This is a genomic window from Paenibacillus violae, from assembly GCF_032461945.1.
GTDB classification, from domain to species: Bacteria; Bacillota; Bacilli; order Paenibacillales; family NBRC-103111; genus Paenibacillus_E; species Paenibacillus_E violae.
Genome location: NZ_JAWCUD010000009.1, coordinates 287,566 through 345,236 on the forward strand (window position 1 = coordinate 287,566; position 57,671 = coordinate 345,236).

The 57,671-nt window shown below is 47.2% G+C and carries 49 protein-coding genes (1 of these 49 running past the window's edge); 18 read left to right on the top strand and 31 right to left on the bottom strand.

Going from position 1 to position 57,671, the window contains the following annotated elements; genetic code table 11:
* Positions 1–64: 64 nt before the first annotated feature.
* A complete protein-coding gene (locus RQP52_RS24505) occupies positions 65–1,633 on the top strand; it encodes a response regulator (protein WP_315954270.1) in 1,569 nt (522 codons plus the stop codon).
* Positions 1,634–1,728: 95 nt separating this feature from the next.
* On the opposite strand, the gene phoU is transcribed toward RQP52_RS24505, so the two are convergent.
* The 5 genes from phoU to RQP52_RS24530 form a co-directional block, all read right to left on the bottom strand.
* Positions 1,729–2,388: a phosphate signaling complex protein PhoU gene (phoU, locus tag RQP52_RS24510; RefSeq protein ID WP_315954271.1), complete on the bottom strand. Its 660-nt coding sequence runs from the start codon at positions 2,386–2,388 to the stop codon at positions 1,729–1,731.
* A gap of 24 nt (positions 2,389–2,412) precedes the next feature.
* Entirely contained in the window at positions 2,413–3,186 is a 774-nt protein-coding gene (gene pstB / locus RQP52_RS24515) for a phosphate ABC transporter ATP-binding protein PstB (protein ID WP_315954272.1), read from the bottom strand.
* 2 nt (positions 3,187–3,188) lie between these two features.
* Complete coding sequence (gene pstA / locus RQP52_RS24520; RefSeq protein WP_315954273.1) at positions 3,189–4,046, bottom strand: phosphate ABC transporter permease PstA; 858 nt, start codon at positions 4,044–4,046, stop codon at positions 3,189–3,191.
* Positions 4,043–4,981, bottom strand: coding sequence for a phosphate ABC transporter permease subunit PstC (pstC, locus tag RQP52_RS24525; protein WP_181646701.1), 939 nt, complete (start codon positions 4,979–4,981; stop codon positions 4,043–4,045). Before pstC ends, pstA begins: the two co-directional genes overlap by 4 nt.
* 182 nt (positions 4,982–5,163) lie before the next feature.
* Positions 5,164–6,090: a phosphate ABC transporter substrate-binding protein gene (locus RQP52_RS24530; RefSeq protein ID WP_315954274.1), complete on the bottom strand. Its 927-nt coding sequence runs from the start codon at positions 6,088–6,090 to the stop codon at positions 5,164–5,166.
* Positions 6,091–6,408: 318 nt separating this feature from the next.
* Between RQP52_RS24530 and RQP52_RS24535 the strand changes: the two genes are divergently transcribed.
* Positions 6,409–8,370 carry a methyl-accepting chemotaxis protein gene (locus tag RQP52_RS24535; protein ID WP_315954275.1) on the top strand — a complete coding sequence of 654 codons (1,962 nt, stop codon included), beginning with the start codon at positions 6,409–6,411 and terminating at the stop codon, positions 8,368–8,370.
* A 99-nt stretch (positions 8,371–8,469) separates the two neighbouring features.
* On the opposite strand, the gene RQP52_RS24540 is transcribed toward RQP52_RS24535, so the two are convergent.
* Positions 8,470–9,309 (bottom strand): MBL fold metallo-hydrolase, encoded by an 840-nt coding sequence (locus RQP52_RS24540; RefSeq protein ID WP_315954276.1) that lies wholly within the window; start codon positions 9,307–9,309, stop codon positions 8,470–8,472.
* 118 nt (positions 9,310–9,427) lie between these two features.
* Positions 9,428–10,723, bottom strand: a complete 1,296-nt coding sequence (locus tag RQP52_RS24545) for a hemolysin family protein (RefSeq protein WP_315954277.1) — start codon at positions 10,721–10,723, stop codon at positions 9,428–9,430.
* A 241-nt stretch (positions 10,724–10,964) separates the two neighbouring features.
* Between RQP52_RS24545 and RQP52_RS24550 the strand changes: the two genes are divergently transcribed.
* Positions 10,965–11,726: a DUF1836 domain-containing protein gene (locus RQP52_RS24550; protein ID WP_315954278.1), complete on the top strand. Its 762-nt coding sequence runs from the start codon at positions 10,965–10,967 to the stop codon at positions 11,724–11,726.
* Positions 11,727–11,786: 60 nt separating this feature from the next.
* On the opposite strand, the gene motB is transcribed toward RQP52_RS24550, so the two are convergent.
* Complete coding sequence (gene motB, locus RQP52_RS24555; RefSeq protein WP_315954279.1) at positions 11,787–12,593, bottom strand: flagellar motor protein MotB; 807 nt, start codon at positions 12,591–12,593, stop codon at positions 11,787–11,789.
* Positions 12,590–13,384, bottom strand: a complete 795-nt coding sequence (motA, locus tag RQP52_RS24560; RefSeq protein ID WP_315954280.1) for a flagellar motor stator protein MotA — start codon at positions 13,382–13,384, stop codon at positions 12,590–12,592. The genes motB and motA overlap by 4 nt, the downstream gene beginning before the upstream one ends.
* A gap of 336 nt (positions 13,385–13,720) precedes the next feature.
* Here motA and RQP52_RS24565 point away from each other — a divergent pair, with 336 nt between their 5' ends.
* On the top strand, positions 13,721–14,584 hold the full coding sequence (locus RQP52_RS24565; RefSeq protein ID WP_315954281.1) for an aldo/keto reductase: 864 nt from the start codon (positions 13,721–13,723) through the stop codon (positions 14,582–14,584).
* Positions 14,585–14,943: 359 nt separating this feature from the next.
* Here the strand turns inward: RQP52_RS24565 and RQP52_RS24570 are convergent, their stop codons facing one another.
* The 8 genes from RQP52_RS24570 to RQP52_RS24605 all read right to left on the bottom strand — a co-directional run bounded on the left by RQP52_RS24570 (position 14,944) and on the right by RQP52_RS24605 (position 25,319).
* Positions 14,944–15,690: a LutC/YkgG family protein gene (locus RQP52_RS24570; RefSeq protein ID WP_315954282.1), complete on the bottom strand. Its 747-nt coding sequence runs from the start codon at positions 15,688–15,690 to the stop codon at positions 14,944–14,946.
* Positions 15,683–17,200 carry a LutB/LldF family L-lactate oxidation iron-sulfur protein gene (locus RQP52_RS24575; protein WP_315954283.1) on the bottom strand — a complete coding sequence of 506 codons (1,518 nt, stop codon included), beginning with the start codon at positions 17,198–17,200 and terminating at the stop codon, positions 15,683–15,685. The genes RQP52_RS24570 and RQP52_RS24575 overlap by 8 nt, the downstream gene beginning before the upstream one ends.
* The gene (locus RQP52_RS24580) at positions 17,187–17,930 is read right to left on the bottom strand and encodes a (Fe-S)-binding protein (protein ID WP_315954284.1); all 744 of its coding nucleotides are present in this window, start codon (positions 17,928–17,930) and stop codon (positions 17,187–17,189) included. The genes RQP52_RS24575 and RQP52_RS24580 overlap by 14 nt, the downstream gene beginning before the upstream one ends.
* A 111-nt stretch (positions 17,931–18,041) precedes the next feature.
* The gene (locus RQP52_RS24585) at positions 18,042–18,809 is read right to left on the bottom strand and encodes a DeoR/GlpR family DNA-binding transcription regulator (RefSeq protein WP_315954285.1); all 768 of its coding nucleotides are present in this window, start codon (positions 18,807–18,809) and stop codon (positions 18,042–18,044) included.
* Between the two features lie 9 nt (positions 18,810–18,818).
* The gene (gene rhaB / locus RQP52_RS24590) at positions 18,819–20,321 is read right to left on the bottom strand and encodes a rhamnulokinase (protein WP_315954327.1); all 1,503 of its coding nucleotides are present in this window, start codon (positions 20,319–20,321) and stop codon (positions 18,819–18,821) included.
* Complete coding sequence (gene rhaI, locus RQP52_RS24595; protein ID WP_315954286.1) at positions 20,315–21,535, bottom strand: L-rhamnose isomerase; 1,221 nt, start codon at positions 21,533–21,535, stop codon at positions 20,315–20,317. Before rhaI ends, rhaB begins: the two co-directional genes overlap by 7 nt.
* Positions 21,536–21,568: 33 nt before the next feature.
* Positions 21,569–23,638 (bottom strand): bifunctional aldolase/short-chain dehydrogenase, encoded by a 2,070-nt coding sequence (locus tag RQP52_RS24600; RefSeq protein WP_315954287.1) that lies wholly within the window; start codon positions 23,636–23,638, stop codon positions 21,569–21,571.
* 799 nt (positions 23,639–24,437) lie between these two features.
* The gene (locus RQP52_RS24605; protein ID WP_315954288.1) at positions 24,438–25,319 is read right to left on the bottom strand and encodes a DMT family transporter; all 882 of its coding nucleotides are present in this window, start codon (positions 25,317–25,319) and stop codon (positions 24,438–24,440) included.
* Positions 25,320–25,457: 138 nt separating this feature from the next.
* Between RQP52_RS24605 and RQP52_RS24610 the strand changes: the two genes are divergently transcribed.
* Complete coding sequence (locus RQP52_RS24610) at positions 25,458–26,321, top strand: LysR family transcriptional regulator (protein WP_315954289.1); 864 nt, start codon at positions 25,458–25,460, stop codon at positions 26,319–26,321.
* Between the two features lie 12 nt (positions 26,322–26,333).
* Here RQP52_RS24610 and RQP52_RS24615 read toward each other — a convergent pair whose 3' ends face one another.
* The 3 genes from RQP52_RS24615 to RQP52_RS24625 all read right to left on the bottom strand — a co-directional run bounded on the left by RQP52_RS24615 (position 26,334) and on the right by RQP52_RS24625 (position 29,376).
* Entirely contained in the window at positions 26,334–26,951 is a 618-nt protein-coding gene (locus RQP52_RS24615) for a DUF1273 domain-containing protein (RefSeq protein WP_315954290.1), read from the bottom strand.
* 78 nt (positions 26,952–27,029) lie between these two features.
* On the bottom strand, positions 27,030–28,070 hold the full coding sequence (locus tag RQP52_RS24620) for a dienelactone hydrolase family protein (RefSeq protein WP_315954291.1): 1,041 nt from the start codon (positions 28,068–28,070) through the stop codon (positions 27,030–27,032).
* A gap of 22 nt (positions 28,071–28,092) precedes the next feature.
* Positions 28,093–29,376, bottom strand: a complete 1,284-nt coding sequence (locus RQP52_RS24625) for a Gfo/Idh/MocA family protein (RefSeq protein ID WP_127457837.1) — start codon at positions 29,374–29,376, stop codon at positions 28,093–28,095.
* A gap of 159 nt (positions 29,377–29,535) precedes the next feature.
* Here RQP52_RS24625 and RQP52_RS24630 point away from each other — a divergent pair, with 159 nt between their 5' ends.
* Entirely contained in the window at positions 29,536–30,357 is an 822-nt protein-coding gene (locus tag RQP52_RS24630; protein WP_157322868.1) for a helix-turn-helix transcriptional regulator, read from the top strand.
* Between the two features lie 675 nt (positions 30,358–31,032).
* On the opposite strand, the gene uxaC is transcribed toward RQP52_RS24630, so the two are convergent.
* The 3 genes from uxaC to RQP52_RS24645 form a co-directional block, all read right to left on the bottom strand.
* Entirely contained in the window at positions 31,033–32,433 is a 1,401-nt protein-coding gene (uxaC, locus tag RQP52_RS24635; protein WP_315954292.1) for a glucuronate isomerase, read from the bottom strand.
* Between the two features lie 124 nt (positions 32,434–32,557).
* Positions 32,558–33,490, bottom strand: a complete 933-nt coding sequence (locus RQP52_RS24640) for a VanW family protein (RefSeq protein WP_315954293.1) — start codon at positions 33,488–33,490, stop codon at positions 32,558–32,560.
* Between the two features lie 147 nt (positions 33,491–33,637).
* Positions 33,638–34,447 carry a phytanoyl-CoA dioxygenase family protein gene (locus RQP52_RS24645; protein ID WP_315954294.1) on the bottom strand — a complete coding sequence of 270 codons (810 nt, stop codon included), beginning with the start codon at positions 34,445–34,447 and terminating at the stop codon, positions 33,638–33,640.
* A 160-nt stretch (positions 34,448–34,607) separates the two neighbouring features.
* Between RQP52_RS24645 and RQP52_RS24650 the strand changes: the two genes are divergently transcribed.
* The 4 genes from RQP52_RS24650 (at position 34,608) to RQP52_RS24665 (ending at position 38,568) form a co-directional block, all read left to right on the top strand.
* Positions 34,608–35,381 (top strand): helix-turn-helix domain-containing protein, encoded by a 774-nt coding sequence (locus RQP52_RS24650; protein WP_315954295.1) that lies wholly within the window; start codon positions 34,608–34,610, stop codon positions 35,379–35,381.
* A gap of 68 nt (positions 35,382–35,449) precedes the next feature.
* Positions 35,450–36,682 carry an aminopeptidase gene (locus RQP52_RS24655; RefSeq protein ID WP_315954296.1) on the top strand — a complete coding sequence of 411 codons (1,233 nt, stop codon included), beginning with the start codon at positions 35,450–35,452 and terminating at the stop codon, positions 36,680–36,682.
* A 157-nt stretch (positions 36,683–36,839) separates the two neighbouring features.
* Complete coding sequence (gene rocF, locus RQP52_RS24660; RefSeq protein ID WP_315954297.1) at positions 36,840–37,757, top strand: arginase; 918 nt, start codon at positions 36,840–36,842, stop codon at positions 37,755–37,757.
* Positions 37,758–37,878: 121 nt separating this feature from the next.
* A complete protein-coding gene (locus RQP52_RS24665; RefSeq protein ID WP_315954298.1) occupies positions 37,879–38,568 on the top strand; it encodes a DUF1361 domain-containing protein in 690 nt (229 codons plus the stop codon).
* Positions 38,569–38,630: 62 nt separating this feature from the next.
* On the opposite strand, the gene aspA is transcribed toward RQP52_RS24665, so the two are convergent.
* Positions 38,631–40,049, bottom strand: coding sequence for an aspartate ammonia-lyase (gene aspA, locus RQP52_RS24670; protein ID WP_379171522.1), 1,419 nt, complete (start codon positions 40,047–40,049; stop codon positions 38,631–38,633).
* 441 nt (positions 40,050–40,490) lie between these two features.
* Between aspA and RQP52_RS24675 the strand changes: the two genes are divergently transcribed.
* Entirely contained in the window at positions 40,491–41,690 is a 1,200-nt protein-coding gene (locus RQP52_RS24675) for an ornithine--oxo-acid transaminase (protein WP_315954300.1), read from the top strand.
* A gap of 205 nt (positions 41,691–41,895) precedes the next feature.
* On the opposite strand, the gene RQP52_RS24680 is transcribed toward RQP52_RS24675, so the two are convergent.
* From RQP52_RS24680 to RQP52_RS24710, 7 genes are all read right to left on the bottom strand, one after another.
* The gene (locus RQP52_RS24680) at positions 41,896–42,516 is read right to left on the bottom strand and encodes a carbohydrate-binding family 9-like protein (protein WP_315954301.1); all 621 of its coding nucleotides are present in this window, start codon (positions 42,514–42,516) and stop codon (positions 41,896–41,898) included.
* A gap of 79 nt (positions 42,517–42,595) precedes the next feature.
* Positions 42,596–43,363: an ABC transporter permease gene (locus RQP52_RS24685; protein WP_315954302.1), complete on the bottom strand. Its 768-nt coding sequence runs from the start codon at positions 43,361–43,363 to the stop codon at positions 42,596–42,598.
* Positions 43,364–44,134 (bottom strand): ABC transporter ATP-binding protein, encoded by a 771-nt coding sequence (locus tag RQP52_RS24690; RefSeq protein WP_315954303.1) that lies wholly within the window; start codon positions 44,132–44,134, stop codon positions 43,364–43,366.
* Between the two features lie 17 nt (positions 44,135–44,151).
* Positions 44,152–45,018 (bottom strand): pentapeptide repeat-containing protein, encoded by an 867-nt coding sequence (locus RQP52_RS24695; protein ID WP_315954304.1) that lies wholly within the window; start codon positions 45,016–45,018, stop codon positions 44,152–44,154.
* A 13-nt stretch (positions 45,019–45,031) separates the two neighbouring features.
* The gene (locus tag RQP52_RS24700) at positions 45,032–45,361 is read right to left on the bottom strand and encodes a PadR family transcriptional regulator (protein ID WP_315954305.1); all 330 of its coding nucleotides are present in this window, start codon (positions 45,359–45,361) and stop codon (positions 45,032–45,034) included.
* A gap of 928 nt (positions 45,362–46,289) precedes the next feature.
* Positions 46,290–46,733, bottom strand: a complete 444-nt coding sequence (locus RQP52_RS24705; RefSeq protein ID WP_315954306.1) for a DUF2663 family protein — start codon at positions 46,731–46,733, stop codon at positions 46,290–46,292.
* A 120-nt stretch (positions 46,734–46,853) separates the two neighbouring features.
* On the bottom strand, positions 46,854–47,087 hold the full coding sequence (locus tag RQP52_RS24710; RefSeq protein WP_127457457.1) for a cold-inducible protein YdjO-related protein: 234 nt from the start codon (positions 47,085–47,087) through the stop codon (positions 46,854–46,856).
* A gap of 155 nt (positions 47,088–47,242) precedes the next feature.
* On the opposite strand from RQP52_RS24710, the gene RQP52_RS24715 reads away from it, so the two are divergent.
* The 7 genes from RQP52_RS24715 to RQP52_RS24745 form a co-directional block, all read left to right on the top strand.
* Entirely contained in the window at positions 47,243–48,508 is a 1,266-nt protein-coding gene (locus tag RQP52_RS24715; RefSeq protein ID WP_315954307.1) for an MFS transporter, read from the top strand.
* Between the two features lie 155 nt (positions 48,509–48,663).
* A complete protein-coding gene (locus RQP52_RS24720) occupies positions 48,664–51,033 on the top strand; it encodes an AraC family transcriptional regulator (RefSeq protein WP_315954308.1) in 2,370 nt (789 codons plus the stop codon).
* A 260-nt stretch (positions 51,034–51,293) separates the two neighbouring features.
* Positions 51,294–52,946, top strand: a complete 1,653-nt coding sequence (locus RQP52_RS24725) for a type 2 periplasmic-binding domain-containing protein (RefSeq protein WP_127457454.1) — start codon at positions 51,294–51,296, stop codon at positions 52,944–52,946.
* 70 nt (positions 52,947–53,016) lie between these two features.
* The gene (locus RQP52_RS24730; RefSeq protein ID WP_157322898.1) at positions 53,017–53,946 is read left to right on the top strand and encodes an ABC transporter permease; all 930 of its coding nucleotides are present in this window, start codon (positions 53,017–53,019) and stop codon (positions 53,944–53,946) included.
* Positions 53,947–53,962: 16 nt separating this feature from the next.
* Positions 53,963–54,838, top strand: a complete 876-nt coding sequence (locus RQP52_RS24735; RefSeq protein ID WP_315954309.1) for a carbohydrate ABC transporter permease — start codon at positions 53,963–53,965, stop codon at positions 54,836–54,838.
* A 157-nt stretch (positions 54,839–54,995) separates the two neighbouring features.
* The gene (locus RQP52_RS24740) at positions 54,996–55,751 is read left to right on the top strand and encodes a class I SAM-dependent methyltransferase (protein WP_315954310.1); all 756 of its coding nucleotides are present in this window, start codon (positions 54,996–54,998) and stop codon (positions 55,749–55,751) included.
* 149 nt (positions 55,752–55,900) lie between these two features.
* On the top strand, positions 55,901–57,671 hold the start of the coding sequence (locus RQP52_RS24745; protein ID WP_379171643.1) for a hypothetical protein. It continues 4,940 nt past the right edge of the window; the window shows 1,771 of its 6,711 coding nt (coding positions 1–1,771); the start codon lies at positions 55,901–55,903; the stop codon falls past the right edge of the window.

The window sequence follows — 57,671 nt, forward strand, 5'->3', positions numbered from 1 at the left end:
AAAAAATAGAAGGACGATTGCTAGGTGCGTACAAAGGCTTGTACAAGCACGGAAAGGATTTGAAATGGAACAACAAGTCAAAATCTTGGCGGTAGATGACCGCTACGAGAACTTGCTGGCTCTCAATAGCATTCTGGCCTCTTCCCACTATGACGTGATTTCGCTGCAATCGGGTGAGGAAGTTCTTCGATATTTATTAAAGGAACCCGCCGATCATATTGCTGTCATTCTCATGGATGTCCAAATGCCGGGCTTAAGCGGCTTTGAAACGGTTGAACTGATCAAACAGCGCAAAGCCTGTCAGGATATCCCGATCATCTTCTTAACCGCACTCAGCACATCGATTGAGCATGTTCTAAAAGGGTATCATGTAGGCTCAATTGATTACTTGTTCAAGCCTGTTCATCCCGAAATGCTGCGCATGAAAGTCGATGCTTTCGTCAATATGCACTTGGGACATCAGAAAATCAAATTTCAAAGCGAGCTTCTGCACAAACGGACGCTTGATCTCGAAGAGACGAACCGTAAACTGGCGGAAGCCGAGGAGAAACTGAAGCAGCAGAATTCACTTCTAGAACAATGGGTCGAAGAACGAACTACGGAACTAGTAGATGCCCATGAGAAGCTGCTGAAGTCTCAGGACCATTTTCAGAAAATGTTCATGCTCTCCCCTTCCTTGATGGCCATTCGCCGTCTGCCGGAACTTACTTATATCGAAATAAATGAAAGTTGGAAGCAATATACAGGGTATGGCGACGAAATCATCGGCACCAATATGGATTTATTACGATCGGATTCCGGGGAATCTATCAGCTACGATGAAGTGATTCATAACTGCAAAGTGAAGTATGAAACCAAATCCAAGGAAACTCGAACGGCTCTTCTCTCTACGGAGATCATCGATATTGAAAATGAGAGTTGCTTGCTTCAGGTGGCCGTCGACATTACGGAAAGCTTGCGCTTTGAGACGGAAATGGCTCGTCTTGCTCAGCTGAATCTGGTTGGGGAAATGGCAGCAGGCATCGCCCATGAAATTCGCAATCCGATGACGACGATTCGCGGTTTTTTGCAATTGTTTCGTGAAAACGATCGCAATATGCAAAAAGAGTATATTCCGATTATGCTCGAGGAGCTGGATCGCGCCAACGAAATTATTACCGAATATTTGTCACTGGCCAAAAACAAACAGTCCCATCAACAGCCGGATCAAATCAACCGGATCATCGAAATGCTCCTTCCACTCATACAAGCTGAAGCAGTCATGTCAGGCAAGCACGTTCAGTTCCAATTTGTCGATTGCCCGGTTATTCATCTTGATGATAAAGAGATGCGCCAGCTTATTCTCAATATGTGCATGAATGGGCTTGAAGCCATGACGATTGGTGGAACGCTTACGATCCAAACTTTCCAAGAAAACGGATATGTTGTCTTGCTTATTTCGGACGAGGGGACAGGCATTGATGAGAAGCATCTGGAGAAGCTTGGACGCCCTTTCTTCACCACCAAGGATGAAGGCACAGGCCTTGGTTTAGCCATCTGCTACAGCATCGCCGCCAGGCACCGCGCCTCGATTGAGGTCCAATCCAGCTCGGAGGGGACGACCTTTCTTATTCGCTTCCCTATTCCTGAATGAGCCGCGGCTACGAATCTGTTCGTCGCACATAGCATCAAAAAAAGACCGTAAACCAAGCGGAATCCGCTTCGTTCTACGGTCTTTTTTTGTCTCTTTTACACGTTCAAATCTTTACGCTTCCCAGTCACCATATAAATAACGCCTTCACCAATATTCGTAGTGTGATCCGCTACCCGCTCCAGGAAGTGGGCAACCAGCAGCAAATGAGTCAACTGACGATTGCGATGATAATCGGAATTCATCATACCCATCAGCTCTGTCATGACAGTGCTGTACATTTTATCTACACGATCATCCTTCTCAGCTAGCGCTGCAGCACGGTGAACATCGCGCTCTGTATAGGAGAGCAGGCTTTCCTGCAGCATCTCGATGGCGATATTCGCCATTTGCGGAATTGTCTCGAGAGGCTTCACAAGTTCTTCTCCGGCGAAGCGGATTGTAATTTTGGCGATGTCTACGGCATGATCGGCAATACGCTCCAAATCAATGGCAATTTTGAGCGCTGTGCCAATAATGCGCAGATCACTTGCCATAGGCTGCTGCAAAGCAATGAGACGCAGCGACAGTTCATCAATCCTAGTTAAATAATCATCGATTTGATCGTCATTGTTAATCACTTGCTGCGCGGCTTTCTCATTGAGCGTTGCCAGAGAATTAACGGACGTAAGAATCAATTCCTTAACGCTTTCCCCCATCTCAAGCAGTTCTTTTTGCAGCAAAGTTAATGATTGATGAAACCCGGGTCTTGCATCCATGTACGTTGCCCCTTCCAGTAGTTGTTAGCCGAATCTTCCTGTAATGTAATCTTCGGTACGTTGATCATTCGGATTTGTAAAGATTTTATCGGTTTTGTCAGTTTCGACTAAGTACCCGTTCAAGAAAAAGGAGGTCATATCGGAAATCCTAGCGGCTTGTTGCATGTTGTGAGTAACGATAATGATCGTATATTTGTCTTTCAGGGTTTGTGTAAGTTCTTCAACCTTCAACGTTGAAATTGGATCTAAGGCAGATGTAGGCTCATCCATCAAGAGAACATCTGGCTCAACGGCAAGCAAACGAGCGATACATAAGCGTTGCTGTTGTCCACCGGACAATCCAAGTGCGGATTTGTTCAAACGATCCTTAACTTCATCCCATAATGCAGCTTGGACAAGGCTGCGTTCTACGATTTCATCAAGCAATGCTTTTTTCTTGATCCCGTGAATACGCGGGCCATATGCAATATTGTCATAAATGCTCATCGGAAATGGATTTGGACGTTGGAACACCATACCCACCCGTTTACGCAATGAAACCACATCTGAATCCGGACCATAAATGTTATGGCCGTCTACAGCCACATTTCCCGTAATACGAACACTGTCAATCAAGTCATTCATCCGGTTCAAGGTACGCAGGAACGTGGATTTCCCACAACCTGACGGTCCAATCAATGCTGCGATACTTCCTTTTTCAATCGTTAGATCAATATCGTGAAGCGCGTGATTTTCTCCGTAGAATAAATTCAATTTATCTGCTTTAATCTTTGTTTTAGTCATAGTTGAAGTCGCCATTGTTATTTCCCCCCGGAAAGTCTTTTTTGTAAGATTCGGCTTGGTATGCTGACCAATAGATTAAAGATAAGTACAACGATCAGAAGCAGCGCGGCACTTCCCTTGGCAATGTCTTTCGCATCCGGCACAAGCGCCTCAGCACCTACATACCATAGATGAACGGATAACGTCTCACCCATGTTCAGCGGGTTGAAATCCGGGAAGAAACGGGAAACCGATAACCCGGCTGTGTAAATAAGAATGGCGGATTCACCTAATGCACGACCTGCAATCAGCGTGATTCCTGTAATCAAACTAGGCAGCGCTGCTGGAATGAGCACTTTACGGATGGCCTGCCATTTGGTTGAACCGAGCGCCAAGCTTGCTTCCCAATAGGACTCCGGAACCGTGCGGATCGATTCTTCCGTAACCCTGACCATAACAGGCAAATTCAGCAGGGCCACTGTCGCCGCGCCGCCTAGAATGGAAAACTTCAGCCCGAGCAAATTGGCGAAAAGCAAGAATCCGAACAATCCAAAAACGATGGAAGGTACAGAAGACAAAGCTTCAACGGATATACGGACAAGATCCGTAAACCAATTCTTTTGTGCATAAATCGCTAAGTAAATGCCTGAGAACAATCCGATCGGAATAGAAATCAGGAGAGATAAGATCAGGACGTAGAAAGAGTTGAACAATTGAGGCCCAACGCCCCCGCCAGCTTTAATTTCTTCCGGCTTTCCGAAGATGAAATGCCAGGACAGATGAGGAATGCCATCCCCTAATATCCGAAAGAGAAACCAAGCCAAAATCCCTATGATCACAATGCCTGAAGCCCAAAAATATATCGTCGCAATCCGGTCCGTTGATTTACTTGTCATTTCACTTCACTCCTTTTTGCAACAATACGAATGATAATAATTAAGGATAAGGAGATCACAAGTAAAAGCAGCGCCATCATGTACAACGCATTATTCCATGTTGATCCGTAATTTGTATTCCCCATGTCTTTCACGATGGCTGTTGTTAATACCGTTGTGGAATCCAGCAACGATTTAGGCATTTGAGGCGAGTTACCAATCACCATAAACACAGCCATGGTTTCTCCAATTGCGCGGCCCATCCCAAGAATGATTGCCGTTAAAATACCCGGTCTAGCTGCTGGCAGAAGCACGCGCCACATCGTTTGCCAGCGTGTTGCTCCAAGCGCTAAAGATGCTTCTTCCAAACGGCTGGGAAGTGCGCGAATAGCGTCCTCCGATATGGAAAGAATAGTTGGTAGAATCATAATCGCTAATATGATAGAAGCAGGCAGAATACCGTAAGCGACATCGCCGGTTATTTTACCGATGGCAGGAACAATGACCGTCATCCCGATCAAACCGTAGACAACCGAAGGAATCCCTACGAATAAATCAGTCGCTGGACGCATGATTTCGCGCATCCATTTTGGAGCAATTTTTGCCATGAATAACGCGCCGGACAAAGCCAGCGGTACTGAGAAGACTACAGAAACGAGCGTCATCAACAAGGTGCTGTATAAGAAAGGAAACGCTCCGAATTTATTCGAACCTGGTGTCCAGTCCGTCGAGAAGAAAAACTCCAAAGGACTTACTCCCTGAAACGTTTTGATCCCTTGCATACCTACGAAAACAATGATAGAGAAAATAATCGCCGATACAAGAGCAGCACTAAGGACAAATACCCATCGCATGATGCTGTCTTGTCTATGTTGTCCTCGGGTCCATTTGGAAACAATTGGACGGCTTTTGCTGTCTGAACTCGCATTTGATAGTTTGTCTGCTACGGAATTCACTGGGTTAATCCCCCTTTATTTAATACCACATGCCCTAACATGTCATACAATTATGATAGGACATGAATGTCATTGCATCGTTAATGAATTGTAAAGGCAATGTAAAAGTTTATTAATTTGTCCTCTCTCACACGGCAAAAAGAGCGCCCGCATGATGCGAACGCCCTAGATGAGAGAACTAATTATTTTTTAAGCAAATCAGCAGGCAAGAATTTCAAGTCACGAACTTGTTTACCTTGGAATTCTTTTGTGGACATATATTCGATGAAAGCTTTAGCTGGATCTTTTGCTTCACCTTTTGTATACATGTGCTCAACACCAAACAGTTTGTAAGTTCCGTTTTTGATGTTTTCTTCGGAGAAAGCTACGCCGTCAATTTTCAAAGCTTTAACAGTATCATCGATGTAAGGAGTATCTACATAACCGATGGAACCGGATTGACCAACAACAGCTGTTTTCATAGCACCGCTGTTTTCTTGTGTAATACCGTCTTTAGTGAAGTCTTTACCATCAAGAATGATAGTTTTTACAAGCGTACGGGAACCGGAGCTATCTGGACGGTGTACAAGAACGATTTTCGCATCGTTACCGCCAACATCTTTCCAGTTTGTAATTTTACCCATGTAAATATCAGCTGCTTGTTGTTTTGTTACGTTGTCTACTTTAACATCTTTGTTAACGATGAATGCGAATGGAGCAATTGCTACTTGGTGGTCAACAAGACCTTTATCTTTATATTCAGCGCCTGGCTCAACGTCGGAGTTACCGATATCGGAAGTACCATCAGCTACGTTTTTAATTCCTGTTCCTGAACCACCAGCTGTAACGTTGATCGTTACTTTTGGGTTCTTTTCCATGAACTCAGTTGCTGCCTGCTTAACTAATGGAAGCAATGCGCTTGAACCGGAAGCCGTGATTGTACCGCTAAGTTCTGTTTTAGGTGTATCAGAAGGCTTTGCAGACGCTGTAGCAGCTGTTGTTGCAGCAGGTGTAGCGGAAGCGCCATTTGTTTTTGTTTCTGTTTTTGCTCCGCATCCAACCAATGACCCCATCATTAATACCGCGGATAGTGTTAATGTAATTCCTTTTTTCGACATGAACTTGAACATAGTCAGCATGTCCTCCTTTTATTTTATGTTGCTTCTCTGGTTAGTTTCGATTTCCTTGTTTGTCCCTCGCAACTAACTTACAAATACATCGTAACAATCGAATGTAAAATCCAAACCCATGAAACGTAAACGTAATGTAAAACTTTTTCATAGGACTTTTGATAGAGTTGTATGGTTAATTTTACATCTTATTTACACAGTTCGACGCTTTAGTTAATAGAAGTCTCCTATATTTATAAGTAGAAACAAGAAACGCGTCATATCTTGTCTATTTATGGGGGGATGAATGTGAGCCGATTATTTTTCTTCAACATGACTATGCGTACCAAATTAATCGTCAGTTTCAGTGGGGTGCTCTTGATTTTTCTGGCTGTCGCTTATTTCAATCTTCATCAGGTTAGTCAAATCAAACAACATATGAATGATCAGAATGACAAGGTCGAGCTCAAAGTGATGGCTTTGGAATTAAAGGAAATGGTCCAAGACATGAACATTATTGCTTCTGGATTGGAGATTTCGAAGAAACCCGAATACATATTTAAATACAATGCCAAACGCCAGCCTTTCAATGATTATATAAAAAAAATAGGAGATACCGCCGCTACGCCTGATCAGCTAAAATGGCGCAGCCAGTTAATCCAAGCCTCCGTTGACTACATTAATAACTTTGATTCTGCCGCTAAAATGATTCAAGTTAATAATGGTACGAGCACTAAGGATTTAGAAATCAACCTGATGTATCTCTACAATGAGTCTCAGGATCTGAAAAATGTGATCTTTGATCTAGTCGATAAGTTCTACGTGACCTATGCGGAGTCAGCTGATCAAGCCATCGTTTCCTCCACCAAAGCTTTGGACAGCACGAGTCTGGTTATGATGTACGCATCTATCGTTGTGCTTGTGATTACGGTTTTGATCGCTTTCTTCTTAATTCGTTCATTTATCCGCCCGATTCAAAAACTGCAAAAAGCCGTTTCGCTTATCGCGGCAGGAGATTTAACACATACGATCAATGCCACATCCAAAGATGAGCTGGGTCAACTCAGCCAAAGCTTCGATCATATGATCCGCCAGGTGCGTCATATGCTTTACGCTACGAAGCAAATCGCCTCTTCCTTAAGCGATCACTCGCATGAATTTCATCGTTTCTCCCAGCTTACGGCTTCCGCAAACACGGACATCTTGAAAGCGATCCATGAAATTTCACACGGGGCCGACGAGCAAGCCATTCAAACTGAGTCCAGCTCCCTGATCATTACAGAGCTGGAGGCAGAGATTCGGGACATTACCGCCTATACGTATGAAATGATAAAAGCGAGTGATGAAGCCGCAGCCGGTACGCTGCAAGGCACAGGTTATGTTCGTGCGCTGAAGGTTTCGTCCGAACAGTCGCAAGAGGTGCTGCATAAAGTTGATGCAGCCATGCAGACCTTAGCCGCCAGCTCGAAGCAGATTGGCGCCATCACACGTTCGATTACGGAGATATCGACGCAAACGAACGTCCTGGCCCTGAACGCTGCGATTGAAGCGGCTAGGGCTGGCGTGCACGGCCGCGGCTTCTCCGTGATCGCCGATGAGGTTCGTCAGCTGTCGCAGCAGACGAACGATTCGTCCAAGACGATCAGCGGCATTACACAGGTGCTGCAGAAACAAATCCAAGAGCTGCAAAGCTCTCTCTTGGAAGCAAAAGATTCTGCGGTTACCCAGAATCATCGTGTTGCAGACACGCTCAGCTCTTTCGAGAGCATCGAGCATTCCATGACCGGCATCAAGGAGCAGATTGAGCACATTCATTTGAAAATCGAACAAGCGCGTTCCAAGAACGATCAGCTTGTTGGCTCCGTTCAGTTCGTGGCGGCAATTGCCCAAGAAACAGCGGCTGGCGTGGAGGAAGTCAACTCCACTTCCATCCAGCAGGATGCGTCCATCCGCCGCATTGCGGAAGAGTCCGATGACATTCTCGCATTGGCAGACCGATTATTCACAGAAATCAGCAAGTTCCAGATCATTGAAACCGGTGAAGAAATGGCGAATGGTCAGGATAGTTCAGATACGGATCATACTCCTGGCGATGAAGGTACTGAATGTCATAGTGATACTGACGTTGATACTGACGGTGACGGACACAGCCATGAGCAAATTGAGACAGACTTCACAGTGACTAAAGAGGATGAAAACACTTTATCAAACTATGCCGATCATGCGAAGGAAGCTGAAACCGATACAAAGACAGCGGAAGCAAATTCGAAGGATAAAAAAGAGCCTGTACTTATTGGATAATCTAAAAAGTTGAAAAAAGAGGTTCTCCCCCGGTCACACGATGACTTTTGGGAGAACCTCTTTTTACTTTGTGCAGATTCACGGAGCCTGTCCAAAGCGCTAATGCACGAAACGCCCTTCCTCCGGCCTTGCAACTTCATCGAAATGGTCAGCCAAGTACGCTAATTGACTTGTCAGTTCCTCCCCGCGCATCGGTGTGCCATGCCCGGTCACAGCCAAGCTCGGGCGAAGGTCATTCAATTTCTTGACGGAGGATGCCGCGCCCTCCCAATCGGTCGTAAAATACTTCGGCGGACCGCTGATTTCCTGCGTCTGGAGTAGCACGCGGTAGAGCGACTCCTGTTTTACGGTGACAAAAGCATCGCCAGCGAGTAAGGAGCGGTCTTTTTCCCGGAAAAGCGAAATATGGCCTGGCGAATGGCCCGGTGTATGCATCCATTGCCATTCAGGCAGACCGGGAATGGAGCCATCGGCCTGTAACGCCTTTACATGATTCCCGAGATTGATGCCGTGATTCGGAAACAGCGGAGAAAGCTCACTCATGAGTCCCCCGTTCACGGTTGAATCCCCTTCGGGGTAATTCGCTTTTCCTGTTAAATACGGGATTTCCTGCTCGTGCGCGTAAACAGGCACATCCCAATGTTCAAGCAGTTCCGTAAGAGCACCGACATGATCAAAATGCCCGTGAGTCAAAATAATGCCCTGCGGCTTCGTCATTGTCCCAAAACGATCCTCCGCCAACTGAATGATGTTGTCTGCGGAATGCGGCATCCCGGCGTCGACCAGAAACCATGTCTTCGATTTACTTGTTGGATTGCCGATCAAACATATATTAACGAACTGAATACAGTAGCAATAAATATCTATGCTCACTTCGTGACCTTCCCCGCTTGATACCGTGGTTAACGGGATATGTGTATGCTCATAGGTGGACTCCAATTGTCTTGCTCCTTTTCAGGTGGATTTCTATTATCATCTCCTTTAGCGATTCGGATTATCTGAACAATCATAAGAAAGACCAACCTGCTTAGCGTTTAGCGCAGGTTGGTCTTTTTGTTTAAACTTTTTGCGGAAGCTTTCTAATAATTTCGATCTTCCGGATGCGGTTGGCATCCCTCTCCCGAACGATAAAGGTCAAATCCTCATAATCCCATGGCTCGCCTTTTTCCAGTTCAGGTTGCTTACTATACAGCCACCCGCCAATCGAATCAACTTCCTCATGATCCAGTTTCGTTTCAAGATAATGATTGACTTCATTAACGAGCGCGGTTCCTTTGATCAAGAATCGATTGGCATCCAGCGTTTCAATATCGCGCTTCTCATCCTTATCAAATTCATCACGAATCTCACCGACAATCTCCTCAAGGATGTCCTCAATGGTGATTAAGCCGGCCGTACCACCGTACTCATCCAATAGCAGCGCGATATGCACCTGTTCTTGCTGCATTTTCTTCAAGAGCTGCTTAATGGGCATGACATCAGGCACAGTCATAACAGGCTGCAGTAACGAGGTAAAATCACAATTAGGATTGTTATCATAACTTAAGAAAAACTGTTTGGTATTCACGATACCAATAATATGATCTTTATTCTCTTTGGCAACAGGAAAACGGGTATATTGTTCTCGCTTAATGATCTCCAAATTCTCTTTCAACGGTTTGTTCGCGTATAAGCAGACCATGTCGGTCCGCGGAACCATGATTTCACGAGCTAACAACTCATCAAATGTAAAAATTCGATCCGTGTAGCCGTATTCTGTTTTATTAATTTTGCCGCTTTGGTAACTTTCCTGCAGAATAAGGCGAATTTCTTCTTCGGAGTGAGCTTCTTCATGTTCGCTGGCTGGCTTCATTCCGAGCAATTTGATCATGCCATTCGCAGACCCGTTCAGCAGCCAAATGAATGGATACATGATTTTGTGAAAAACAACAATGATCGGTGCTGTTAGCACTGCGATTTGCTCAGCTTTTTGAATCGCAAGCGACTTTGGCGCAAGTTCACCAAGAACAACATGCAGGTATGTCATCAAAACAAAGGCGATACCAAAAGATAAAATGTGTGACAAGCTGTCACTCAAGGTTAATAGTTCGAATAAGGGGTGCAGCAATTTCTCTACCGTCGGCTCTCCTAACCAACCAAGACCGAGCGCTGTGATCGTAATCCCCAGTTGGCAGGCGGATAAATAAGCATCTAGATTTGTTGTTACTTTCTGTACGGCAAGCGCATTCTTATTACCTTCAAGTACCATTTGTTCAACCCGGCTGGGGCGAAGCTTAATGATTGCAAATTCGGTAGCCACGAAAAAAGCGGTTAATAATATGAGTAAAGCAATTAAAAATAAATTCAACAACATGGCAACTCATCCTTTGCGAAATGAATTATTCTTATAAACAGTTCTTATGAACTATTCTAATATAATATAATGAAACAGACAAAGTTTGTTTTAAGCCATAATCGATTATTTTTCACTTTATTGGGGGAAATCGTTTGCAGATGCCGTCCTTCTCATGAAATCTTTCCTTTTGACATGGCCTTAACCGTATTTTATTATAAGTTCATATGAACTGTTCAATCACAGACGAGGTGATGTCAATATGGAAACATTAACTTTTAGACGCAAAGATATGGCTGATTTAATGTTGTCTTTGAGTGGTCATCTAGAGAAATCACCTCTGGCTATCCTGCAAGACACATGGCGAATTCAGCATGAGAGTGATTTGGAGCAGGGAAAATCCATGTCTGCTTTTCTTTCAACGACGCTTCCTCCCCTAATTGAGAAAATGATCAAGTCGGAGATTAAGCCGGCTTTCTCCTTAAGCGATATCGTTGCACTCGGTACTCAAGTAGAGTTTACACAATTTAGTGTTACCTCTATTCAGAACTGGGTGAAACGTGATTTCAAAGAATTGATCGGACTTCCTGAGGATGGGAAGAAATACTCCCTTCAACAAGTCGCTTTGTTTTTCATCATCGAGGACCTGCGATCATCGTTGGACTATGACTCCATTCGCAAATTGTTCCATATATTATTTAGTTCTACGTCATATAACTGCTCAGAACAAACCATCACTCCCCTTAAGTTTTATTCGATCTATTCGGAGCTGTACGAAGTATTGGATGCACGATACAGGAATTACACGGGGAATAGTCAGGATTTCATCTCCAAGTGGGATCAAATGTTGGATGAGGCGGCACATGAGTATGCCGCTTCACATTGCCCGCATGCGAATGCCAAAGAGCAGGAGATGCTCAAAAATGCCATTCATGTAGCTATCATTTCCGTACATTCGTCTAGTTTTAACTCTTTGGCAAGACGATATGTGAACGGCATGGTATTTCTGCACAGTTTTAAATAATAATGGACAAAAAAGGCCAAGAACCCTATACATCGGTTCTTGGCCTTTCTCTTATAAACTTTATTTCGCAATCTCATCCGTTGCTTTAATGTTGCGCAGAATACTTACTTCAACCCTGCGATTCTGGGCGCGGCCTTCCGTTGTATCATTCGATGCAATGGGGCGATACTCCCCGTATCCGACTGAAGAGTACGAGGAAGGGTCGATTTTACCATTATTTAATAAGATTTTCATAAAATTAACGGACCGTTTGGCACTCAAATCCCAGTTTGTTTCAAAATCCGCGCGGTGAATCGGGATATTATCCGTGTGCCCTCCCACCTCAACCTGATAGCCCGGGTAATTCGCCAGCATGCCTGCGATGGAAACAGCCAGCTTCTGAGAATCTTGCTTCATGGTCGCAGAACCCGAGTCGAACAGCGCGCGATCACTGATGGTAATCGTCAGTTTCTCGTTATCCAGCTTCGTCGTTAGCTGCTCGTTCAACTGATTTTCTTTGATGAAAGCATCCATGCTCTTCTTCAGTTCTTCCAGATCCTTTTCTTCCTTTTGCAGCTTCGCAGCCAGTTGACTGTCTGTATTACTCGGCTCCTTTGGCGGCGGGTTCTGATTCTTGTTGTTGTTCCTGGTCGAGTTCGCCGCGTCGTCAATCGGGATTAAATTAGATACCGCGAATGGCGCTTCTCCACCCGTAAACGCATTATTCAAGGACCTCATAATCGAGTTGTACTTCTTTGAATCCAACTGACTGGATGCAAATAGAATGATAAAAAGAGCTAGAAGCAAAGTAAGCAAATCCGCATAGGGAATAAGCCAGGATTCATCAACGTGTTCTTCATGGTCCTCATGCTTCTTCTTTTTACTCACTGCGCGGCGTCCCCTTTCGCCTCTTCGTCATACGATGCGCGTTCGCTGTTCGCTACGAAGATCATCATTTTTTGCTTCACAGAGTTGGCGGATACACCGGACTGAATGGACAGTAAGCCTTCGACGACCATAAGTTTAATTTCAACTTCCTTCTTCGACTTTTGTTTCAGCTTGTTCGCGAAGGGGTGAAAAATAACATAACCAAGGAAAATCCCAAACATCGTGGCCACGAACGCAGCGGAAATCAAATGCCCCAGTTTCTCTACTTCGCTTAAGTTCCCAAGGGCAGCAATCAAACCTACAACGGCGCCAAGAACGCCAAGAGTTGGTGCGTATGTACCGGCTTGCGTAAAAATTCCCGCATATTTCTTATGTCTTGCTTCCATTTCTGCAATATCTTCAAGCAAGACATCGCGCACGAAATCAGGATCATTTCCATCAATAATGAGACGCATACCGCTTTTCATAAAAGGATCCGATAGCTCTTCCGCTTGCTTTTCCAGGGAAAGAAGGCCTTCACGGCGTGTGATGGATACCCATTCGATAAACGTATTGATCAGTTCTTTTTTAGGCATTAATTTTTGTTCGGTAAAAATAATTTTCAATAAGGTCGGAATCTTTTTTATTTCCTCTAATGAGAACGCGATAAACAGGGCTGAAGCGGTTCCTCCGAAAATAATAAGCGCAGCCGCGGGGTTTAAAAGCGCCACCAAACTTGCCCCTTTTAACACCATGCCCACACCAACCGAAATAAGTGCTAAAACAATTCCAATTAAAGATGATTTCTCCATATGACGACACCCTCTTTTCTCTAGTCATAAAAGCCTTGTAGCACGCATTCCAGAATTCGACAAAAATTCTGTCTTTGTACATAATGATAGGTTTATTTGCTATAAATTACAATCGTTTTCGAGAGAAAACTAGGACTATAGTCATGTATTTTTTGTGAAGATCAATGGGGAATGACGAAATCTGGCGTCTCTCTCTTACCTAATTTATACTTAAGGAGAGAATACTCCTGCTAAATTCGATATCAGCAAATCTGAAGGAAGTTGGTATGATCTGGCAGCCTTTGTGGAAACGATAGAAAAGAAACAAGCAATCTTCATACATAAGGAGAGATGAACGTGGAGAAACGAATATTCGGCCGGACGGGGCAGCAATTTCCGCTGCTCAGCTTTGGCGCACAACGCATCGTAGACGAGCATAACTGTACGGAAGACGAGGCTATTGCGATCGTGAATCGCGCGATTGACGAAGGCATCACTTATTTCGATACGGCACCGAGTTATTCAAAAGGGCAATCCGAAGAGAGGCTTGGCAAAGCCTTAGCGCTGCATGGCCGCAGAAATGATGTCTGGATTGCGACCAAAACGAACGACCGCACGAGAGACGGTTCTTTGAAGCTGCTCGAAGAAAGCCTGAAAAGACTGCAAACCGATCATGTAGAAGAATGGCGTTTGCACAATATCATGACCATGGAAGAGCTGGACAAATGCTTTGCCAAAGGCGGTGCTTTGGAAGCGCTGATTGAAGCGAAAGACCAAGGCTTGATCAAACATATCTCGATCAGCGGACACACGAATCCTCGTGTACAGCTCGAAGCCATCGACCGGTACCCGTTCGATAGCGCGCTTGTGGCTCTCTCCGCCGCTGACCACCTCGTATACAGCTTCGCACATGAATTCCTGCCGAAAGCGAATGAGAAAGGCATTGCCGTGATCGGCATGAAAGTGATGGCGCTTGGCAAGCTTGCTCCGTGGTACGAGAAGGCGCTGCAATACACGTTCTCTCTACCGATCTCCACGGCCATCGTCGGCATGGAATCGATGGAGCAGCTGGAACAGAACCTGTCTATCGCGAAGAGCTTCAAACCCATGACTGATCTTGAGCAACTGTCTTTCCTGAAGGAGATCATGCATCTGGCTAATCCGGATGTCCTGCGCTGGAAATCAACCGACTGGGTGTCGGGGGAATGGTACGTTCGTTAGATAGGCTCCAAGGATAAACACCTTCGTCGCCCTTTTAGGACGATCGCGTTTATCAAGGTAGATCGAAGCAAAAGTAAAGGAGCTAAGCGGCTTATATACGCTTAGCTCCTTTGCTTTTGACGTTAATCGGTGCGAAAGCCCCCGCTTCATGACTCACTCAGAGGCAACGGGAACTACAGGGCGCTATTTATGCCAAGTAGGCTGATTTCAGGGGCGGGAGGGAACTGTGGGGTCTTATTTGCTCTCAAATATGGTGGTAGAGATCCAATATTCAACAAATAGAGGCCCCTAATTCCCTCTCGCTGGCAAATGTGTTGATTGGCAGGAAATAGGGGATCGTAGTTCCCGTACACGCTACTTCATTCAATAATTAGTGCATAGACGATACCGGGACCATGTACGCCAATGGTCAAATCGTTCTCGATATCGGCTGACCGACTCGGGCCTGATATGAAATGAATGCCAGCCGGCCGCTCGCCTAAGGCAAGTGCGTCAAAAGGCCGCAAAACCTCGCCCAACTTCGTCCGCAGACGCTCCACAGGGATGATCGCGATGAACGTCGTCGGGAGCAGACTAACGCTTCGGCCTCGCGTAGCGTCGGACGTGACGACTAACGAGCCCGTGTAAGCGACCGCATGCTCAACAGCCACGATCCCGATATCTGCGCCAGCCGCCTTGGCGACAAGCTCATCTTTGGCCTCAGCGGTAGCATCCTGCGCGTTCCACACGGTGATGTTCGTTTCCGTGCCGGCTGAGAGGCTTTCGCGCAGCACTTCCAGCTCCGGCTGATCCTGTATGATCAGATTTTTCGCTTGCGTTTTAGCGATAAAATCAGTAATAAAAGCTTGCGCTTCTGCCATGCCCGACAACCGGTAGGTGTGTCCACCTGCTTTTTGCCAGTTCGCCATGAAGAGCTGAATCCGCTCCTCCAGCGGGAGGTTGACCTCCTCCCAAAAAGCGGGAGCCCCCTTCATTGGATGTGCAGGAGCGCTCTGCAGTGGCTTTGCCCGACCCAGACGCGTCGAAATATTAGCAAAGAAGGATTCCTGCTTCTTGAGAGCTTCTTCGTGCAATTGCTGCAGAAATGACGGATCTGATTTAGCCATGATGATGTCCTCCTCCGCCGTTTTTGCGATCAGCGACCAGTTTCTCCATACGTGCCTTCATGACAGCGTCAAGCTCGGGAAACGTGCCTTCCAGCTCCTGCTCGATGTCTTTCCACGACTCACGGAATGTCTTGCTCGCCATACTTGGCGCATAACGATAGGAGTTCCAGCCTTTGAGCGGACCGATCCGCGCTTTGATATGGCCATCCCGAACGAGCAGCTTTTGCCCGATGCGACCGAGCTTAATCAGCGCCTTCACCCGTTTGGCATCGGACATGAGGAAGTTAAAGCCTTTCATCCCCACTTTCTCCGCTAAATCCGTCGATCCCCGCTCTACTTTGCGTTGGCGGAGATAGACGAGCATATCATGCAGCGGAATTTTGACCGGACAAGCCTCATAACACGCTCCGCAGAGGCTGGAGGCGTTGGCAATGTCGTCCCACTGGTCGACATTTTTATTCAGAGCCGGCGTAAGCACCGCGCCGATCGGACCGCTGTAGACGCCGCCGTAGGCATGACCGCCGATATGGCGATACACCGGGCAGGCGTTCAAGCAAGCGCCGCAGCGAATGCAATTCAGCAATTCCTGGAATTGCGGATCGCCTAGCTGCAAAGAGCGACCATTATCGAGGATGATGATATGCATCTCCTCGGGGCCATCGCCGTCCTGCTTACGCTGCGGCCCGGAAATAACGGACATATACACCGTCAGTTTCTGTCCGGTTGCAGAACGAGGCAGCAGCGTCGCCATGACCTCAAGATCGTCCAGCGTAGGAATGATACGTTCCATCCCCATGTAGGTGATCTGTGTCTTCGGAATCGTGCTGACCATCCGCGCATTGCCTTCATTTTCAAAGAGTACCATTGAACCTGTTTCGGCAATGGCAAAATTACAGCCCGTCATCCCGATGTCGGCTTCAAGGAATTTCTCTCGCAGCTTTCTGCGTACGTATCCGGCCAATATTCCCGTATCAGGCTCAAGCTTCTCTCCTGCGTCTTCAGACAGAAGATCAGCGATCTGGTACCGGTTTTTGTGAATCGCCGGGATAATGATATGCGACGGCGTCTCGCCAGCCAGCTGAATAATATATTCACCAAGGTCTGTCTCAATCGCTTCTACGCCGATTTGCTCAAGCGCATGGTTGATGTGCAGCTCCTCGGAAACCATCGACTTGGATTTCACGGCACTTTTCGCCTTCTTATGCTCGGCAATCTGCATCGTTAACCTAACCGCATCCGCCGCATCGGCAGCAAAATGAACATGCACCCCTTGCGCCCTTGCATTTTCAACAAATTTGCCAAGATAGTAGTCGAGATGCGCAATCGTATGCAACCGAATTTCTCGTCCGCGCTCACGCCACTCTTCCCAATTGCCATGCTCGGCGGTCGCAGCCAGCTTCCCATTCTTTAATCGCTCCGTCGTGAATTTCACCGCATTGCGCAAAAAGTCGTTGTTCAGCGCAATTTTGGATCTATCCTTCACCGTCCCGCCAGGTTTATGCTCGCTCATGGGCAAGTTTCACTCCCTCAGCCAATAACTCCGCCAGATGCATCACCTTGACAGGCTTTCCTCGAAACGACAAATTACCGGCAATATTCATTAAACAACCCATATCCAGCCCGACGAGCACTTCAGCTTCCGTCTCTAAGACATGGTCGGATTTCTCGGACACCATCGCCCCGGAAATATCGCACATTTTCACCGCAAAAGTACCGCCAAACCCGCAGCAATCCTCGGCATGAGGAAGCGGCAGCAGTTCCATGCCCCGAACATGCTGCATCAGCTGCATCGGTTCAGCTTTCACTCCGAGCAACCGGCTGCCATGGCAGGACGGATGGTAGGTCACTTTGTGCGGGAATACAGCTCCCACATCCGTAACCCCTAACACTTGTACCAGGAACTGAGTGAATTCATAGGTTTTCTCAACAAGCCGATTAGCGCGTGCTAGATTAACAGGGTCATTTTCAAAAAGCTTCGGATAATAATGGTGAATCATGCTCGTGCAGGAACCCGAAGGCGAAATGACAAAATCGCTGTCTTCAAAAGCCTCCAGCAGGGTCATGGCAGAACCTCGCGCCTCATCCCAATAGCCGCTGTTGAAGGCGGGTTGGCCGCAGCAGGTTTGCTTCACCGGGAAGTCTAGCTTGACTCCGTATTTTGCAAGTAAATGAACGATTGACTCGCCAACCTTGGGATAGACAAGATCGCTGAGGCACGTTATGAACATCGATACTTTCATGTTGCAGCTGACTCCCTTCCTGCATCGTTCCCCCCACAGAGGCAGGTGGCTATACAAAAAACCATCCTCAGTACGAAAGCGAACATACTGGAGATGGAAGGAACAATGTCTTTACTCTTTATCTAGTTGGATGACGTGAACCCCTTTCTCCCGAATACGGTCCACATCCTCCTTATTGGTTTGTCCGTCTGTGATCACATGCTTGATTTCAGGCCATGCCGCGACTTGCGTCAAAGACTGCATCCCGAATTTACTGTGATCGGCTAGCAGATATGTTTCATCGGCAATCGAGATCATTTTGCGCTTAATAAGCGCTTGAAGCTCATTCGATTCGCTGATGCCGCGCTGAATATGAACCCCTTTACAGGAAAGGAAAAGCTTATGGACGTGGTACATGTCCAGTGACCTCTCCGCTAGTGGTCCTACATAGGACAACGATTTTGGCGAGAGAAGTCCTCCCGTAGAAATCACTTGAATTTTCTCCTTGCCGCTGACCTCGAGTGCGACTTTCATCGAATTCGTAAGGATCGTCAGCTGCATATCCGGAATCAATTTGGCCATATACCAAGCCGTTGTGCTCGCATCCAAAATGATGCGGTCGCCTTCGCGAATATGCGATACCGCTTCCTTCGCAATGCTGTTCTTGAAATCAGCGTGCTCCGTTTCCCTTTCCAGGAAAGGCACTTCCGACTGCGCTTCCTTCACACTCACGGCGCCGCCATGGCTGCGCATCAGCTTGCCTTCGCTTTCCAACCGATCCAAATCTCTTCGAATCGTCTCTTCCGTCACTTGACACAGCTCGCTGAGCTCCGTCACGCGAATGCTACCTCTTTCATTCACTAACTGAACGATTCTCTGCCATCTTTCCGCTACCAGCATCGTCTTCCCTCATTTCATCCTCGATCGGGACGCCACCTGACAAAATGTTGCATACGCCGCCTGCCAACCCGCAGCATCCTCGGGGATGTACGTTTTGACCGGGAACGAATTCCGAATCAGCTTCCTGGCTTCGCGTAAATTCGCGATATACCCTAATGCTATCCATTGTACTACAAGGTTTCCTAAGGCACTACCCTCGACAGGACCTGCCCAAACCTCGCGCCCTGTAGCGCTCGCAGTGAATTGGCAGAGCAGCTCATTCTGAATGCCGCCGCCAACAATGTGAAGTCCAGGGTACGTGACACCCGTAAGCTGCTCGGTCCATTCCAGAACAAACCGATATTTGAGCGCCAGACTTTCTAGGATGCAGCGCGCGATCTCGCCTTCGGATTGCGGAACGACCTGCTGCGTATCCCGGCAATATTGCTGAATTTGCTTCGGCATATGCTGCGGATTAAGAAACATGTCGTCATCGGGATCGATGAATGATTGAAAAGGTTTCGCCTGCTCAGCAAGCTTGACGAGAGCGGCAAAGCTGAGGTTTTTGCCTTCTTTATCCCACGTCCGTTTACACTCTTGGATCAGCCACAAGCCCATAATGTTCTTCAGCAAACGGTTCGTGCCATACACGCCGCCTTCGTTCGTGAAGTTCCACGCTAAAGCCTGCTCCGTTAAAACAGGTTCCATCGTTTCTGTTCCCAACAGGGACCAAGTGCCGCAGCTTAGGAAGGCAAAATGATCGTCCAGCGCAGGGACCGCAACAACGGCAGAAGCCGTGTCATGCTCGCCTACGGCAATGACAGGAATCGAAGCAACGTCAAGATCCGCGCAGATATCTGCAGTTAAGGCACCTACCCGCGTACCTGAAGGTACTGGATTCAGCAACAAACTCGCTGGCAGATCAAGCTGCTCGAGAAGCTCTGCATCCCACGCCTTCGTTGTAGCATTCACGAGCTGTGTCGTCGTAGCGTTCGTGAACTCACTATGCTTTTCCCCGGTTAGGAAATAGCGGAGCAAATCCGGAATCATCAACAACGTTTCAGCGCGTTCCAGTAATTCCGGATTTCTTTCTTTAATTGCAGCGAGTTGAAAAATCGAGTTGAATTGCAGAAATTGGAGCCCCGTTTTGGCATAAAGCTTTTCGCGTCCTACTTTTGCAAACACCTTTTCCATCGCATGGTCAGTCTGGTGATCACGGTAATGATAAGGATTGCCCAGCAACTCGCCGTTCTTGGATAGCAGACCGAAATCTACCGCCCAAGAGTCGATCGCCAAACTTTCAATATCCGTATATCCTAGCTGCTTCGTCTGTAAAATCCCTTGTTTCAACTCATGAAACAAGCGCAATATGTCCCAGTGAAGATGGTCGCCCACCTTCACCGGATCATTCGGAAAGCGGTGAATTTCCTCGATCGTCACTTGGCCCGCTTCAGAATCAAGGCGTCCGACGATCGCTCTGCCGCTGCTTGCTCCCAAATCAAAGGCCAGAACGCTTGAGGGTTTACTCACCAGCTCGCACCGCCTTTGCCGCGCACGTTAATGCTTTCGTCGTAGCCGCTCTCTAAGTAAGCTTTCATCGGATCAACCGGCACGCCGATTTCTTCGCGAACTGCTTGCAGCAGCGGTGTCACGTCGAATTCGAACGCTTTACGAACCGCGTCTTCGGCGCCAAGAACGTCTTGACGCTCTTGAGCGTCCTTCACTTCGTCCAGGTTAATGAGCAAAGCTTTTGCGTATTGCGTTTGAACGTTCAGTACAGAACGCAGCATTGCAGGGATTTTACGCTCAATGTTATGGCTTTGATCGATCATATACGCAATGTTATTTGCAGCTTGACGGATTTGCGGGTTTTTATCGTTCGCCGCATCAATGATTTGGTAGAAAATCAGGAACAATTCGTATGGATTCACGGAACCTACAATCAAATCGTCATCCCCATATTTGCGGGAATTGAAGTGGAAGCCGCCGAGTTTATTTTCATCTAACAAATAAGTCACGATGTGCTCAATGTTGGTGCCCTGTGGGTGATGGCCTGTGTCTACAAGCACTTCCGCTTGAGGACCCAACTTGTTCGCCATGTTGAACGCCATGCCCCAATCCGCCAAATCCGTATGGTAGAAGGCAGGCTCATAGAATTTGTATTCAATCAGCATGCGCATGTTTGGCGTCATTGCGTTGTACATCTCTTTGAGCGATTCATACATCCATGTTTTGCGAGCGCGAATGTCAACTTGACCTGGGTAGTTGGAACCGTCTGCGAACCAGAGGCTCAGGGCATCAGAGCCAACGGTTTTGGCAATGTCCACACACTCCAGCAAGTGATCCGTCGCTTTGCGGCGAATCGCTGCGTTCGAATTCGTCACACTTCCAAAGATATAATCATCTTCTTGGAAAAGATTAGGATTTACCGCGCCGATAGAAACGCCTAAATCAGCTGCATGCTGCTTCAACTTTGCGTAATCGTCCACTTTATCCCAAGGAATGTGGATTGCCACCGACGGGCAAGCACCCGTCAGTTTATGAACCTGCGCAGCATCTTCGAATTTCTCAAAAGGATTACGCGGCACACCGTTTTGCTTGTACACTTTGAAGCGAGTGCCAGAATCCCCGTAGCCCCAGGATGGAGTTTCTACTTTGAGGGCTTTCAGCTTGGCTTTTACAGCAGTCAGATCAATACCTCTATTTGCTTGCAGCTCTTCAAACAGCGCATATGCTTTATCACTCATCGGATAATAGCCTCCTTTTGGATATGGAACGGATTAGCGGGTGAAAGCAGCTGGAACGCCGCCGTCAACGGTTATCATGCAGCCTGTCGTTTTCTCAGCTTTGGAAGACGAGAAGTACACGATGGCTTCCGCAACGTCTTTCGGGAAAATGTTAACAAGCAAAGTCGTTCTTTTGCGGTAGTGCTCTTCCAGTTGGTCCGGTTCGATGCCGTAAGCCGCAGCACGCTCATTGCGCCAGTTGGAATTCCAGATCGCGGAACCTTGCAGAATCGCATCCGGCAATACGGAGTTCACGCGAATACCGAATTCGCCGCCTTCTGCAGCGATACAACGCGCCAAGTGAATCTCAGCGGCTTTTGCCGTTGAATAAGCAGAAGCATTTTTACCTGCAAATACCGAGTTTTTGGAGCCGACGAATACCATGCTGCCGCCGACATTTTGCTTTTTCATAATTTTAAAAGCTTCTCTAGCTACCAGGAAATATCCTGTGCTAAGCACGTTCATGTTCAAGTTCCACTCTTTAAGGGATGTTTCATCAAAAGGACTCGATGTCGCAAGACCCGCGTTGTTCACAATAACATCGATTCCACCGTAGCTAAGGATCGAATCGCGGTAAGCCGCTTCTACCTCTTCTTCTTTCGTTACATCCATTTTCACCGCAATGGCTCTGTTCTCGCCGTATTGCTCGTTCAGCTCGGCCGCTAATTTTTGTGCGCCTTCCAAATTCAAGTCAGCCAGCACAACGTGCGCGCCTTCTTTGAGGAATTGACGAGCCGTCACGCTGCCGATTCCGCCTGCGCCGCCCGTGATAAAAGCAATTTTGCGGGAGAATTCCGCTTCAGCAGGTGCAAGTGTCAATTTGTATAATTCAAGAGGCCAGTATTCCACGTTGTAAGACTCATTTTCGCTCAATGAAACGAAAGTTCCAAGTGCTGTTGCGCCTCTCATCACGGAGATTGCACGGTGGTAAAGCGCGCCGCTGACTTGCGCCATAGCCCAGCTTTTGCCTGTGTTAATCATCCCGATTCCAGGGATCAAGATAACGCGAGGAGCCGTTTCGAAAATAACGTCGCCTTCATTTTTGTTGCGTTCGAAGTATGCTTTGTACTCTTCTTTGTAAGCGGCAATGCCAGCTTGCAAAGCTTCCGTCAGGGAAGCGGCATCACGGGAATTCGGATTCCAGTCGATGTACAGCGGCTTCATTTTTGTATGAACCAAGTGATCCGGGCATGCTGCGCCTACTTGAGACAAGACAGCTGCATCTTTGCTGTTAACGAACTTCAAGACATCGTCCGCGCTGTCAACTGTCAGGATCATTTTCTTCTCTTTGCTTACTGCACCGCGAACCGTTGGCAGCACCTGCGCCAAAATATCGTTGCGCTCGGAATCGGACAGGGACTCGTATTTGGAGCCGCCGTACAAGTTGTCCTCTTGAACTCGCGCTTCGATAAAGCTTGCAGCTTCATTAATGATTGCAAGTGTTTTGAGGTAACTCTCTTCGGAAGTTTCACCCCACGTAACCAGACCGTGCTTCTCCATCAACACTAACTCAGCTTTTGGATTGTTTCTTACGCCTTCTGCGATCATTTTGGACAGTGTGAAGCCAGGACGGACATAAGGTACCCATACGAAGCGGTCGCCGTAGATTTCTTTCGCCAGCTCACGGCCATTGTGTGCGCAGCATAACGAGATAATCGCATCCGGATGCGTGTGATCCACATGTTTGAACGGTAAGAACGCATGCAAAAGCGTTTCAATGGAAGCACGCGGATGCTTGCTGTCGATCATACAGTTCACCAAGTACGCAACCATTTCCTCGTCGGACATTTCGTCTCTTTCGTACAGAGGACGGATGTCTTCCATCCGAAGGCCTGTGAAATTCTTTGCTTTCATTGTCGCAAGGTCGGAACCGCTTCCTTTGACCCACATCACTTCAACATCACGGCCGCGGAAATCCTTCTCGATGGTTTTGTACGAAGTGTTGCCCCCGCCCCAGTTCGCAACAGCACGATCTGTTCCTAATAAATTGGAGCGGTAAACCAATTCCTCTACGCCTTTTGAAACGTTACTCGCCTTGTCTGCTTCCCACAAATTCGCAACCATAAGTACCCTCCTAAGTATAGGGATCTCTGAGCACCGCCCAAAGTCTCTCCTCTTCACATCCCATGATGTGTTTTGTTTTTGATGGATTTATCGTAACACATCTTTGTTTATTTTTGAATCATTATTTTTGTTTTTGTTTGTCTTTGCACCTGAGAGCCTTGTGGGATGGCAGGCGCTAGCTCGGAAAGCATAAAAAAAAGCCTGGCGGTTCACGCTATCTCCACACAGCCACCTACCAGCTTAACTGCCAAAAACAAATCAAAAAAAGCCTGGCGGTTACCATTCGCCAGACTTTGGTTTTAGCTATTTTTCTAACCTGCCACCATCGCAGCACACTATCTCCATACAGCTACCTGCCATAAGGGAACTCCAGTCTCTTATTTGGAGAAAAACAAGTTATTTTCACTCTAAACGGAACTGCAGGGTCTTATTTCCCCTACATGTCACGATTCTGGGGTGAAAGCAGCGAAATAGAGGACCGTAGTTCCCTCAGAGATGAAAACTGCAAGATTTCTGCGAAATAGCGACCTGTAGTTCCCCAAGTGCAGAGCCATCTGAATTTTCATTGGACAAACTCCAATGAACGCTCACTTTTTGCCGTGGAAGCGGCCATTTCATTGGACAAAATCCAGTGAGTTCACCACTTCGCCGCTGTTTCCAAGACTTCGTTACTCCCTGCATTGGATTTCATCCAATGTGAGCCCCAATTCGACCAACAAAAACGCCATTTCATTGGATTTCATCCAATAGAATAGAATATTCTCATGCATCCACTTGCCCTTTCTCCGCCCAAGCCCCATTACTGTACTCGCACCAATCGCCCTCCCGATCGGGCCTTCCCTTCCCAATTCACCAAAAAGATACCCACACAAATAAAAGCTCCACCCAAACCGACATACCAAGCGACCTTCTCACCAAGCAGCAGCCAACTGGAGAGCAGCCCGAACACGGGCACTAGGAACAGAAACGCGCTTGTTTTGGCCGGATCTCCGCTGCGAAGCAAATAAAACCATAGGCAAAATTGTACAATCGATCCCATGATGATAAGCCAGAGCAGCACGACCACGGACATAGGCGTAAAGGTGAAATGAGGATGCTCCGTCAGCGCTCCCGGAAGTAGAAGCGCAATGCCTCCCGCAAGCATTTGATACGCAGCCAGCACCGTCATATCGAACCCGGCTCCCCACTGTTTAATAAGCAGTGTAGAAGCGGCAAAAAATACGGCACCGAGGAAACCGATCAACATGCCTGCCTGAAAGTTCAGTTGTAATCCAAAGGTAACGACGACTCCGATAAAACCAAGGGCTACACCGAACCATTGCCGCCCTCGATATTTGGCTCCCGTCAGGAAAGTGCCTAACACGATCACCAGCAGCGGATTCGTACAAGTAATGATGGAAGACTCGCCTGAACTAATCCAATGCATGCTATAGTAAGCGCAGCCCATCACACCCGCTGATTGCAATAAGCCGATCAAACCCGCTTTTCCCCACATTTTCAAACTCGTAGGCTGTGGTTTTTTCCTTACAATTAGCGCTAGTATACCTCCCGCCAGAACAAAGCGAAGACCCATCAAAAAGAAAGGCGTCGAATAATCCAGCCCGACTTTGCCTACCGGAAACGCGACTCCCATAACAAAGGTCGTGACAATAATAAGCGTTATATATTTCATTTTGCTCATCTTAAAAAACCTCCCTAACAACAAGATGATCTCATTGTATAGGAGGCTTGGAATTATGTATAATGATTACTATAGATACTTGGAATCATAAATAATGATATCAAAAACATTCAAAAACAGCATAGGAGGTCCACAACGATGGAAAGCTCAGATTTGCGAGTGTTCCAAATGGTAGCACGAGAAGGCTCCATTACCAAAGCTGCCGGACGTCTCGGTTATGTACAATCCAACATTACGGCCCGGATTCAACAATTGGAATCTGAGCTGCAAACGGTCCTCTTTGCTCGGCATAATCGCGGCATGTCCTTAACTTCTAGCGGTAAAACTTTGCTAACCTATGCGGATAAAATCGTCGGTCTACTGGATGAGGCGGTCGTGGCACTTTCTTCATCAGGCGAGCCTAGCGGTCCGCTGTTAATTGGTTCCACACAGACTGCTGCAGCGGTCCGTCTTCCCAAACTGTTTGCCTCTTATTATGCGCAGCATTCTAATGTGCAGCTCTCGTTAACAACAGGACACACGCAATTTCTAATTGAAAAAGTTCTCCACTATGAGCTGGACGGTGCATTCATCGGTTGTTCCTGTACGCACCCTGATTTGCAGTCCATCCAGGCGTATGAAGAAGAATTGGTCGTCGCAGCAGGCCCTGGCGTTGCCAATCTTTCGGAGGCCTTGACGAAGCCTGTTCTTGTGTTCACCACAGGTTGCTCCTATCGCGACGTTCTGGATCAGTGGCTGCAGTCCATTGGCATCACACAACCGATCATGATGGAATTCGGTATGTTGGAAGCCATTATTGGCGGTATTTCCGCAGGATTAGGCATCTCGCTTATGCCAAAGGCCGTCATACAGAAGCATGAAGCGGAAGGATTAATCCGCACTTTTGCGATTCCTCAGCATTACCGTTTTATCAAAACGGAATTTATCATGCGCAAGGATGCTTTTATAAGCAGCTCACTAAGCGCTTTTGTCGGCATGCTGCCGGGAGCCGTGGAGGCGTAAGCAGCTGGCCGTTTAAATTTCTTCATAATCAGCAGGCCCACCTGGATGCAGGGTGTCCATATCTCCCCACGCATCGCCGTGCTCCATATCCTGTTCATCTTCGGCGACATTTTGGAGATCACTGGCGTTAATTGTGATGATAGGATAATCGTGATGAGCGGCCACCTGCGCAGCTTGCTGCTTCATGAATTTCGGAGACCCTTCCGTATCCTCATCATAGACCAGAAGAATACCGTCCGAATTGCGCAGCAGGAACTTGTCCCGCTCCTTAAACTGCCAAGGTCCCTCATATTTCGTTTTCGTGATGCTATTGACATAATTAGCCCGAGTTATAACGCTCGTGTAGCTATTCTTTTTCTCGTCGCTCCACTTCTCTTCTTGCTCCAAAAAAGGCGTGATAACAGCCAATTTGAGCTCCGGGTAAGTGCCTTCTCTAAGGTCAAGAACAGCCTCCGCCGCCCACAGCTCGACGCCCCAACCGCCGCTCACAACAACCCATTCAAGTCCCTCTTCGATCAGCGGAGTGAGTCGCTTTTGGATCGCTTTTTTAATAATCGAAATGCCTGGATGTTTTAATGAAAAAATGCCTAGCTCTGATGCTTTATATCCTGTGATTAAGATTCTTTTCAAAAAAGGCACACCACCTTATTAACTCTCCCTACAGGGTAGCATAGAAAGATAACGATAGAAAGCAAAAAGAGCCGCCGGTTAACAACCGGACAGCTCTCTGCTCATAGCCTCAACAAGCCAAGGATAGGCCTGGCTCCCATTCACTTCGTGCTTACCTTCGTACAAATGGAATCCCAACCGCTCAGCCGCACCGGCTCTCGTGTACTCACCCTTCAATTGCTCGATTGCCACTTCCGTCGTAGCTACCGGGAAAATCCGATCCTGCCGGCCAGAAGCAATGAATAACGACCGTGGCGCAATCAGCCCCATTAAGTCAGGCAGCTCCGCATAAGCCAACGCGCTTGGCAAGTAGTTGTCGATACAGTGACGAAGATGCATGATACTACCCTTAAACGTATTCCCAAAAGCGCATAACACCGTAGCCTTGACGCGTTCGTCCAGCGCAGCTAGGTAAGAAGCAATTAAGGCGCCACCCGAGAAGCCAAAGCAGCCGACGTTGTCTCCTTCAACGTCCTCGCGTGTCAACAGATAATCGATGGCCCGCTGCGCTTCATGCACACGCAGCCCCGCCAACGATATGCCGTACAACAACAGATGGGAAGCGAGTGCTTGGCAAGAGGAGTTGCCAACTTTTCCGTCCTTTAGCTCCTCCGCCAATCGGCGATCGCCGAAACCGATAATTTCCGGTACCATCACGATAAAGCCGCGTTTCACTAATTCAACCGCGTAATTTCCGTGAGAATCCGGTTCCCCGGTATTTTCGCTGCCATCGGCATGCATGCCGGAAATCTGCCTGCTGCCGTAGCCATGCCCATGCAGGGCAAGGACAGCGGTTGAACGCTCTTTTTTACCCTTAGGAATTAGCACGTAAGCAGGGACACGGAATCCCGCCACCGTTCCAAATTCGATTCGTTCCTGAATATGATCATCCCGTTCGATACGCTCGAGCAGAACAGGGAGAAGCTCATCTTTCGTCATCAGCCCTATGTCCAAAGAAGTGGCCAGCCCTTGCTTAAGCCTTTCCCGGGTCTGTTCAGCACTCTCTTCCCTCATCTGCTCTAAACGTTTCTGCTCATAGGAGAGATAGAGATTCTCCATGATGGCATCTGGATTCCACATACAGTCACCTCACCCTCATTTGCTAAAAAGTGACCAGCTTATCAACAGCCACAGGTTGTCCTGTGCGTAGGGATATGTTACCTGCGATACCAGTAAGGATGGACATTGCGCCATCGACATGCGAAGCAGCTCTTTGGAAGCGATCGTCAGATGCTTTTTCGAAAATATCCCGCAGCAGCACAGGGTCTCCGCCGCCGTGACCGCCAACGCCTTCTTCGATTTGAACCTGATACGGCGCTGCGAACATAGGGAACACTTTGATTGTTTTCTCCTTCAAAGCACCTTCGTCTTCTTTTTTCCCGCCGGAATTCACGTAGGATTGCTCTACGACTTTCATTTCAATACGGCCTTTGCTGCCGTTAATATGCACATTGAAGCCTTCCCATGGCATATAAGCGTTCAAAGAGTATGTCAAAATCGCTTTATTTTTGTAACGGACCATAACGCCCATTGTGTCTTCGATGCTGATACCGTCGCCGAAAACGCTTTGATCGCGCTGATAACCGTCTTCATGTTCCGCATTTAAATATAAGCCTTTGAGGTGCTCGTTTTTGTCCAAATGCAGTGCAAATGGATCGTCCTTCGCATTTTCGTTGCCTGTTGCGCGTTGATAGAACTTGGTTTCGCCGCGTTTCTCGGCATTTTCTCTACCATAGAACATCAAGCCGCCCATTGCATATACAGTTTCAGGACGTGTTCCCAACCAGAAATTCACGAGATCGAAATGATGCGTCGATTTGTGCACAAGCAGACCGCCGCCATTGCGCTTATCCCGGTGCCATCTGCGGAAATAGTCCGCTCCATGCTGGGTGTTAAGCAGCCACTCGAAATGTACGGAATGCACGTCGCCAATTGTTCCATCCATGATCAATTCGCGGATTTTCGTATTATGCGGGGCATAACGGTAATTGAAAGTTACGCGAAGCTGACGTCCTGTCCGCTTGATAGCATCAAGAATTTCTTGACATTTCTCTTCATCCACCGTCATCGGTTTCTCCGAAATGACATCGCAGCCCATCTCCATCGCTTTAATAATGTAGGTGTGATGCGTGCGATCAACGGAAGTTACAATCACATAATCCGGCTTTTCTCTGCGGATCATCTCTTCGAATTCATGCGCTTTATAAGTAGGCACAGCCTTGTATTCATATTTTTTTTGCAGCAAACCGTTGGTAAAGTCCATTCTCGTTTGATTGATATCGCAGATGGCAACAAGCTCAGATGTATCTTGGAAATCCCTTACAATAGCGCCATAGAAAAATTCAGCACGTCCTCCGGTGCCGACGACTGCATAACGTTTTTTCATAACTGGTTAAGCCCCTCTCGAGAATAAGTTTTCTTACCTCAAGATTAATACAATATTTGCTGCGTTTCTAATCAAATCTTATCTAATGTCTTTCAATCCTTGCATATTTTGCTATAATAACAGTACATTTAGTTTGATTTGATCGAAGAGGTGTCCGTTGTGATCCAATATGAAATCGAAAGACTACGCAGAGACCGGCCCTACTCCATGCAGGTGAATCATTTCCATGATCATTATGAAATCTACTATTTGCTGAGTGGCAAACGCTACTACTTTATACAAGACCGCTCGTATCTCATTCAAGAAGGCGACCTCGTTCTTATCGATAAAAATCAGCTGCACAAAACGCGAAATGCCGATGCGGAGGCTCATGAGCGTATATTGCTCAGCTTCGATGATAGGTGGATTCGATCCATTGGAGAAGATGCTTCCGAGCATCTGCTTGTGCCTTTTGTGCAGAAACAGCATGTATTCTCTCTGAGCGGTACGAATCGTACCTTGGTTGAGAATCTGCTGTTTCAGCTGCTCCGGGAGCAGCAGCAGGCGCTCGGTGGGTGGCAATTAAACAGCCGCGCGCTGTTTACGCAGCTGCTGATCTTCTGCTCACGCATGACGGACAGGATCAGCACAGCACAAAGTCACGCGCAAGCGCACAATCCCAAAATATTTGAGATTGTGGCTTATATCAACGAGCATTACCGGAATCGGTTGACGCTGGCTTCGATCTCGGAGACCTTTTATATTAGTCCCAGCTATTTTTGCCGCTCTTTTAAAGAAACGACGGGATTCTCGTTCGTTGAATATTTGAACAATGTGCGGATTCGAGAAGCACAGCGGCTGCTAAGAGAAACCAAACTGAAGGTTATTCACATTGCGGAGCAATCGGGCTTCGATAGCGTCGCCCATTTTGGCCGCGTGTTTAAGCAGGTCACTTCGCAGACGCCGCTAGAGTGCCGGAAACTGATGCGGCTGAGCCAGTAGTGGCTGGCGGGGCGCGTTAGGTGGGGAGTTTGGAGAGTGGATGGAGAGGTAGATGAAGATTGAGTGCACATTAAATGTAGATTGGATGCACATTTGATCGGGATTAGATGGATAAAGTAATGTTATTTTTTGAAGTTTAAGTCTATCGGGTGGAACTAGATGGAAATTATACCTCTAATTCCTTGGAAAAGTGATGATTCCATGGTCCGCTAATTTGCCTGATAATCGCCAATTGGCAGGTCAAAGGGAACTATGGTCCTCTATTCCAATGTTTCTGCCGAATATCAACTCCAAGCCGAGAAATAAGGCCCTGTAGTTCCTATTTGCCCCGAAAACAGCCCGTTTCTGCAAAATAGAGGCTCATAGTTCCCTTTCCTCTTAATGAAGGGAGCGGGGGAGGTATTTGCTACTGGTGACGGTGGTGTTACTTGGTTATGGCTGCTGGTGACTGATCGCGGTGATGTTACTTGCTTATGGCTACTGGTAACTGGTGACGGTGGTGTTACTTGGTTATGGCTATAGCGGCTGATGGCAGGTGACAAGAGTTGAGTGTAATGTTTATGTTCAGATGTTCGATGTTCAGCATCAAACATCTGCCCACGGTCACCACTGGTCACCACGCGGCGCGACCACACACATAAAGAAAAGGCCCCCACAAGTGGAGGCCTTTTCTTTTTAAAACCCGAAATATTGCTTCGCGTTATCGTAGGAGATACCTTGAACCAACTGCTTGAGCAGCTGCTCGTCATTCGGGAACTCGCCCGCTTCAACCCACTCGCCGAACATGTTGCACAGAATTCTGCGGAAGTATTCATGTCTCGTGTACGACAAGAAACTTCTGGAGTCGGTGAGCATGCCGACAAAACGGCCAAGCAATCCGAAATTGCCAAGCGATTTCATCTGCGAAACCATGCCGTCTTTCGTATCGTTGAACCACCAAGCGGCGCCAAGCTGAATTTTGCCCGGGATTCCGTCGCCTTGGAAGCTGCCCATCAGCGAAGCAAGAATTTCATTGTCACGTGCGTTCAATGAGTAAAGAATAGTTCTTGGCAGCGAATCCGCAACAGCCAGCGAAGAAAGCAATCCAGTTAGCGCGCTCGCTACAAGGCTATCGTTAATGGAGTCAAAACCTGTATCCGGCCCAAGTTTTGCAAAAGCTTGTCCGTTATTGTTACGGGATGCGTTGATATGGTATTGCATCGCCCAGTCGAGCTTTTTATATACGCCGCCCAGGAATAGCAAAGTGAAGGCTTTATATTTTTTCTCATCTTCCAAGCTAACTGCGTTGCCAGCCAAGGCCGATTTGAAAATTTGTTCAACTTCTTCTTTGGTCGCCACCGCAAAAGGCACGTAATCCAAAGCATGGTCAGACACTTTACAGCCTACGGAATTAAAGAATTCCGCTCTGCTCTCAAGTCCCGCTAGCAGATCGTCGTAGGACGAAATCGTGATGTCTGCCGCTTTTTCCAATTGAGCGATCCAAGGAAGGAACGTAGCTCGGTTAATTTCGAGCGCTTTGTCAGGACGGTAAGACGGCAATACTTGCGTGTGGAAATCTTTGATTTCTTTGATTTTGATATGATACTCCAAGGAATCAACTGGATCATCCGTCGTGCAGATGACCGTTACTTTGGAATTCGTGATCAGGTCTCTGGCGCGTGAACCGCCTTCAGCCAGCTTCGCGTTCACTTTTTCCCAAATGGCAGGCGCGTTCTGTTCGTTAATCAGGTCATTCACACCAAAAAATGTGCGAAGTTCCATGTGAGACCAGTGGTACAGCGGGTTACCGATCGCCATTGGCAGCGTACCTGCCCAAGCAACGAAACGATCATAATCGCTAGCTTCTCCAGTCACTTTATTCTCTTCAACGCCGTTAGCGCGCATCATTCTCCACTTGTAGTGGTCGCCGTAAAGCCAAGCTTCCGTAATGTTATTGAATTGTTTATTTTCATAAATCTCTTTAGGGCTCAAGTGGCAGTGATAGTCAATAATCGGCAGATCTTTGGCGTATTCGTGGAACAAATGAACAGCGGTTTGATTAGTAAGTAGGAAGTTTTCATCTAAAAACGTTTTCATAAAGCAAATTTCCACCTTTCTCGACCTGATTGATCTGCCCTTAATTTTAGCCGAAGGTGGATGCGAAGTCTTGTGATTTTTTGCTTTAATTTTGCGAAATATGCATATATTGACCTCTCAAAGTTTATGGATTTGAATTCTCGGCATTTGCACCCGCCGTTATTTCTTCCGGTATCGTCTTGGAAGCGCCTGGAACGTGCCGCGGTTTATGATTAACCAACTCCGAAGAGTAAATGCTGACATAGACACGGCCGGGCAAAGCCTGTGCTCTGATCAGGATCGGCTGATTATAGTTGTTTTTGAAGCTAAAATCCGGTCCTCCCCAGTTCACCGTCGCGTCTCTCCCTGAAGGTACGTAGGGCACAGATCTGCTGTGCGAGTATCTTTCGACAATCGTAAGACCAGCCCGGTCCACCGCATTAAAAAGGGTCGAGGAGGTTTGACAAATTCCACCGCCAATCCCTTCTGAAAATTCTCCCCTCACAATAACTTTCGCCGGCATATAGCCTCTTCCACGCGTACGAACGCCAACCACCCGGTTAAAAGAGAACGTTTCATTCGGGAGAACCACGTAGTTGTTAATCGCCTGAGTAGCGAGCTTAATATTCGTAAAGCGGTGCTTATTATTTGAATTAAAATACGTCACATAATAGCCGATTGGATGTACGCGGATGCTAGCCAGCAGTTCACTATCTACTTTCGGATATATAGGCAGCGTAGGAACATCAAATTTCATAGGTCCCTCACTGTAAAACTGCTTGTAAAATTGTTCCACAAAAGCACGCCGATTCAACTGTGCTCCTGGAATTTCCTTCACTATCCCTCCTGCATCACTAATTGTCGCATTCACGGGTTTCCGGTACGCTTTCTTCTCCATTTCGGTCATGAGACGGTCTAATCGCTCATTATTAACCAACGGCACGTCAACATAATCAAGTCGGTAAGCCTCACGCTGGACATTCGCTTGAATTTGAGAACTTCCATCCTTGGTTGTCTGATCCGCCATTTCATTCATTTGCATAAAAAGCATGAGACCTGCAATCCATCCCTGCATCATCTAATCAATCACCCCTCCCCTATTGTAAACAATTGAAAATTTTCCATACCAAATAACTCAATTCCTACCGGAATGTAAAAAAGGACCGCCCCCGACCCATGATTGGCCTAAGGAACAGTCCTTTGCTTGTAAGCTTATTGCATAGCCTTAATGCGGATAGGCGGCTTCGAATTCATTCCCGCATGGTCCGCCGCTTGGGTTATTTTCCAGATCGACGGTTTCACCGTTTTGGCGGTACAAAGGGCAATAATAGTGACTAATGTGCGTAGCGGATTCATTGGCATAATGACAGATGAACGCCCTGCGGAAGCGATCCTTCGTTTTGTTGCGGTACGAGCCGTGGATGAGATTTCCGTTAAAAAACAGCACGTCGCCTCTTTCCATGACGACCGGTATCGCCTTTTCGTCTTTTGGCGGCTTAACATAATGCGTGGTAAACGATTCTTTGGCATCTGCCAGATCGGGGCAAGAAAGATCCAGCGTATTCGTCTTGGGAACGACGAGCAGACCGCCGTTTTCCTCATCTGCTGCATCTATCGCTGTCCATGCGGCTATACAGTTGCCGGGCTCAACCTGTAAATAGAAGTTATCCTGGTGCAGCGCTTGGCCGCGAGAGCCTGGCGGTTTGTAATAGAACATGCTCTGGGCAGCCAGCGCTTCCTCCTCATACAAATCAGCTAACACCTCCATCACCGGCTGATGCAGCATATACTTCCTAGCCGTCTCGTTAAAACGGTGCGGATGCATGACCCGCGGATAACGCTTCAGAGGGTCCGATCCATCTCCTTGCAAGTCAGGTTCGAAATGCCCCGGAATCGCCTGCAACGAAATCTCTTCAAATGTAGCATCAATTTCCGCCAAATGTTCCGCTGAAAATAAGCCTTTTACGATCAAATACCCTTCCCGTTCAAAATGCTGTTTTTGCTCTTTCGTCAGCTTAAGCAATGTGTTCGCCATCTTGTCTTCCCTCCAAGTTATCTGTTATTCTTCATGTTCTCAGCATATCGAATAATGCTCTCTCACAGAAGTAAGAATGCTGCTAATAAATCCTATAATCCTGCTATTTTCTGTTATACTCAGTTTATTAGCAGGCAGCGCTCAGGAGGGAACGATCTTTATGAATATGGAAGCAAACACATTCTTGGCAGGGCATTTCAATGAATCGGATTCCTACTTCACCATTCGCCCTGAAGGACGTAACGATTGGCTTCTCTGCTTCACGCTAGGCGGCGAAGGTTACTTCAAACTTGGCGGGAATGAAAGACGCTGCCGGGCAGGGGATCTCACGCTGCTTGCTCCAGGAACTCCGCAGCATTACGGTACGAGGAAAAATCATCATTGGGAGTTTGTTTGGGCCCATTTTCCATCCATCCTCGCAGAGACGAATCTGCTGCCCAAGGAAGAGCAGCTTTTCCTCACGATTGAAAGCGAGTCGCTCCGGGAACGCATCTACCAAGCTTTCGCCCGTATTCTGCAGGATTCCAGAGAACGCGGGGAATACTGGTTTGAGCTGATCCTTTCCTCCTTGCGGGAAATCCTGCTGATCATGGCGCAGAAAACAAGCCGTAAAATGGACCCTCGCATTGAAGAGGTCCTCCATCTCTTGTCCCAGCAGATGCGCGAGCCTGTCCGCATCGAAGAACTAGCTCAGCGTGTCGGACTCTCCCCATCGCGGCTCGCTCATCTTTTCAAAGCCAGCACAGGGTACTCCATCATTGATTCCCTGAACCGCATGCGGATTCAGCAAGCAGCACTCCTGCTTGAACATACGCAGCGAAGCGCTTCAGACGTTTGCTATGACGTCGGCTTTCAAAACTATAATCACTTCACCAATCAATTCCGCAAATGGCATGGCACGAACCCCAGCACCTTTATGAAAGAACGACGGTAAAAATTATTTGACAGTTTATGAACTCCACGATAAACTGCTAGCAAGCTATAGAAAAAAGGAGGATTTCTATGACCTTTGAACGTAATCTTGATAAATATGCGGAACTGATCGTCCGCGTGGGTGTGAATATCCAATCCGGCCAAACGCTGTGGATTAATGCTCCCATTCTCCATCCGGCTCTTGTGCGCCTCATATCCCGGAAAGCTTATGAAGCAGGAGCCAAACACGTACATATTGAATGGCAAGATGAAATCAGCACACAAATTAAATATATGCACGCACCAGAGGAAGCTTTTCACGAGTACCCTGCTTGGCGCGCTCAAGCACTTAACGATTTAGCGGACAATAACGGCGCTTATCTATTGATTGATGCCGTAGATCCTGAGCTGCTGAAGGACGTAGATCCCGCACGCATTTCCGCAAATTCCAAAGCGGCTGGACCTATGTTGGTAAAATGGAGAGAAAGCATGTCCTCCTATTTCATGACTTGGTCGATTGCTGCAGCACCAACTCCAGCCTGGGCTTCCAAGGTGTTCCCGAACTTGGATGAAGAAGCGGCCATGGCTGCCCTATGGGAGGCGATCTTCAAAGCGACGCGCGTCGATCAAGACAATCCTGTTCAGACTTGGCACGAGCATAACGCCACGCTGCGCAGCAAAAGAGAACAGCTCAACGAGAAGCAGTTCCATAAAATTCATTACCGTGCCCCGGGCACAGAGCTGACGGTCGAACTGCCGAAAAACCACATTTGGCGCGGTGGATCGGCTACGAACGGAACGGGAGGTTTTGAATTCAACCCGAATATCCCGACGGAAGAGGTGTTTATTTCACCGAATCGCCTAGGGACACAAGGAACAGTGCGCAGTTCGAAGCCGTTAAGTTATCAAGGAAATTTGATCGACAACTTTACAATTACCTTCGATAACGGACGTGTCGTCGATTACAAAGCCGAGGTAGGGTTTGAATCCTTGAAAGCGATGATTGAAATGGATGAAGGCGCCCATTATTTAGGCGAAATCGCGCTTGTGCCTCATGATTCACCGATTTCCAATTCGAATCTGATTTTTTTCAATACACTTTTTGATGAAAATGCTTCAAATCATTTGGCTTTGGGAAGAGCTTTTCCTACCTGTGTGGAGGGCGGGCCTGCCATGTCCAAGGATGAGCAGTTGGCAGCAGGGCTTAACGACAGCCTGATCCATGTTGATTTCATGGTCGGTTCGGCCGACATGGATATTGACGGCGAGCATGCAGATGGCCGCATGGAACCTATTTTCCGCAAGGGCAACTGGGCATTTTAACTTAGACAAAAGAGACCTTCTAAACCCACAATAGGTGTGGAACGGAAGGTTCTTTTTTCATATAGTATAGGAGCATTGGTTTTTACCAAATTGGGAATGTTAGTCAGAAGGTAGACGGAATTTCTTGCACCCCATCCAAACAAGAGGAGTTGATCGTATGAGTACCAAACCGACGATTGCTGCGATTAGCGTGCCATTTGATCTTGGAGCAGGCCGACGCGGGGCTAGTAAAGGACCTAAAGCTATTTTCCAGGCAGGCTTGTTGCGGGGCTTGCAGCAAATGAATATGACGATTCAACATGTGGCGGACATACGCCTCCCGAACGATACAGCAGCTCCGCTTCCGCCTGAGGTGGATAAAAAAAATCTAAAATATTTAGCTGAAGTTATAGACATAAATACTCGCTTGGCTGAGCAAGTTTCCAAAGCAGCCGAACAAGGTCAGTTTCCCCTCGTAATAGGCGGCGATCATAGCATCGCCATTGGGACATTGGCTGGTTTATCCGGGCATTATACGAATTTAGGTGTCATATGGATTGATGCGCATTCGGATTTAAATACGGCGCACACGAGCCCGTCCGGCAATATTCACGGCATGTCGCTCGCGATTAGCCTTGGGATGGGGCACCCTCTGTTAACCGGCATTCAAGGGGATCAAGCCAAGGTGAAGCCGGAAAATATCGTCCTTATCGGTTCCCGTTCCCTCGATGAAGGCGAGAAAAAGCTGATCCGTTCACTCGGCATCAAATGCTATACCATGCATGATATCGATCGCAAAGGGATGGCGGCTGTGATGCAGGATGCCATCACTTATATAAGCGGTAAAACAGATGGCGTTCATGTCAGTTTTGATGTTGATTCCTTAGATCCTCTTGAAGCGCCAGGAACCGGCACAGCGGTCAAAGGCGGACTCCAATTCCGCGAAGCCCATCTCGCCGTCGAGATGCTGCATGAAGCAGGCATCGTCACATCCGCAGAATTCGTTGAAGTTAATCCGCTACTCGACGATAACAACAAAACTTCGCACCTGGCGGTCGGCCTCATTAGTTCATTGCTGGGGAAACAAATTCTATAGCCGAAACCCTATCCGAAACTCGTATCCCTCACAAGGGATACGGGTTTTTGTGCTTGTTGCAAGCAGGTTTAATTGGTAAAATATTGATGACTTACAAGACGGACACAGGATTGGAGATTGCATGAAAACGATAAATCACTGGGTTTTGCAGCTTTTACTCGCCCTGCTTTCCTTATCCACGATTGGGATCTATCTGTTCTTCAAAAACCAAACCTATTTTGAATTCCTGAATTGGAATCTATTCCTTGCCTGGATCCCCAATTTGTTCGCCTGGTTGGCTTATTTGTTACATTCGCGCCGACCTTCGGTTGTCGTCCATTTATTCACCTTCATCTTTGGACTAGCCTGGCTTTTGTTCCTCCCGAATGCCCCGTATATCATAACCGATTTCATCCATTTAACGCTTTTGAAGGACTTATACATAACCAAAAAAGCCTGGAACATGAGCTTTTGGAATGATTTTTTCACCATTTTTTTATATGCGTGGAATGGTTTATTGCTTGGCTGCAGCTCCATGTATATGATCCATCTCATTTTGATGAAATATTGGGGCCGCATCCTCTCATGGTTCCTCATGATCGTAACCTCGCTGCTCAGCGGGTATGGCATTCTTTTGGGCAGAGAATATCGATTGAACAGCTGGGATGCTCTGTTGAGTCTGGATATCGTGGACACCCTGCAAAAGAGTATACACAAAGAAGCTATTATTTTCTGCGTGCTAGTCGGCTTTGTCATCCTTGCCATGTACACAACTTTCTATTTGCTTATCAATGGCATAGGCAGCTCCAAGGTTGCTGTATCTAAAAGATAAAGAAAATGCCCTCAGCCCATCTTTCCGATGAGTTAAGGGCATTTTCTTCGTTCTAGCCTGACTTAGTCGGCAGGATGCAGCAATCTTTCGCCCGCAATGCCTGGCGTCGTCATCTGAATCGGATTGAGGATTTCTTCAATCTCCTCCGTAGTCAGCAATCCGCGCTCCAGAATCAGCTCTTTCAGCGTCATACCTGTGCGCACGGCCTCTTTAACCAGCTGCGCGGCTACCTCATAACCAAGATGCGGATTCAGAGCCGTAACGATGCCGAAGCTTTGCTCGACATAGGTGCGGCACCGGTCGCGGTCCGCTTCCAGACCTTCGATGGCGAAGCGCTCGAAGACATCCGCCGCGTTACGCAAGATTTTGAGCGATTGCAGCAAGTTAAACGCAAGGACAGGACCCATGACGTTCAGCTCGAATTGGCCTGCTTCACACGCCAAGCAGATCGTATGATCGTTCCCGATAACTTGGAAGGCAACTTGGTTCACAACCTCCGGCATAACAGGGTTCACTTTGCCCGGCATGATCGAGGACCCTGGTTGTCTTGGCGGCAATTTCAGCTCCCCTAGACCTGCACGAGGACCTGAAGCCATCAGACGAATATCGTTGCATATTTTGGACAGATTCACGGCACAAACCTTCAAAGAGGCGGAGAGTTCTGTGTAAGCATCCATGTTTTGCGTGCCGTCAACCAAGTGCTCGGCATTCTCAACCGGGATTCCGCACTCATCTTTCAAATGAAACATCACGCGATTGACATACTCCGTCTTCGCATTCAGCCCCGTCCCTACGGCAGTTGCCCCCATATTCACTGTCAAAAGACCCGTTGAAGCTTGGCGAATCCGATTGATATCACGCTGCAAGACACGTGCGTAGGCGCCGAATTCTTGTCCAAGACGAATCGGAACAGCATCCTGAAGATGCGTTCTCCCCATTTTTATCACATCATCAAATTCCTTTTCTTTTTTGGCAAAAGCGCTTTGCAGCGAGATCATCGTCTCGATTAATTGCTGGGATAAGCGGTAGGCGGCAATTTTGATCGCAGTAGGAATGACGTCATTCGTCGACTGCGACATATTCACATGATTGTTTGGATTACAGTGAAAGTAACTGCCTTTCTCCTCACCCATCAGCTCCAGCGTCCGATTCGCCAGTACTTCATTCATATTCATATTGATTGAAGTTCCTGCTCCCCCTTGGATGGAGTCTACAATGAACTGATCCAGAAGTTTGCCCTCTCTGACTTCTTCAGCTGCTTTTACCAAGTGCTCAGCAATCTTCTTAGGCAGCATATGAGTTTCCATATTCGCCAGAGCTGCCGCTCGTTTTACTTCTGCTAACGCCGTTATAAGTTCTGCATGAATTTTAACGCCTGTAATTGGAAAATTTTCAAGGGCACGCATCGTTTGAATGCCGTAGTAAGCCTCGGCTGGAACTTGCTTTTCACCTAAAAAATCTTTTTCAATGCGAATACTCATCGTACACACCGTTCCTTTTTCATTAAAGTAACTGCTCGCTCGCGAAGTAGGTGTTCAAACTGCATTCTTCAGGGGACGAATTTTAATTGACCACCGTAATGTACAGTAGTTATCAGAACTATTCGCGCCTTCCTGCCCATATTCCTGCAATATCTGACACGCCTTGTAATAAATTTATGCAAAAATGAAAGCATTTTCATAAATCGAAATGTTTTAGTATTCTTCAAATAATATTACCTTTCTCTACTAATATATGCTCACAGGCCGCCGATGCAAGGACATTCCATTAAAATACGCTGCCCGAATATTGATCCATTGACACATGCATGCACATGAGCAACCTTATAACCAGAAGAATACAATAGATTACAAGCTCGCATTGTGCGACAATACAAGTATCAAAACACGTTTGGCCAGGTTGCACTCCAAGGAGGAATACTCATGGACACAAAAAGTTCTTTGATTATTGATCAAACAGAAAAGTACGGAGCCCATAATTACCACCCGCTGCCTATCGTCATTTCCAAAGCGGAAGGCGTGTGGGTTGAGGATCCAGCCGGCAACCGCTTCATGGATATGCTTAGCGCTTACTCGGCCTTGAATCAAGGGCATCGTCACCCCCATATCTTGAAAGCGCTCCATGAACAAGCTGAGAAGGTTACTTTGACTTCAAGAGCTTTTCATAGCGAGACACTGGGAGCTTTCTATGAAAAATTAGCGAATTACACCAATAAACCGATGATTTTGCCGATGAACACCGGTGCCGAAGCTGTCGAAACGGCGGTCAAAGCGATCCGCCGATGGGGCTACGACGTCAAAGGGATTCCGGAAGATCAAGCGGAAATTATCGTCTGTGAAGGGAATTTCCATGGGCGCACGGTGACGGTCACTTCCTTCTCGTCATCGCCGGAATACAAGCGCAGCTTCGGACCTTTCACGCCCGGCTTCCGCATCATCCCATACGGGGATGTGGAGGCGCTTCGGGCGGCCATCGGACCGCATACAGCCGGGTTTTTGTTCGAGCCGATTCAGGGCGAAGCCGGCATCGTGATCCCGCAGGACGGTTACCTGCGGGAATGTTATGAGCTATGCCAAGCGAATCGTGTGCTTTTCGTTGCGGACGAAATCCAGACCGGATTCGGCCGTACGGGCCGCCGCTTCGCTACGGACTGGGAAGGCGTCACGCCGAACCTGTACATTATGGGCAAAGCCCTCGGCGGCGGTGTTTTTCCGATCTCGGCCGTAGCCGGAGATCGAGAGGTCCTTGAGGTGTTCGAGCCCGGGTCCCACGGCTCCACCTTCGGTGGGAACCCGCTCGGCTGCGCCGTCGCTATTGCGGCGCTGGAAGTGATTGAAGACGAGCGGCTCGCAGAGCGCTCGGATGAGCTTGGGGCTTATTTCCTGAAGCGGCTTCAGGAAATTCAGTCGCCGCTGATCGCGGAGATTCGCGGACGCGGGCTGTTCATTGGTATTGACCTTAAGGTCCCGGCCCGCCCCTTCTGCGAACAGCTGAAGGAGAAGGGACTTTTGTGCAAGGAGACACACGAGCACATCATTCGCTTTGCTCCTCCGCTAACCATTACGCGGGAGGAGCTGGATTGGGCTTGGCAGCATGTGCATGATGTGCTGACTGGCGCTTAAGCTGATTATCGTTGAGCAAATCAATTACGGTGGGAACTACAGGCCGTTATTTGAGCGAATTCGCCCAATTCTCTGGGTGAAACGGAACTGTAAGACCTTATTCCCGCCAAATTATCCAATTTCCAGCTCTAACGGGTGAAATAGGTGACCGTAGTTCCGCTAAATAAAAAGCTCCGCTTTCCGTAAGAGGAAGGCGGAGCTTTTTTTATTCTTTCACAAACACAAGCGTCCCGAAACGCTGAGGAATATGAAAATTGACTGCACCGGTCGGAGACCAGGCCCAGTAATGCCGCTTGCCTTCCGTATCGTCATCGATCCGGTACAGATTCCAGCCCCACTCGGCACCATGCTGCGGAACTTGCTCTTGCTCCAGCCCTTCCCTTAGATCGGCAAATGGAATTTCCAGTTCATAATGCTTCCACCCCTCTGCCCCATCGGAGACAGACGTGCGCAAACCCTTAGCGTCCCAAGCCACATCCACTTTTTTATTCCCATCAAGGCTGTTGTGAATCAGAGCATCGAATTCAACGCCCCGCGGGCTGAGTTCGAATTCGTAGTAGACTTTGCCCGTACCTGTGGGGTCAAGGAACACCTCCACAACGTCCTCCTCATAAATCGGATCATCACGCCGCTCCATCGTCGCCACGACATGATCGTCTTCACACTCAAACCGGACATGCAAGGCATCTTCAGTCCAGCATGCGCGGAACTGCGTTTCCAAACGAGGATTGGCTCCGGTTACAACTTCGTACAGCCTCTCCGGGGTAATTTCATCCCAAGGAATACGTATTTTTTCATCAGCTATGTATTGGCATTCGTATCTCATTCCGGCTCGTTTCCTCACTTTGCAATTAATCTTTGTAACCAATATAACACAATAAAACCGCCTAGCGGCGGTCAACTGTTCATATTCTCTTTTTATAAACCCTCATGGCAAAGATATAAGCCACTAGCATAATTCCGGCGCACCACGCAAGTGCAATCCATATATCGTTATTCAAAGGCTGGCCTGACAACAAGGCGCGGATAGCTTCTACAATCGAGGTCACCGGTTGATTCTCTGCGAAGATGCGAACGATGGTCGGCATCGACTCGGTTGGCACAAAGGCCGAGCTGATAAATGGTAGGAAGATAATCGGATAGGAGAAGGCGCTGGCGCCATCAACGCTTTTTGCGGACAGTCCAGCTATCGCTGCGACCCAGGTTAAGGCCAACGTAAACAGTGCAAGGATCCCGGCAACGGCAAGCCATGGCAGCAAGCCGGCAGAGGAACGAAAGCCCATAAGCAACGAGACCAGAAGAATAACGACAACGGAGATTGCGTTGGATACCAGCGAAGTTATGACATGCCCCCACAGTAAGGTGGAACGGGCAATCGGCATGGTGTGAAACCGCTCGAATATGCCCCGCTGCACATCGATAAATAATCGGTAAGCCGTGTAGGACACACCGCTGGCAATGGCAATTAATAATATGCCGGGCAAAAGGTAATTCACATAGTTATCCGTTCCGGTTTGAATGGCACCGCCTAACACATAGACGAACAGCAGCATCATCGCGATGGGCATAATGGTCACCGTGATGATGGTATCCATGCTGCGGAAAATATGGCGCATGGACCGTCCCAGCATGACGCTGATATCGCTGAAGAAATGATTTTTTACCGTCTCCATTTATTTCCCCTCCTTTTTGCCGACGATAGCCAGGAAAATCTCCTCAAGTGTCGGCTGCTTCTCCACATATTCCACTTTTGCGGATGGGAACAGCTTTTTCAGATCCGAGAGTGTGCCACTGGCAATAATCTTACCCTCATGCAGAATAGCAATTCGGTCAGCCAGCTGCTCAGCCTCCTCCAAATACTGTGTCGTAAGGAGTACCGTCGTGCCGCCACCCGCAAGCTCCTTAACAATTTTCCAAACTTCGATGCGCGCTTCGGGATCAAGCCCTGTGGTGGGTTCGTCAAGGAAAATGATCTGCGGTTTTCCCACGAGGCTTAAAGCGATATCGAGCCTGCGGCGCATCCCCCCGGAATAAGTAGCCACCCTGCGGTCGGCCGCGTCTGTCAGGCCGAAGCGCCTGAGCAAGTCATCCGCAACTTGTCGCGGGTTCTTGAGATATCGCAGCTTCGCAATCATGATCAGATTTTCACGTCCCGTCAAAATTTCATCCACAGCAGCAAACTGCCCGGTCAAACTGATCACCTGCCGTACATGATCAGGTTTTGACGCGACATCTAGTCCGCCAACGGCGGCGGATCCGCTATCTGGTTTGAGCAGTGTAGTGAGGATTTTGACAACTGTTGTCTTGCCGGCACCGTTGGAGCCAAGGAGGGCGAAAATGCTGCCCTTTTCCACCTCGAAATCTACACCCTTCAGCACTTGATGCTCCTTGTAGGATTTCGTCAATCCTTTTACTTGAATGGGTTTGGTAAACGCGGTCTGCATCAGAATCCCTCCTTCATTTAAATGACTGTCACTTTTGACAAATTTGCTTCCATCCCTTTAAGTGCGGCATAAGTCAGTTTATCCATCGTAGCGCCATCAAAGTTGATGCTTTGGATAGCCCTGTAATACTTCTTAGACAAGGTAAATCCCGATAAAAAAGACACATTTCTAAGTGTTGCGTTTCTGAACGAAACTCCGTTTAAAGCTGCTTTGTCAAATTTAACGCCGATAAACGTCTGCCCATCAAAACATTGGCCAGTCAGATCCGTGTACTTGAAATCAACCCCATCAAATGAACAACCATCAAAAACCGTTTTTCTAAGATCGGTCATCGTTAACGTCACGTCGGTCAATCTTGATCCTGTAAATTTGACTCCGTCGAGCCCCGACTTGCTGAAATTGGTTCGAACAAGGATGGTGTTACGGAAGCTTGCATTTGTCAGATCAAGTGTGGATAGGCTGCAGTCCGTCAGATTTGCGCGGTCAAAATTGGCTTCTCTTACGTCGCTGCTTTTAAACGAGCTGCCTGTCAAGTCCGCCCCTGCAAAGTCAGACCCGCGTAACGCGCTGGCTTTAAACTGGCCTTTGTGGGCCGTAACCCCTGCAAAGTCGCTATTCGCCAAGTTGCTTGCGCTGAAGTTAATCAGCACTTGCCGTTCCAGCGAACGAGAAAGGTTGGCAACCTCCAAGATCGTTTCCTCGATATCTCCGATACTCTCAATTGTCATCTTTAATGCGGTTGCATCGTCCTTGCCTGCGGCTTTGAGTTCTCTGTACCGCTCCTGCAAATCGGAGTGCAGGTCCGCCTTTAATTCATTTACGCTTTTCACTCCGTCATATGGCGTGAAAACACCATTCAAATAGTTCGTCAATTGCTGATTCATAGTATCAATCTCCTTATAATAAATTTTCTAACACGCGTTTGGCATATTCCCAATTGTTGAAGTTGCGGGCGTAAGTTGCTTTGCCCTTTTCCGTAATCCTGAAATACTTGCGACGTCCGCCTTGCGTTTCATCGCCCCAATACCACTCGATATCCAAGTCAGCCTCGAGCCGCCGGAAACTGGAGTACATCGTAGCTTCCTTAAGTTCGTATTCGCCCCCTGATCGCTCGGCTATCAGCTTGACAACCTCATAACCGTAGCGATCAGCTTCAGACAAGAGCCGTAAAATCATCGTATCCGTATGTCCACGAAGCAGGTCGGATGTGATCTTGTTCTCGCTCATGTCATCACCTCCATATCTGCATAATAAAGCATACTACTATGACTGTCAAGGTACTATTTTAAATTAAATACTTTGCCTATAATAATTTCCAGGCAGACATAACAAACAAATCGCATAGCTTATGAAAAAGGCCCTATTTCGATGAAATAGCGCCATTGTAGCTCCTCACTCGTGAAGAAGAACCGTTGGAGAAGTTAATACCCTCCGTAGTCTAGCTTGTTAAGAGCCCGGTAGGAGCGAATTTTGAGCGTTGAGAACAGCCAGTATCGCTAAAAATTCAGCGTTCTGAGACATTTGGTCAACGATACACCATTGAGGAACTAGAGGCCGATATTTTAACATATTAGGCCCGTTTCCGTGTTCAGCGGAACTACAGGTCTTTATTTGACCGACTAATCCCGTTTTCTTTAAGAAAACGGACAAATAGCGGCCCACAGATCCCTTCCGCGCGAAAAAGAGCCTATTTCGATGAAATAGCACCCTGTTGTTCCGTCCGACGAGGAACCGCCAAGCGATGGCAGCAAATTTCATGGGTGGAGAGTCCGAATCGCGGCTGCAGCAGCAATTTATGTTGTATTTTGTGCAACCATTTAGCCGTATAGGGCCTCAGATCACCTCTATATTGCACTTTGTGCAATGATTCATGTATTTAAACCGCTTACATTTCATCTTCACAACAAATGATTGTATAATCTGCAACGAAAGACCGCATTCGCAGTCTGACCACACCAATACGTTGTATTAAATGCAACATAACCCTTCGACTTTGCTCACCTCACCCTCCGCGCCATGTGTAACAGTAGAAATTCCAGTTACTCCGCCAATGAACATCAATACGGCTAGCGGTTTTCATGGATGGTAGTACTTTTTACAAAAAAAAAGCAGCATTCTCAATTTCTCGAGAATACTGCTCGCTTTCAAAGCCGAATCAACCTTTATAAGCAATGTTTATATCATATTCTTTATCCAGATAATTAGAAATCTGATCGCGCGCTTCCGACTTAACGTCACGCAACCAATCGGCATCAAGCCGATCTACAGTTTCCATTCGTATATTCTCGTACTTCGTTTTGGCTTTCTCTTTTTGCTTCACTAGGTTCCGAGTAAACATAAAAAAGCTTATCAAAGCCAGAAGGGAAGCCGATAATCTTTTGTCCGAAACAAGCAAATCAAGGATGACCATAGCATTACCACCCGAAACTAATAAAACCTTATGATAGAAGGATATTGTGAAATATAACAGCAACGCGGCAGTTACAATGAGAAATATCCATTGCGTCTTCTTCAGTCTATCCCATTCTTTCTTTCTCTTTTTCAGTTTTTCTATCAACACTAAGGTATCATTACTTAGATTTAGATCAGGCTGCTTCATCCGCATTCCCCCTCACTAATCATCGTATGCTTGTTCACCGTTAATCTTGCAAGAAAAAAAGACCGAAAGCATCACTCTAAGAGCGTTGTCGAAGATGCTTTGGTCTTTGAATATTCGTTTTTAGAAACGTTTTTTCCCTACCAGGAATTTTTTGTTTCCTTTTTTTGCAGTTACAGGCACGTGCTTATAGCTGCGGATCATCGGATTTTTGCAGAGTGGGCAGCTTGGTAAAGCTTCCGTAACGAATTCTTTGCGAACCCATGCTTTACAATCTGCCTCTTTACATTTCCAAATTTCAATCTGTTCGACTTCTGGTTTCTGTTCTTCCGTAACGGTACTCGTTGATGTAGACATTTTCAGCATGTTCTCCCTGTTTCGTAGATTAGACTACTTATTATTATACAGATCCCATTTAATATCAAGTCTTTCCCGTGTTCAAAATTATTTACCGATGGTAGAATGGGAAAAGCGGCTACAAATTAGACACACAATGAAGGCAGGAATCTCGCATGACGAATTTACTACAAGAATGGAAGTTTCAGTTTCAGGGATACAGCCGAAATATTTTGCTGTTCTTTTGCTTCAACTTTGTTTGGAACTTAGGTTTGGGTATGTTTGGACTCGTTTATAACCTGTATGTCAAAAGTCTTGGCTATGAGCAAACGACTGTCGGCAGCATCGTTGGCATGACTTCCCTGGCAGCAGCCATCATTCTTATTCCTGCAGGCATTATGAATGACCGATTCGGACCGAAGCGCGTCATTACGTTCGGTCTTGTTTTCACCATTGTCGCATTGACGGTTCGCTCTTTATTCGAGGTTGAAGCAGGCATGCTGGTTTCATCCTTCTTCGGAGGCATGGCTCTTGCCGTCGTCTCGGCAACCATTCTGCCTTTTATGGCTAACAATTCCACGCCACAGCAGCGTGTGCATTTGTTCAGTTTTAATATGGCGCTTGTGATGATTGCCAATGTTGTGGGTATCGCGCTCGGCGGCCTGCTATGTGACTTTTTTCAATTTATCATCGGGTTAGAGGAAATTATAAGTTTACGTTTCACTTTATTACTTGGCGTTGTCTTCGCGGCGCTTGGCATCATCCCTGTGGCTTTGTTCGAAAAAAGCGATCAGGAAATTCAGCCGCGGAGGGAACCGCTCAATTGGAAACATTCGTGGCGCTCCCACAAATCTTCTCTTCAAGTTATCGGCATCTTCTGCGTACTCGGCTTGCTGTCAGCGATCGGCGGGGGAATGATCGTCCCGTACTTGAATGTGTATTTCGAGGATCGATTTGAAGCTTCCAAGTCTGCGATCGGCATTGTTGTCGCGTTAGGACAAGGAGCTACAGCAATTGCATTTCTTATTGGTCCAATGATTGTAAAGAGATTCGGGGAAGTCAAATCCGTTGTGTACTTGCAGCTCTGTTCCATCCCCTTTCTCCTCCTGACGGCTTTCTCCGCTAATTTCTACTTATCGTCCGGCGGTTATTTGTTCCGGCAGGCCTTAATGAACGCGGCAAACCCTTTTTACAACTCGGTCAAAATGAGTTACGTCGACCGCTCGCTGCGCGGACTAGCCTCATCTTCTGGGGAAGCGGTTTTCAACCTAGGCTGGTTCTTGGCGGCTCCGATCAGTACAGGCCTGGTATTCCGTCATGGCCCCTATTACGGCTACGCTTATGCTTTCTGTATTACAGCAGTAGTTTACGTGGTGATCTCTTATTTCTTTTATTTCTTTTTCGGGAAAAATCGATTCAAACCGGTTGAAGAGTCTCAATAGATGGAAGAGACTTCATAGATTGCGCAAAAAAATTGGTTCTTTTCTATCGTTGACTTCAGCGATGGAAAGGAAATACAATAAAATGAGAGCGCATTCATATAGTCACTATGAACTCTTTATCTATGTTTGATTTTGATTGTGAGGGGATTGCTAGTATGAAGAATAAAATCATCTTTAATGGACAAAGTATTGTCTTAACGTGGATGATCTCCTATATCGTTATTCTCCTTTTACCTGTCGTCATCGGTTTGCTTGTGTACGTGGAATCCAACAAAACGCTGAAGGATGAAATTCAACAAGCCAATGATTCCCTATTGAAGCAGGTTCGCGAAGTCATGGATAACCAATTCAAAGCGATGGAACAGCTCAACTTTGAAATCACATGGAATGTGAACATGCAGGAACTGCTCTACTCGAATAAATATGAAGCCTTTCCCAAAGAATATCGCTATGATATTTCTCAAATCGCACGTAATCTATCGATGTACAAAACCTCCTATCCACTGATTGACTCTTTTTATGTCTATTTGTATAAGGATCAATCCGTTATTCTCCCTACTACGGTCAGACCTAGCGCTTTTGCCTATCAAACTCTGCATATGAGCGATGAATTTTCTTTTGCATCTTGGCAAGAAATTATGACTCGTCCCAACTTCAAAGGTTTTATCCCAATGACCCGGATCGGTGACGATAATATGCTGCGCAAAACGGTGGCCTATATCAGCACCTACCCGATGGAACACAATCAGCCTCTTGCTACGAACGTCATCATGGTCGATCAGTCTCGCATTCTTGGCGCTATTCAGAATATGGAGATTTTCAATAAAGGGCACGTCTTTATATTGAATAATGAGAATCAGATTCTGGCTTCCAATTCAGCCCATGCGCTTCCCAGCGATTTCCCTTACGACAAATTAACAAACACGCCAAACTTCTATTTCTCCGGCTCTGATCATGAGAAATATGAGGTTTTTAACATTCAGTCTCCTATTTCCAAACTCAAATATGTGTCCATCATGCCGAGCACGATTTATTGGCAAAAGGCTGCTCACATCCGCAATTTGACGTATATGAGCATGGTGATTTCGCTGCTTGGCGGCGGCATTCTAACTTTCTTCTTTTTACGGCGCAATTATAATCCCGTTCGGCGCCTTGTCCATGCATTTTCCAAAAAAATGACTCTTGCCTCAGGACAGCGCTATAATGAGTTTCACTTCATCCAGGAAGCGGTCGACAGCACCTTGCTTGAGATGGCTGATTTCAAAAGCAAAATGGAACAGCAGCGGCACATGGTTCGCTCTCATTTCCTCGAAAAGTTATTGAAAGGAAAGCTGGACCGGCACATGCCGATTGCCGAAGCCTTGACGACTTTTGATATGAAGCTGGATCGCAAAGACTTTGCCGTTATGCTGTTTGTCGTTGATCAAAGCGCGCCGTTCTTCGAACGAATTACCCATACGTCCGATGAGGATAAGTGGAAGCTGCTGCATTTCATTATTATGAATGTTGTGGAAGAGCTGACATCCAAGCGGCACCGCGGTTATGCAACGGAGATTGACGATTCAATCGCCTGCTTGGTCAATTTAACATCGGAAGAGGGTGCGAACGGCAAGGAGGAACTGCTGCGCATTGCCAAAGAGACCCAACTTTTCCTCTCAACGACCTATAACATTCATCTAACGATATCGATCAGCAGCATACATGAGAAAATATCCAATGTACCTCAAGCTTTCTTGGAAGCCCTAGATTCTATGGCCTACAAGCTGGTTATGGGGGGACATGAAATTCTGTCTTATGATGATTTGCAAGCTAACCGTGCCTGTGAGCCGGCTTCCGGCTACTATTACCCGCCTCAAATTGAACAACAGTTCCTGTATGCCGTGAAATCAGGGGAATTGGAAGAAGCGAAGGGCATTCTTGCCGAGATCATGAACAAAAATTTTGAAATCCGCGGGATTTCCGTCTCCTTAACCAAATGTTTAATGTTAGGCTTGGTTACTACCATGATGAAGAGCATAAGTGAAACCGGAGACATCCAAGAGAGCTTCTTCATCCGCAATCCCAAGCTGGTCGACCGGCTCTTAAGCAGCATTACCGTCCCGGAAATGAATCTGTACTTGAATGAAATGCTGGAGCAAATCTGCACCTATACAGCGGCCAAACGGCAGGTAGCCATCTCGCAAACGCGGCAAAAAGCCTTGCAGGAGCTGGTCGAAGAAATTTCTGTTTATATTGAAAATAATTACTCCGACGCCAATTTGAATGTGACCATGATCGGCAACCATTTTGACCGCAAAGCCACTTACTTGTCGAAGCTTTTCAAAGATTATGTGGGTGAAGGTCTCCTGGATCGCATTAATAAAGTCAGGATCGACAAATCCAAGCAGCTTCTGAAGAGCCAAGAGCAGTCGGTCGGCGATGCCGCGAACGGAGTGGGGTTCAACGATATCAATGCCTTTATCCGTGTTTTCAAAAAAGTCGAAGGCATTACGCCGGGAAAATACAAAGAGCTGATTGAAAAATAGAGGCTTTGGGCAGCCAATGGGCTGTCCGCTCCTTTTTATAAGCCTATTTTGGCTATTTTGAAGACTCGATTGGATATTTTGTAGAGCATACCTCAACAATTCAAGAAGCAATTGGACAATTTGCAGATGGTTGTTTTGTAAGCGTTATCATATAGTAAAGGTGTGACAGAGAACACCTCATACATTTAAGCAAAATGAAGCAGCGTCTGCGAAGCCAGTTGGTCTGGCGAAAAACTTAGTTACTCTTAGGAGGTCAATCTATGCAAAAAAACAGAAAAAAAATGTTCACCGTGCTTGTTGCAACAACGTTAATGGGAAGCTTGACTGTCGCTTGTTCCTCATCGAACACGCCGAGTACAGACGCTAGTCCGAAAGCGACGGCCGGAGGTACAACCGCTCCAGCGGCTGCCGCCCCTGCTTCGTACCCGCTCAAAACAGATAAGACCCTAACGTATTGGGGCGAACTGCCTGGCAACGTGACAGGGGTTAAAGCGGCTCACGCCGACATTCCTTTCTTCCAAGAATGGCAGAAAAAGACCGGTGTTCCATTGAAGTTCCTTGCACCTCCTACCAATCAAGCTTCGCAAGCATTGAACGTTTTGTTAGCATCAGGCGATCTTCCTGATATGATCGAGTTTGACTGGCAAGGGGCGTTCCCTGGCGGTCCTGAAAAAGCGATCAAAGACGGCTACATTTTGAAATTGAATGATACGATTGATAAATTTGCACCTAACTTGAAGAAATATCTCAAAGAACATCCTGAGATCGACAAACAAGTAAAAACTGATAACGGCAGCTACTATTCCTTCCCGTTCATTCGCGGCGATGATTACTTGCGTGTCTATCAAGGTCCAATTATTCGAAAAGACTGGCTCGATGAACTAGGTCTGCCGATTCCAGAGACGATTGACGATTGGTATACAACATTGAAAGCCTTCAAAGAGAAAAAAGGCGCTACAGCTGCCTTCTCCGTTGTCAGTGTGCCTAGACCGTTCAATGAATTAGGAAACGGTGCTTTCGCGGGTGCTTATGGCGTGACACGTGATTTCTACATTGACAATGGCACGATTAAATTTGGTCCGGCTGAAAAAGGCTACAAAGACTTCTTGGCAACCATGCACAAATGGTATGAAGAAGGTTTGATTGATAAGAACTTCGCAACAGCGGACGGCAAAGCTTTGGATGCGAATATGGCCTCCGGCGCAACAGGCGTTACCGTCAATAATGCAGGCGGCGGTATCGGTAAATGGCAGCCGCTGATTACGGCGAAAGATCCGAAAGGCGTGCTCGTTGCAGCGCCATATCCGGTACTCAAAAAAGGTGATATCGCGATGTACGGGCAGAAAGATCCATCCTTCTCGCCAGGCGGCATGGTTGCGATCACAGCTTCTTCCAAAAATATTGAGACGGCTGCTAAGCTTCTTGACTATGGTTACTCCGAAGAAGGTCATAATTACTTCAACTTCGGCACCGAAGGCGTTTCCTACAAAATGGAAAATGGATACCCGAAATATACGGACCTGCTCATGAAAAATCCGGATAAATTAGCACCGGCACAGGCTCTGTCCTTGTATGTACGCGGTAACTACAATGGTCCATTCGTTCAAGATAAACGTTACATCGAGCAATATTTGGCATTGCAAACGCAACGTGATGCCGTTACAACTTGGCAAAAAACAGACGTAGATAAACACAAACTGCCGCCAGTCACGGCTACACCGGAAGAAAGTACAGAGTTGGCCAAAATCATGACTGACGTCAACACGTTAGTTGATGAAATGACGCTTAAGATCATTTTGGGCACTGAGCCTGTAGATTCCTTTGACAAATACCAAGAGAAATTCAAGTCTGTTAAACTGAGCCGCGCGCTTGAAATCAAGAAAGCATCCTTGGATCGTTTCAATAAAAGATAGATAACAGGCCAGGGGGAGGGCAATCGCCCTCCCTGCTTTACTAGAACTTCGCGGCGAAAGGAGAGATTTCATGCGCAAAGCAGGACAAGCAACGTTCCAAGTACGTTTCAAACGCGATTTTTTGCTCAACAAATATTTGTACCTGATGATGGTTCCCGTGCTGGCCTACTACATTGTCTTCCATTATGCGCCGATGTATGGAGCTCTGATCGCTTTTAAAGAGTACACCCCGATTAAAGGCATTTTGGGCAGCTCATGGGTCGGCTTCCAGCACTTCAATGATTTCTTCAGTTCCTATTATTTCTGGCGAATTCTCAAAAACACGGTTATTATCTCGCTTTACTCCCTGTGCTTTGAATTTCCTGCACCTATTATTTTGGCGATTCTGATCAATGAATTGGCGAATAAAAGGTTTCAGCGTTTCGTACAAACCGTTACGTACATGCCTTATTTCATCTCCCTCATCGTGATCGCCGGGATGATCAAAGATTTTACGAATAATGGCGGGTTAATTAATAACTTTCTGACGCACTTTGGCGCCAGTGATACGGCGATGCTGCAGAAGCCTGAGATGTTTCGGACGATCTATATTTTATCGGAAATTTGGCAGAAAATCGGATGGGAGTCTATCATTTATTTAGCGGCTCTCATGGGAATTGATCAGGAACAGTATGAAGCCGCGAAAATGGATGGAGCCAACAAAATAAAGCAGATCTGGCATATTACCCTCCCAGGTATTCTACCGACCATCGCGATCATGTTCATTCTGCGCATGGGGAACCTACTAAACGTTGGTTTCGAGAAAATTATTTTGCTGTATAACCCCAGCACGTACGATACGGCTGATGTCATTTCCTCCTTCGTTTATCGAAAAGGATTAATTGAATTCGGCTGGAGCTACAGCTCCGCGGTCGGTTTGTTCAATTCCGTCATCAATCTGGCTTTACTCATTGCAGCAAATAAAATCAGTAAAAAAGTAAGTCAAAGCAGCTTATGGTGAGGAAGGAGGGACTGAAGTGAAAACCAGCTACTCAGACAAAGTATTTACTACGGTCAACCACATTGTATTGCTTTTACTCGTTGTCATTACGTTGTATCCACTTCTCTACGTCACCTTCGCTTCCATCAGTGATGCAGGGCAGTTGATTACCCACAAAGGGTTTTTGTTCAAGCCTTTAGGTTTCAGCATTGAAGCTTACAAAAGCGTATTTAAAAACCCTGCGATTCTCAAAGGTTATCAAAACACACTTTTCATCCTCATATTCGGGGTCACAACGAACCTCATCGTTACATCCTTAGGGGCTTATGTGCTTTCGCGTAAAAATGTGATGTGGAACAATGTGTTTATCTTCATCGTTGTCGTTACGATGTTTTTCAGCGGCGGTCTCATTCCGCTCTACTTAGTGGTCAAAGGCGTGGGCTTAATCGACTCTTTATGGGCTACGATTCTACCTTTTGCCGTTAACACTTTCAATTTGATCATCATGCGTACAGCCTTCATGGCCGTACCTGAAAGCCTTGAGGAATCTGCGAAAATGGACGGAGCCAATCACTTCGTCATTTTATTCCGCATTATTATCCCGCTCTCCATGCCGGTTATTGCTGTTATGATTCTCTATTATGCCGTTGAGAAATGGAATGGTTGGTTCTATGCCTCCATCTTCCTGAAGGATCGAGACCTGTATCCGCTTCAGCTCACGTTAAGGGAAATTCTCATTTCGAATAACACCGACTCCATGTCAACCGGTGCCAATGCAGCCGATCAATTTCAAATTGGGGAAACGATCAAATATGCAACGATCATGGTAGCTTCCGTGCCCATTCTTATTCTGTATCCATTCGTACAGAAGTATTTCGTCAAAGGCGTCATGATTGGCGCTGTCAAAGGGTAAAATCACAGCATGAAAACGCCGTTCACCTACTTCCTAGGTGCGGCGTTTTTGTTTTTTCGTTTACTTTTGAATGCTTTAGGCAACAGCAGTTTCTTGTGTGAAACTTGGCCATACACTATAGGGTCACAGTATTGCTCATTTGAGAGGAGAGGCCTACATGAAAGTTGATCTGGGATGCGGCGAGCATAAACATAGGCATTTTTATGGAATCGATCGCGTTGGCGGCCCGGAAGTGGACATGGTTTGCGATATCAATGACGGTATTCCGCTGCCCGATCATTCCGTTGAAATGGTCATGGCCAGCCGCAGTCTGCCTTATGTAAACGATCTCCTGGCTGTCATGTCCGAGCTGTACCGAATTTGTGTCCACAAAGCGATCGTCTGTATTTTATCTCCGTACGCCCATCATTTTCGCCATATGTCCAATCCCCATCTTAAGCAAAAATTTGATGAATATACGCCCCGCTATTTCACCAATCATTTCCATCAGCCCCCAGGCAGTCCCCTCAGCCCCATTGTCCCCAGCTATACAGGCAGCTCTGTCCCATTTGATTTCCGGCTGCTGAAGATGGAGTTTTTCTATGAATCTCCCTTTAGCCCTCCGCTATATGAGCAGGACGAATTGGACTTGTTGCTCCAGCTCCAGCCGAATGTCGTCAGTGAGATTATGTATCAATTCGTTGTTGTAAAAAAAGAACTCTCTGTCGACGAATGGCTATGGATGTGCAATCAGCAATACCGTGAACCTCAGTGGGCCGAAGCATTAAGACAGCCTGCCCCTACAGTAGTTGTGGAAGCAGCCGTACCAGAAACGCCTACATCGTTTCCCCCTCCAGCTATGGACTTCTATAGCCATAAGCCTGTTAAATCAACCAAAACAATCCCCCGTAGCCCCAAAAAGAAACCTATATAAATTTGACATCATAATTAAACTTTATATTTTCTGATCATGTTTTCTATTTCACATCATACCATGTAACCATCGGCCTAAATTCACCATTCATCACAGCGAACTTCCTCCAGCTATCTAACGGACGGTTCAAAATCTAGGGGGTGACGATCATAGCTCTCGTCGTCAGGTCCACACTCAACGCGACTGGCGCGATCACGTTCACCGGAAATACACTTGGCTTAAGTCGCTCCGATACGGTAGGCCAACCGGGAACACAAGACAGCATCGGTGCTTTCACGACGGTGAATACCGCGCTGAAATTCGGAACATATCCCGCAGGCACGACCAATCTCTACACCTCGAATAATTCATCTGCCATTCTCACCATTCCTGCAGGAAGCACCGTACTTTATGCAGAACTGATCTGGGGCGGATCTTATATCAACGGCAATGTTGACCTGAGCGCTGTGATTAACAATCCGGTTTCGTTTACGACACCAGCAGCAACGTTTAACATCACGCCTGATGATGCAACGAAGAATGAGTTTAACTTGGGCAGCGGTGCATTCGGCTATGTGCGCACAGCTAATGTCACGACTCAGGTGCAGCAAGGGATGGGCGGTACTTACACCATAGGAAGCGTGCCTGGTACGATTGTCGTTGCCGGTGATCCGACAGCCAACCATTGCGGTTGGACGCTGGCCGTTATTTACCAGAACACGAGCCTGCCTTTCCGGAACATGTCATTGCGAGTCGGTGCCGTACTCGTACAGTCTACCTCTCCTCCTGTGAACACGACCATTACTGGATTCGCTACACCGGTAACAGGCACACTAGGCGGTAGAGCGCTTTTCAGCGCCCAGGAAGGTGATGCTAACCGTACGGGCGATCAGGCGTTGTTCGGGCCTACAACGGCCTCACTCGTCGCGTTATCCGGACCGAATAACTTTGCCGCTAACTTTTTTGCTTCCCAGATCAATAACGATGCAGGGCAGCTTAACACCACTGGGACGTTCGGCTCACTCAACCAAATCAACGGAGCTCCCGGATCGAACATTAGCGGAGGCCGTCAAGGCTGGGATATTACGAACGTAGATGTCTCCGCACGGTTAACGAACAATCAATCCTCCGCCATCCTGCAATTGACAACTTCTGGGGACGCATATGTTGTCAATGCCAATGCCATTCAAGTTGATATTAACGCACCCAAAATTAGTGTGACCAAAAGTGCCAATGTAACCGGAGCGGTCGTGGGCGATACCATCACTTACACGGTAACGACCACCAACTCAGGGACGGCCAGCGCCGCCAGTATCGTGTTGTCCGATGCCTTGCCTACCGGTTCAACCTTCGTAGCTGGCAGTGTCATCGTAGCAGGCGTATCACGGCCGACCTACGATATTACAACAGGCGCGCCTCTTGGCTCCCTTGCCTTTGGCTCATCTATCACTGTTTCTTATAAAGCTACGGTCACGAGTCTTCCGGATCCGCAAACGATTGCGAATACGGCAAATGCCGCCTTCACATTTCAAAGCGTCGCAGGCGGTTCCATTATTTCAGGCGTCATTCCATCGAATACGGTGTCGACGACGGTTTATTCGCCAAAGATTGCGATTGTGAAATCCGCAAGCACGGCGAACGGTTCTGTCGGTAGCACGGTCACCTATACCCTGCAAATTGCGAATACCGGGAATAGAAGTGCCGTCATGACCGTTACCGATAACATACCAGCTGGAACATCTTTCGTTGCGAACAGTTTCAAAGTGAACGGTGTCACGGTTCCTGGCGCCAATCCGGTCACGGGTGTAAACATTGGCACTGTAGCAGCCAGCGGAACATCCACGGTCACCTTTGATGTACTGATCAATTCCCTTCCGTCTCCGCCGCAGCTCGTGAATACAGCGAATAGTACATACACGTTTCAACCGCCTGATGGTCGTA

What these genes read in the sequence shown, in the direction of transcription:
- RQP52_RS24610 (WP_315954289.1), top strand. Translation starts at nt 25,458, where the DNA reads ATGGAAAGCTCAGATTTGCGAGTGTTCCAAATGGTAGCACGAGAAGGC.
- RQP52_RS24650 (WP_315954295.1), top strand. Translation starts at nt 34,608, where the DNA reads ATGAATATGGAAGCAAACACATTCTTGGCAGGGCATTTCAATGAATCG.
- RQP52_RS24645 (WP_315954294.1), bottom strand. Translation starts at nt 34,447, where the DNA reads ATGGCGAACACATTGCTTAAGCTGACGAAAGAGCAAAAACAGCATTTT.
- RQP52_RS24605 (WP_315954288.1), bottom strand. Translation starts at nt 25,319, where the DNA reads ATGAGCAAAATGAAATATATAACGCTTATTATTGTCACGACCTTTGTT.
- RQP52_RS24710 (WP_127457457.1), bottom strand. Translation starts at nt 47,087, where the DNA reads ATGTCTACATCAACGAGTACCGTTACGGAAGAACAGAAACCAGAAGTC.
- RQP52_RS24550 (WP_315954278.1), top strand. Translation starts at nt 10,965, where the DNA reads ATGGAAACATTAACTTTTAGACGCAAAGATATGGCTGATTTAATGTTG.
- RQP52_RS24535 (WP_315954275.1), top strand. Translation starts at nt 6,409, where the DNA reads ATGCGTACCAAATTAATCGTCAGTTTCAGTGGGGTGCTCTTGATTTTT.
- RQP52_RS24620 (WP_315954291.1), bottom strand. Translation starts at nt 28,070, where the DNA reads ATGTGGAATCCAGATGCCATCATGGAGAATCTCTATCTCTCCTATGAG.
- motA (WP_315954280.1), bottom strand. Translation starts at nt 13,384, where the DNA reads ATGGAGAAATCATCTTTAATTGGAATTGTTTTAGCACTTATTTCGGTT.
- RQP52_RS24705 (WP_315954306.1), bottom strand. Translation starts at nt 46,733, where the DNA reads ATGAAGCAGCCTGATCTAAATCTAAGTAATGATACCTTAGTGTTGATA.
- RQP52_RS24600 (WP_315954287.1), bottom strand. Translation starts at nt 23,638, where the DNA reads ATGGTTGCGAATTTGTGGGAAGCAGACAAGGCGAGTAACGTTTCAAAA.
- RQP52_RS24715 (WP_315954307.1), top strand. Translation starts at nt 47,243, where the DNA reads ATGACGAATTTACTACAAGAATGGAAGTTTCAGTTTCAGGGATACAGC.
- RQP52_RS24665 (WP_315954298.1), top strand. Translation starts at nt 37,879, where the DNA reads ATGAAAACGATAAATCACTGGGTTTTGCAGCTTTTACTCGCCCTGCTT.
- aspA (WP_379171522.1), bottom strand. Translation starts at nt 40,049, where the DNA reads ATGAGTATTCGCATTGAAAAAGATTTTTTAGGTGAAAAGCAAGTTCCA.
- RQP52_RS24570 (WP_315954282.1), bottom strand. Translation starts at nt 15,690, where the DNA reads ATGGCTAAATCAGATCCGTCATTTCTGCAGCAATTGCACGAAGAAGCT.
- RQP52_RS24725 (WP_127457454.1), top strand. Translation starts at nt 51,294, where the DNA reads ATGCAAAAAAACAGAAAAAAAATGTTCACCGTGCTTGTTGCAACAACG.
- RQP52_RS24655 (WP_315954296.1), top strand. Translation starts at nt 35,450, where the DNA reads ATGACCTTTGAACGTAATCTTGATAAATATGCGGAACTGATCGTCCGC.
- RQP52_RS24580 (WP_315954284.1), bottom strand. Translation starts at nt 17,930, where the DNA reads ATGAAAGTATCGATGTTCATAACGTGCCTCAGCGATCTTGTCTATCCC.
- rocF (WP_315954297.1), top strand. Translation starts at nt 36,840, where the DNA reads ATGAGTACCAAACCGACGATTGCTGCGATTAGCGTGCCATTTGATCTT.
- RQP52_RS24695 (WP_315954304.1), bottom strand. Translation starts at nt 45,018, where the DNA reads ATGAATCAGCAATTGACGAACTATTTGAATGGTGTTTTCACGCCATAT.
- RQP52_RS24625 (WP_127457837.1), bottom strand. Translation starts at nt 29,376, where the DNA reads ATGAAAAAACGTTATGCAGTCGTCGGCACCGGAGGACGTGCTGAATTT.
- RQP52_RS24505 (WP_315954270.1), top strand. Translation starts at nt 65, where the DNA reads ATGGAACAACAAGTCAAAATCTTGGCGGTAGATGACCGCTACGAGAAC.
- RQP52_RS24685 (WP_315954302.1), bottom strand. Translation starts at nt 43,363, where the DNA reads ATGGAGACGGTAAAAAATCATTTCTTCAGCGATATCAGCGTCATGCTG.
- pstB (WP_315954272.1), bottom strand. Translation starts at nt 3,186, where the DNA reads ATGGCGACTTCAACTATGACTAAAACAAAGATTAAAGCAGATAAATTG.
- RQP52_RS24690 (WP_315954303.1), bottom strand. Translation starts at nt 44,134, where the DNA reads ATGCAGACCGCGTTTACCAAACCCATTCAAGTAAAAGGATTGACGAAA.
- phoU (WP_315954271.1), bottom strand. Translation starts at nt 2,388, where the DNA reads ATGGATGCAAGACCCGGGTTTCATCAATCATTAACTTTGCTGCAAAAA.
- RQP52_RS24585 (WP_315954285.1), bottom strand. Translation starts at nt 18,809, where the DNA reads ATGCTGGTAGCGGAAAGATGGCAGAGAATCGTTCAGTTAGTGAATGAA.
- RQP52_RS24740 (WP_315954310.1), top strand. Translation starts at nt 54,996, where the DNA reads ATGAAAGTTGATCTGGGATGCGGCGAGCATAAACATAGGCATTTTTAT.
- RQP52_RS24530 (WP_315954274.1), bottom strand. Translation starts at nt 6,090, where the DNA reads ATGTTCAAGTTCATGTCGAAAAAAGGAATTACATTAACACTATCCGCG.
- RQP52_RS24700 (WP_315954305.1), bottom strand. Translation starts at nt 45,361, where the DNA reads ATGAGCGAGAACAAGATCACATCCGACCTGCTTCGTGGACATACGGAT.
- RQP52_RS24575 (WP_315954283.1), bottom strand. Translation starts at nt 17,200, where the DNA reads ATGAGCGAGCATAAACCTGGCGGGACGGTGAAGGATAGATCCAAAATT.
- pstA (WP_315954273.1), bottom strand. Translation starts at nt 4,046, where the DNA reads ATGACAAGTAAATCAACGGACCGGATTGCGACGATATATTTTTGGGCT.
- uxaC (WP_315954292.1), bottom strand. Translation starts at nt 32,433, where the DNA reads ATGAAAACGTTTTTAGATGAAAACTTCCTACTTACTAATCAAACCGCT.
- RQP52_RS24545 (WP_315954277.1), bottom strand. Translation starts at nt 10,723, where the DNA reads ATGTTGTTGAATTTATTTTTAATTGCTTTACTCATATTATTAACCGCT.
- rhaI (WP_315954286.1), bottom strand. Translation starts at nt 21,535, where the DNA reads ATGAGTGATAAAGCATATGCGCTGTTTGAAGAGCTGCAAGCAAATAGA.
- RQP52_RS24720 (WP_315954308.1), top strand. Translation starts at nt 48,664, where the DNA reads ATGAAGAATAAAATCATCTTTAATGGACAAAGTATTGTCTTAACGTGG.
- RQP52_RS24680 (WP_315954301.1), bottom strand. Translation starts at nt 42,516, where the DNA reads ATGAGATACGAATGCCAATACATAGCTGATGAAAAAATACGTATTCCT.
- RQP52_RS24730 (WP_157322898.1), top strand. Translation starts at nt 53,017, where the DNA reads ATGCGCAAAGCAGGACAAGCAACGTTCCAAGTACGTTTCAAACGCGAT.
- RQP52_RS24675 (WP_315954300.1), top strand. Translation starts at nt 40,491, where the DNA reads ATGGACACAAAAAGTTCTTTGATTATTGATCAAACAGAAAAGTACGGA.
- RQP52_RS24640 (WP_315954293.1), bottom strand. Translation starts at nt 33,490, where the DNA reads ATGATGCAGGGATGGATTGCAGGTCTCATGCTTTTTATGCAAATGAAT.